Origin of the sequence: Oceaniovalibus guishaninsula JLT2003 (genome assembly GCF_000299575.1) — a bacterium.
GTDB classification, from domain to species: domain Bacteria; phylum Pseudomonadota; class Alphaproteobacteria; order Rhodobacterales; family Rhodobacteraceae; genus Palleronia; species Palleronia guishaninsula.
On sequence record NZ_AMGO01000047.1, the window covers coordinates 1 to 53,096 of the forward strand.

A 53,096-nucleotide genomic window follows, 5' to 3' on the forward strand; every position below is an offset into this window, starting at 1 on the left:
CGTCCGGTGGACGGTTTTCAGCCGCGAACGCGCGAAGCGCCGGCCCGAAGGGAGCGGCGCCCGGAAAACCGTCCGGTGGACGGTTTTCAGCCGCGAACGCGCGAAGCGCCGGCCCGAAGGGAGCGGCGCCCGAAAAACCGTCCGGCGGACGGTTTTCAGCCGCGAACGCGCGAAGCGCCGGCCCGAAGGGGCATCAGATCCCGCATTGCTCCAGAAAGGCAAGGCGTGCGGCGCCCGAACCCTTCATGTCGGTCGCGGCGAATGTCGTCCGGGTCTGCGGCGAGTCGACTTCGAACCGGATGCCGTTGCGAAAGAAATCCATCGTCACCCCGTTGGGGACGAAAGCACCCGACAGGGCCGCGCCTTCCTGCCAGACCGGGCTGATCGACACGCGGTCGGTGCGGCCGTCGGGCAGGGTGATCCACACCATCAGGCTGTCGACCTCGGCAAACTCGTCGCCGCGCGCCGCACTGTCGAGGACCGACAATTCTATTCCGCGCCCGCGCGAGCAGGTCATCACGACGGTGTAGCGTCCGGCATCCTGCATGGTCATGGCTGTACCGTTGCCCTGTCGCAAGTCCCAGGAATGGCCCGCGGCAGGGGCCAGCACGATGAGGGCGGCGCAAAGGAATATAGGGCGAGAGAACGGAATCATGGCAATGCCTTCCTGCTGATGAAACGAAACCGACCCTGCGCGAATCGGCGCGGGCGACCCAGCATAGCGCGGATTGCCCGGAATCGAGGAAGACGGCGACGGATGCGCGCCCTTCCCCCCGCCCCGCGTCGGCGCTATCACCGGGCCATGCGCTGGACCCTTCCCAACATCCTGACCGTGCTGCGTCTGCTGGCGGCGCCGGGCGTGGCGGTGATGTTTCTCTACTTCAACCGGCCCTGGGCCGACTGGTTCGCGCTGGTGCTGTTTCTGGGCGCGGCCGTCACCGACTGGTTCGACGGCTATCTCGCGCGGTCGTGGAAGCAGGAAAGCCGGTTCGGCGCCATGCTCGACCCGATTGCCGACAAGGCGATGGTCGTGATCGCGCTGCTGGTCATCGTCGGCTATTCGTCGATGTCGCCCTGGCTGGTCCTGCCCGCCACCTTCATCGTCTTCCGCGAGGTGTTCGTTTCCGGCCTGCGGGAATTTCTGGGGGCCGATGCCCGGCTGCTGGCGGTGACGAAGCTGGCCAAGTGGAAGACCACGGCGCAGATGGTGGCCATCGCCGTCCTGTTTCTTCAGGACGTTTTCCTGCACCACCTGCTGAACCGCGGCGGCGGTCTTGTCGCGGATGACGGCTGGCTGGCCTGGGGGCATGACGTGACCGGCAATCTTGGGCTTGCGCTGCTATGGGTGGCGGCGGCCCTTACGGTTGTCACCGGGTGGGACTATTTCCGCAAGGCGCTGCCCTATCTGAAGGATGCCCCCAGATGATCGACGTTCTCTATTTCGCCTGGGTCCGCGAACGGATCGGCCTGCCCCGCGAACGGGTCGAGACGGATGCGCCCACCGTCGCCGCGCTGGTGGATCAGCTTCGCGCGCGCGAGGATCGCTATGAGGCCGCGTTCGCCGACCTGTCCGCCATCCGCGTCGCCGTGGACCAGCAGCTGACCGGGTTCGACGCGCCCCTGACGGGGGTGCGCGAGGTGGCGTTCTTCCCGCCGATGACCGGGGGCTGAGGTGGAGATTCGTATTCTGCCCGATGCGTTCGATCCGGGCGCCGAGCTGGCCCGCTTTTCCACCGACCGCAGCGGCACCGGCGCCATCGTTACCTTCACCGGCCTCGTGCGCGACGATGGCGGCGCGCTTCATGCGCTCGAGATCGAGCATTATCCGGGCATGACCGAAGCGGCCGTCACCGCCATGGTGGCCGAGGCCGAAGGCCGCTGGACGCTGACCGATGCGCTGGTCGTCCACCGGCACGGCACCTTGCGACCGGGCGAGCCGATCATGATGGTGGCGACCGCCGCCCGCCACCGCGCCGCCGCCTTCGCCGCCGCCGAGTTTCTGATGGATTACCTCAAGTCGCGCGCCCCCTTCTGGAAGAAGGAGACGACGCGCGACGGAACGTCCTGGGTCGCGGCCAGGGACGAGGACGAGGCGGCGCTGGACCGCTGGACCTGACCGGGCGTCAGGCGCGCGTGTTCATCCGCTCGATATAGGTCCGCAGCTCGTCCGCTTCCTGCCGCGCGTCGCGCAGCCCTTCCATCGCGGCCCGCAATTCGGCTTCGGTCTGGTGCTGCTGGCTGGCCATCTCGGCCTCGCGGTGGGTCAGCCAGGCGATGGCCTGATCGCGCGCTTCCTCGGCCTCGTGCATGGCGCGCGCCATGTTGTCCAGCTCGCCCAGATCGGCCTGACTGACGCGGGTCAGCCGATGAACCAGCCAATTCGCGAACCATCCGAGCGCGAAGGCGACGAACAGGATGGCGGCGGTGGCGACGATGAATTCGGTGCGGTTCACGGACGATCCTCCGGCCGGTTGACGGGGTCGTCCTCGACGATGACGCGGATTTTCAGATCCTGTTCGGCCTCGGCGTCCCGTGGGGGAACTTCGGGGGCGCCGTCCGCCGCATTTTCGGCGACGGGGGTGCCGTCCTCTCCCAACAGCGTGAATTCGATCCGGCGATTGGCCTCGCGGCCCGCTTCGGTCTTGTTGTCGGCGATGGGGCGTTCCTCGCCGTATCCCTTGGCGGTCAGGTTGCTGACCAGCACCCGGCGCGCGGCCAGCGCCGTCAGCACCGCCTGCGCGCGCGCCTCGCTCAGTTCGCGGTTCATTTCCTCGCGGCCCTGGCTGTCGGTGAACCCGGCAATTTCCATCTTCACGTCCTCGCAGGTGCGCAGCAATTCGGCCACCCGGTCGATCGTCTCGCGCGCGCCGGGCTCCATCGTGTCCGATCCGGGGGCGAAGTTGATCTTGCGGTTCTTCAGTTCTGTGTTGATCTGCGCCACGCATTCTTCGGGCGTCGGCAGCGACAGGATCGGATCGAGCCTTTCGTCATAGACCACGTCCAGCTTGTAGGGCACGGCATCGCTCAGCCCGCCGGCCAGCAGCCGCGTCATCCCCGCCCTTGCATCGCGGTTACCGGTGCGCCCGGTCAGCGCGACGTCGCCCTCGCGGATATCCGCGGTGCCATGCGTGACCAGCGACAGCGCATCGAGCGTCGCCAGAACCCGCGGCGTCCACCCGGTCGGCACCGCGTCGCGCACCTCGGTCCGGTCCACGACCTGATCGTTGCCGAACAGCGACCGTGCGAAGTTCAGCACCGCGTCCTGATCCTGGGGCGACCCGACGCGCCCCGTCAGCGTCACGGTGCCGTCCTCGGCGCGCGCGGCGGTCAGGGTGGCGGGGCCGGCCTCGGCCTCGACCGTGCCCGTCTCGGGCAGCACGGCGGTCAGCGAAAATCCCGCCGGCAGGGTGTTCTGCAAGCCGTCCGTCGCCCGTTGAAAGACCGGCGCATCGACCCCTTCGACGGCGACGAGGCTGACATCGGCATCCGTCAGCGTCACGGTCCCGCCGGGCAGCGCGGCCAGCGCGTCGATGGCGGCGGCGGCGGCTTCGGGCCAGGTAGGACTGGGCGCGCCCAGACCGATCGTGCAATCCTCGTCGCCCTCCATGCCGGCGCGGGCGGCGGCGTCCAGGATCTTGCGCCGTCCGGCATCGCTGGCGGCGGCGCAGGCGTCGAACCGGGCGCCGTCCGCATCCTTGACGAAGCGCAGCGTGAAGGGCGTGATGACGGGACGCGGGGCGGTGATCGACAGGGTCAGGTTCACGTCGGCGGGCGCGTCGGATTTCAGGTCCCGGATCAGCCGTTCGCGCGCGCGGTCGCTGTCGGCCATCGTCGTCACCGCGACCTTGTCGGCCGAGATCGAGACCTTGGCCCGCGGCAGCCGCCCCAGCGCGTCGATCCCGAAGGCCAGCGCCGATTCCCAACGGGGCGGCACCGGATAGCTGGCGACTTCCAGCAGATCGGTGATTTCCGTGCCGGGCGACGCGTCCTGGATGTCGCGCAGCAGCGCCTCGCGGTCGGTCTCGACCGGGACGAGGCCGATCAGCGTGATGCCGCTTTCGGCGCGCAGCACCTCGACGGAAAAGCGCGGCGGTGCGACCGGCTCGCGGACCTCGACGCCCATCGCATCGACGATCCGTTCCGCATCGACCGCGCGGCTGGCCGAAGTGACGGCGCGAAAGCGCGTCGCCTCGTCGGGCGCGGTGCCCGTCAGCTCGATCTGCAAGCCGTCCGCCGACACCTCGGCCCAGTCCAGCCCGTCCGCCGCCAGCGCGTCCGCCACATCGCGCACGGATCGTTCCTCGACCTGGCTGACGGCAAGTCCCGCCGCCGCGACGGACAATCCGGCGGCCAGAACGAAGGTCAGCGTGGCGGGAAGGGTTCCGGGCGACGGCATGGCATCCTCGGGCTGTGGCTGCGCGACCGTGCGTGTCTAGGGCGATGCGCGCCGCAGGGCAATCACGGCAGGGACGCAAGCGCGAGAAACAGCGCAACCAGCAGGCCCGTGGTGCGAGTCTCGCGGAAAAGTGTCAGGCAGCGCGCCGGATCGCCCAGATCCAGCCGCCGCATCTGCCAACCCAGATGCACCGCGACCGCCACCGGGGCGCACATCGCCAGGGCCAGCGCCGGACCGGGCGGCACGGCCGCGAGGATGGCCAGCGCCAGCAGCGCGACGGTCGCGACGGCGAAGATCGCCAGCCAGCGGCGGCCGTTGCGGTCGAACAGCCGCGCCGTGGATTTCACCCCGATCAGCGCGTCGTCCTCGATATCCTGATAGGCATAGATCGTGTCGTAATAGAGCGTCCAGGCGATCCCCGCCGCGTAGAGAACCACTGGCGGCCAGGTCAGCCCGCCGGTCTGCGCGGCCCAGGCCAGCAGCGCCCCCCAGTTGAAGGCCAGCCCCAAAAACACCTGCGGCCACCAGGTGAACCGCTTGGCGAAGGGATAGACCGCGACCGGCACAAGTGCCGCGATGCCCAGCGCGACGGCGGCGGGCGCGAAGGTCAGAAGGATGGCGAAGGCCAGCAGCGCCTGCGCGGCCATCCAGACCAGCGCGCCCCGCACCGTCACCTGCCCCGACGGCAGCGGCCGCGAGCGGGTGCGCGCGACCGCTGCGTCGATATGCCGGTCGGTCACGTCGTTCCACGTGCAGCCCGCTCCCCGCATCAGGAACGCGCCCAGCGCGCAGCCCAATCCGATCCAGGCCGTCTGCCAGGTCGCCGGTGAACCCGCAGCGCAGGCCAGCCCCAGCCCCCACCAGCAGGGCAGCAGCAGCAGCCATGTGCCGATGGGACGGTCGGCGCGCGACAGCCGCAGCCACGGGCGCGCCCATGCCGGCGCGGCACGGTCCACCCAGTTGCCCTTGACGGCATCGGCCACCTGGCCTTTCGTCGCGCCCACCTGCATCCTGCCCCCGGAACCGCCATGCCCGCACCCAGGCTCTATCTAGACCGGCCGCTTGCGCCGGGGCAAACCGTTCGGCTGGATCCGCCCCAGGCGCATTACCTTTTCTCGGTCATGCGCCGGGCTCCCGGCGACGCGGTCGAGGTGTTCGACAGCCGCACCGGCACCTATGCCGCAGCGGTGGCCGAGGCGTCGCGCAAGGCCGTCAGCCTGACGGTCGGCGACCGCACCCGGCCCCTTCGCACGCCGCCCGACCTGTGGCTCGTCTTCGCGCCGATCAAGAAGGCCCGCACCGATTTCATCGTGGAGAAGGCCGCCGAGCTGGGCGCCTGCCGCATCCTGCCCGTTCAGACCGACCACACCAACGCCGACCGCATCCGCCGGGACCGGCTTCAGGCCCATGCGATCGAGGCGGCCGAACAATGCGGCGGCAATTTCGTCCCCGAGGTCGCCGACATCGTTCGCCTGTCCGACCTGCTGGACGGCTGGACCGACCGCCGGCTGATGTTCTGCGACGAAACGCTGTCGGGCGTGTTCGCCGCCCTGCCGGACGAACGCGGCCCCTGGGCCATCCTGATCGGCCCCGAAGGCGGGTTCTCGGATGCCGAGCGCGCCCGCCTGCGCGCGATGCCCCAGTCGCATCCCGTATCGCTCGGCCCGCGCATCCTGCGCGCCGACACCGCCGCCGTGGCCGCCCTGACGCTGTGGCAATCCACCTTGGGCGACTGGGCATGAGACTGCGCCCGGCCACGCAGGTCGATCTTCCGGCGCTGGAAACCCTGCTGGCAACGCGGCTTCAGACCTCGATCTTCCCTTTGGCGAACCTGCGCGCGCACGGGCTGGACGGAACCGCTCCCCGTGCGCTGCGCATCCACATCACGGATGCGGCGGACGGGATGGTGGCGGTCTCGACCGAAGGTATGGTCTTTCCGCAGCTTCCCGATCCCGCCTCGCTTCCCGCCGCCGCCATGCTGCTGCCGAATCGCCCGATGGGTCTGATCGGCCCGGCCGGCCAGGTCCGCGCCCTTCTGCGCGCCGCCGGGCTGGATGCGCGGCCGACCGCCCACGACGCGGACGAGCCGGGCTTCGCGCTGGATCTGACCCGCTGGACCCCGCCCGCGCCGCGCGCCGATCTGGCGCTGGTCCGCGCGGACACGCCCCAGCAAGTCGCCGCGATGGTCGCCATGCGTCGGGCTTATGAGGTCGAGACCGGGGTGACTCCGACCGATGTCGAAAGCACGGTCGCGGGATATGTCAGGGCGGACAGCCACCGCCTGCTTCTGCTGGAGGGCGCGCCGGTCGGCATGACCGGCTTCAACGCGGTGGTGGACGATGCCGTGCAGGTCGGCGGCGTCCATATCCTGCCGCCATACCGCAACCGGGGATTGGCCCGCCGCATGGTCGCCCTGCATCTGGCGCAGGCGCGGTCGGCAGGGGCGGCGCGCGCCTTTCTGTTCGCCGCGTCCGAAAGCGCCGCCCGCGCCTATACCGCAATCGGCTTCCGTCCCGCCGATCCGATAGCGCTGGTCTTTTTCGCATGAGCTTCCTGCGCCCCGAAATCCGCGCCGCCTTGCACCGCTGGCGCGAGGCGCTGATCGGCGCTGCAATGGTCGCCGCCGGTCTGCTTTTGGTCGTGACCGAAGGGGGGCTATGGCGCTGGCTGGGGCTGCTGCTGGCCCTGGCGGGCGCCGCGATCCTGCGCGAAGGCGTCCGGCGCAGCCGCCGCCTGCCCGATGGCCAGGGCCCCGGCATGGTCGAGGTGGACGAACGGCGCATCACCTATCTGTCGGCGCGCGGCGGCGGGTCCATCAGCATAGACGCGCTGGCCGAGGTGGATATCGTCACGCTGGACCACGCCGCGTTCTGGGCGCTGTCGGATCGCGAGGGGACCGCCCTGTCGATCCCCGCCAGCGCCAGCGGGGCGGCGCAGATCTACGACGCGCTGTCGCCTTTGCCCGGCTATAGCCCCGATCGCGCGCTGGCCGCCGCGCGCGCCGGCCGGCCCGGCCGCGTCACCATCTGGCGTCACCCCGCCGCCCCGGTGCCCCGCCGGCTGCATTGACTTCGCCCTTCCCTCGCGCCACGTCTGCCCGCGACCGGATCCCGTGAAAGGCCCTGCCATGTCCATCCCCCAATCCGGCGGCGGCCCGATCGAACATCACTGGCAACTGGCCGACTACATGGCGTCGGGCTGCAAGCCCAAGGCCGACTGGCGCATCGGCACCGAGCACGAGAAGTTCGGCTATTGCCGCGACACGCTGAAGCCGCTGCCCTATCACGGCCCCCGCTCGGTCGAGGCCGTGCTGACGGGCCTGCGCGACCGCTTCGGATGGGATCCCGTGACCGAGGACGGCAAGCTGATCGGGCTGACCAAGGGGGCGGCGAACGTCTCGCTGGAACCGGGCGGGCAGCTCGAACTGTCGGGCGCGCCGCTGGAGACGATCCACGCCACCTGCGACGAGGTGAACGATCATCTGGCGCAGGTGAAATCAGTGGCCGATGCCATCGGTGTGGGCTTCATCGGGCTGGGCGCCGCCCCGCACTGGACTCACGAGGATATGGATCTGATGCCCAAGGGCCGGTATCGGCTGATGGACGACTACATGCCGAAGGTCGGCACGCATGGACGGCAGATGATGCGCCGCACCTGCACCGTTCAGGTCAACCTCGACTTCGCGTCCGAGCCCGACATGGTGCAGAAGCTGCGCGTCGCCATCGCGCTGCAACCCGTGGCTACCGCGCTTTTCGCCAATTCCCCGTTCTTCGAGGGCAAGCCCAACGGCCACAAGTCCTGGCGCAGCCGTATCTGGCGCGATCTGGACGCGTCGCGCACGGGCATGGTGCCTTTCGTCTTCGACGAAGGGTTCGGGTTCGAGGCATGGGCGGAATACGCGCTCGATGTGCCGATGTATTTCGTCTATCGCGACGGGCGCTATATCGACGCGCTGGGCCAGTCCTTCCGCGACTTCCTGCGCGGCGAACTGCCCGCCCTGCCCGGCGAGAAGCCGACGCTGTCCGACTGGGGCGACCACCTGACGACGCTGTTCCCCGAAGCGCGGATCAAGAAATATCTTGAGATGCGCGGTGCCGATGGCGGCCCGTGGCGCAGGCTTTGCGCGCTTCCGGCCTTCTGGGTCGGGTTGATGTACGAACAATCCGCGCTGGATGCCGCGTGGGATCTGGCCAAGGGCTGGGACGCGGAAACGCGCGAGGCGCTGAGGGTGGCCGCCTCGGTCGATGGATTGCAGGCCCGTGTCGGCGACATCGCGATGCTGGATCTGGCGCGCGATTGCGTCGCCATTGCCGAACAGGGGCTGAAGACGCGCGCGCGCCCCGGCGCCGGCGGGCTGGTCCCGGACGAGACGCATTTCCTCAACGCGCTGAAGGAAAGTGTCGAAACAGGCTGCGCCCCGGCGGACGAGCTGCTGGCGCGCTATCACGGCGACTGGAACGGCGACGTGAAGCGGGTTTTCGCCGAGCGGTCGTATTGATCGACCGTTAACGCATCGTGACTTGTCAGTAACTTGTTTCACGTGGAACAAGGTGGCTGGCGATAGGATTTTCGACCTGCAACGGAGACGACGAATGACGAAATATCTTCTGCTTCTGCCGATCATCGGCCTTGCGACGGCCTGCACGCAGACCCCCGCCGGACAGGCCGCGACCGGCGCCGGCATCGGCGCCGCGCTGGGCGCTTCGGTGTCGGGCGACGACGACAAGGTCAAGGGCGCGCTGATCGGCGCCGTGGCAGGCGGTGCCGCGGGTAACTATCTGGGTCAGCGGGCCAGCAACCAGTGCCTTTACCGCGACGCCTATGGCCAGTCCTACACGGCGGCCTGCCAGTAATAACGTCAAGACGGCGGATCCCCGGATCCGCCGTCCGGCACCGCGCGCAGGACGAAATCGCGCACGACTGCCTCGGGCATCTCGCAGGGCCGCAGCAGACAGCGTCCATCCGTCAGGCGCTAGAGGTTCAGGCTGACATAGCCCCCGCCGCCCGCGCGCCGCGCCACCAGCTTCCATGATCGCCCGTCCACAAGCGATGTCTTTGCCGCATCCCATCTGGCGTTCTCGTAACGGGCGCTGAACGCGCCTGTGGGCAGGGCGTCGAATGCGGCGAGGAACGGGTCGGTCACTTCCGCCCGATGCGCGGCTCGGTTCCGACGCGCAGGCGGGCGATGTTGCCGCGATGGCGCAGGAAGATCAGCGCCGCCATCGCCGCCACCCCGACGGCCAGCGGCCAGCCCGCCCACCAGAGCGCATAAAGCGGTGCCAAAGCGGCCGCGATCAACGCCGACAGCGACGAGATGCGTGTGGCGAAGGCCGAGATCAGCCATGTCGCGCAGACGGCCAGACCAACGGGCCAGGACAGCGCCAGGACCGTCCCGAGGAACGTCGCCACGCCCTTGCCGCCCTTGAACCGCAGCCAGATCGGATAGCAATGGCCCAGAAACGCACCGACCCCCGCCAACTGCGCCGCCGTTTCGCCCAGATACCAGCGCGCCAGCAGAACGGCGAAGGCGCCCTTGCCGACATCGAGGATCAGCGTCAGCAGCGCGGCCGTCTTGCTGCCGGTGCGCAACACGTTCGTCGCGCCGATATTGCCCGATCCGATCTGCCGCAGATCGCCAAGACCCCAGGCGCGAACGATCAGCAGGCCGAACGGCACGGATCCCAGAAGGAACGCCAGAACGGCGACGATAGCCAGTTCAACCATGCACCCGGACCCCGCCGACCCATGTTCCGACGACCCGGCCCTGCATCCGCGCGCCGTCGAACGGGGTGTTCTTCGACTTCGACGCCAGCGTCGCGCGGTCCATGACGAAGGGCGCGTCGGGGTCGAACAGGATCAGATCCGCCGGCGCGCCCTCTGCCAGCCTTCCGCCCGGCAGGCCCAGGCGGCGCGCGGGGTTCAGAGACAGCGCGCGCCATAGGACCGGCAGGTCCATCGCCCCGGCATGGACCAGGCGCAGGGCCGCCGGCAGAAGGGTTTCGAGGCCGACAGCCCCGCTTGCCGCTTCCTCGAACGGCAGGCGCTTGCTCTCCTCGTCCTGCGGGGTGTGCATGGAGCAGACCACGTCGATCAGCCCGCCGGCCACGGCCTCGACCATCGCCTGCCGGTCGTCCTCGGACCGCAGGGGGGGCTTCAGCTTGAAGAAGGTGCGATAGTCGCCGATGTCGAACTCGTTCAGGGTCAGATGGTGGATGCCGATACCTGCCGTAACGTCAAGACCGTTGCGTCTGGCGCGTTCCAGCGCGGGCAGAGACCGGGACGAAGTGATCTGGTCGGCGTGATAGCGCGCCTCGGTCATCTCGACCAAGGCCATGTCGCGGTCCAGGGCCATGCGTTCGGCCATCGGCGACACCGAGGGCAGGCCGCGCAAGGACGCGAACCGCCCCGACGTGGCGCAGGTGCCGCGGCTGAGGCCGGGATCCTGCGGATGGGCGATGACCAGCGCATCCAGCGCGCGCGCATAGCCGAGGCACCGGGCAAAGACGCGCGAATCGGTCACGACGCGGTCGCAATCGGTGAAGGCGGCGGCCCCCGCGTCGCGCAGCAGACCGATCTCGACCATTTCGCGCCCGGCGCGGTCGCGGGTCAGGGCGGCCATCGGCACGACGCGGACCATGGCATCGGCCGAGGCGCGCCTTGCGACGAATTCCAGCACCTCGGGGGTGTCGATGGCGGGGTCGGTATCGGGCCGCGTGACCATCGTGGTGATCCCGCCGCGCGCCGCGGCCCGCCCGGCGGTGCGAAAGGATTCCTTGTGCCGCTCGCCGGGTTCGCTGACCTTGACGCCCAGATCGACGATGCCGGGGGCCAGCGTCAGGCCCGTGCAGTCGATCGCCGCCACATCTTCGCGCCGCCGCAGATCCGCGATGGCGCCGGATCCTTCGGGGATCACCGCGCGGATCGTGTCGCCGTCGGTCAGCAGCGCGCCGGGGCGGGCCGTGCCGCCCTCGGGGTCGATCAGCGTCGCGCCGTCGAACAGGATCACGCCAGCAGCCACACGATCAGCGCGATCAGCAGCGCCACCGCAAGGGCGATCATGGCGACCCGGCCGCTGTTGCGGCGGTCCGTGCGTTCGGGATCGGCCGAAGGCGGCGGGGCGGTGTCGGTCCGTTCGGCGCTGGCGCTGCGCAGGCGGCCATCGGCAGGCTTGGCTGCTTCCAGCGGATAGCTGCCCAGATGGCTGAGCGGGGGACGCGCGACCGGGGCATCGCCGGGCGAGACGGCACCGGGCAGCAGGATCAGCACCGGCCCCCGCTGCGCATCGAGCCGCGCCTCGTCGGGCAGGACCGCATCGGCCGAGGCGCCGTGCCCGTCGGTCAGATAGCCCGACAGCCCCACCCCGACCAGCGCGGAGGCGTCCACCGTTTCGGTGCGGCTTTCGTCCAGCCGGTCCAGCCCCAGCGTCGATTTGATGTCGTCGGGGGTGCTGACGAACGTGTCGGGCGCGATGGCATAGACATGGATCATTTCGGATGGGGTCATGCGGGACGCTCCTGTAGGAAAAGGACGGTCGAATGGCATTGGAAGAAAACGGGATGCCTCATGCCGAGACAACGGCGGGACGGCCGCGCAGGTTGCGCGCCAGCAGATCCATCGCCGCCATCCGCACGGCGACGCCCATCTCGACCTGTTCCTGAATGACCGAGCGGTTGATGTCGTCGGCGATGGTGCCGTCGATCTCGACCCCGCGATTCATCGGACCGGGATGCATGACGATGGCATCGGGCGCCGCATGGGCCAGCTTTTCGGCGTCGAGGCCATAGCGGTGATAGTATTCGCGCGCCGAAGGGATGAACGCGCCGTCCATGCGTTCCTTCTGCAAGCGCAGCATCATCACCACATCGGCATTCTTCAGCCCGGCGCGCATGTCGTGAAAGACCTCGACCCCCCAATCGGCGGCCCCGGCGGGGATCAGGGTGGGCGGCCCGATCAGGCGGATGCGCGATTCCATCCGCCCCAGCAGCAGGATGTTGGACCGCGCCACGCGGCTGTGGGCGATGTCGCCGCAGATCGCCACGGTCAGCCGGTGCAGCCGCCCCTTGGTCCGGCGGATCGTCAGCGCGTCCAGCAACGCCTGCGTGGGGTGTTCGTGCCGCCCGTCGCCCGCATTGATGACGGCGCAGTTCACCTTCTCGGCCAGCAGCGCGACCGCGCCCGAATGCGGATGCCGCACCACAAGCAGGTCGGGATGCATCGCGTTCAGCGTCAGCGCCGTGTCGATCAGCGTCTCGCCCTTCTTGATCGAGCTGGCCTGCATCGGCATCGACATGACATCGGCGCCCAGCCGCATGCCGGCGATCTCAAAGCTGGCCTGGGTGCGGGTCGATGCCTCGAAGAACATGTTGATCTGGGTGAGGCCGGCCAGCGCCTGCCCGTGCTTGGCGGGGCTGCGGTTCAGGCGGACGTAATCGTCGGCCAGATCGAGAAGCACGGTGATCTGGTCCGGGCGCAGCGTCTCGATCCCCAGAAGGTGCCTCATCGCGACCGCAATCCCTTCAACCGCCCGTGCCGCTATAGGACGGCGGCGGGGGCTGTTGCAATGCGCGCGGGGCCGGCCTAGCCAGATCGCATGCCCGACCCCGACGAATATCGCGCGGCCCTGGCCCAGCTTGCCTGGCAGGTCGAGCTTGGCGCGGACGAGGCCATCGGCGAGGATCCGGTCGATCGCTACGCGGCCGTGCCCGAAGCGCCGAAGGCCGCGCCGCAGATGTCGGCCGCGCCGTCCCGAAGCGAGGAGGGCGCTATGGGGGTGGCGCAGGCCGCGGCGCGGGCGGCGGGGGATCTGGCGGGGCTGGAAGCGGCCATCGCGGCGTTCGAGGGGTGCGAGCTGAAGCGCGGGGCGCGGGCCACGATCTTCGGGCAGGGGCCGGCCGACGCGCGGCTGGTCATCGTCACCGATGCGCCCGGCCGGGCCGAGGAACAGGCCCGCCACCCCGCCGCAGGCCGCGCGGGCGCGCTGCTGGACCGGATGCTGGCGGCCATCGGGTTGGCGCGCAAGGAGGTCCGGCTGGTGCCGGTGGTGCCGTGGCGGCCGCCGCTGGACCGCGATCCGTCGCCGGGCGAACTGGAATCGCTGCGGCCCTTCCTGTCGCGGCATCTTGCGCTGGTCGCGCCCGATATCGTCGTCGCGATGGGCCATGCCGCGCGCCAGGGGGTTCTGGGGACGGATGCGGACAAGGACGGCTGGTCCGGCATGGACGGGCGGGACGTTCTGTCGATGCCGTCGCCCGCCGCGCTGCTGCGCGATCCGCTGCGCAAGCGCGAGGCATGGGCCGCTTTGCTGGCGTTGCAGGACCGACTGCGGCGATAGACTTCGCCCGGCCCGGCGCTAGATTGCGCGCGACCCTGAAACGGAGTGACCCGATGACCTATACGCCGCCCGAGATCTGGACGTGGGACGAAGCCAGCGGCGGGCGTTTCGCCAAGACGAACCGCCCGGTCGCCGGTCCGACGCACGAGAAGGACCTGCCGGTCGGCCAGCATTCGCTGCAACTCTATTCGCAGGGCACGCCGAACGGCATCAAGGTCACGGTCATGCTGGAGGAGTTGCTCGCCGACGGCCATGACGCCGAATACGACGCCTGGCTGATCGACATCGGCGAGGGCGACCAGTTCGGCAGCGGGTTCGTCGGGATCAATCCCAGTTCCAAGATCCCCGCGCTGGTCGATCATGCGGACGCGCCGCCGCAACGGGTGTTCGAATCGGGCGCGATCCTGCTTTACCTCGCCGAACGGTTCGGCGCGTTCCTGCCGGGCGACGGCGCGGGGCGGACAGAATGCCTGTCGTGGCTGTTCTGGCAGATGGGCAGCGCGCCCTATCTGGGCGGCGGATTTGGGCACTTCTACGCCTATGCGCCCGAGAAGATGGCCTATCCGATCAACCGCTTCGCGATGGAGACGAAGCGCCAGCTCGACGTGTTGAACCGGCAGTTGGGCGAACGGCCCTATATCGCCGGCGACGAATATACCATCGCCGACATGGCGATCTGGCCCTGGTACGGGCAGCTTTGCCTTGGCCGGCTTTACGATGCGGGGCGGTTTCTTGGTGTCGATTCCTATCGCAACGTCGTCGAATGGGCGCAGAAGATCGACGCGCGGCCGGCGGTGCGGCGCGGTCGCCGCGTAAATCGCAAGGGCGAGGACGGGGTGCGCGAGCGTCACAGCGCGGAGGATCTGGATTGAGTCGCATCGACGACAGCCGCGATTTCGTGCCCGTCCGCATCGCCGTGCTGACGGTCAGCGACACGCGCGGCCCACAAGACGACCGATCCGGCGACACGCTGGTCGATCTGCTGCAAGGGGCCGGCCATATCCTTGCCGCCCGCGCCATCCTGCGCGACGAAAGGGATGCCATTGCGGCCCGCTTGCGCGAATGGTGCGCCGATCCGGGCATCGACGTCGTGATCTCGACCGGCGGAACGGGGCTGACGGGCCGCGACGTGACGGTCGAGGCGCACCGTGATGTCTATGAAAAGGAAATCGACGCTTTCGGCACGATCTTCACCCATATCAGTCTGGGCAAGATCGGCACCAGCGCCGTCCAGAGCCGGGCCTGCGGTGGGGTCGCGAACGGAACCTACCTGTTCGCGCTGCCCGGATCGACCGGCGCCTGCCGCGATGCCTGGGAGGGGATCCTGGCCAGGCAGCTCGATTATCGTCACATGCCCTGCAACTTCGTCGAGATCCTGCCGCGTCTGGACGAGCATCTGCGCCGCAAGTAGCTGACGCAGGCGTGACGCGGGGACGCTTGGTCGAACGGGACTGTCGGCTATATGATGCCGGGGCCGTTTGACCGTTCGGAGCCGAGATGCATTTTCTGCGCCGCGCCCTGACCGGGCTTTTCCTGCTGGCCGCGACCGTCGGATTGCTGGCCTATGGCGCGGGCCTGTTCCTGGGGGCGTTGCAGGACCGTGCCGCCCGCGAGGATCGCCCGAGCGAGGCGCGGGAACGCATATTCGCCGCCAATGTCGTCACTGTCGCGCCCGAAACGCTGGTTCCCGTGATGACCGGCTTCGGCACCGTCGAAAGCCGCCGCACGTTGGAACTGCGCGCCGCCGACCGGGGCCGGGTGGTGGCGCTGGGCGAGGGCGTCGAGGAAGGTGCGCGGGTGCAGGCGGGGCAGCTTCTGTTCCGGCTCGACCCGGCCGATGCGCGTCAGGCGGTGGCGGTGGCGCGGACCGACCTTCAGGACGCGCATGCCGAACTCGACGACGCGATCCGCGCCGTGGAACTGGCCGCCGACGATCTGGCCGGCGCGCGGTCGCAGGCCGATCTGCGCCAGCGCGCCCTGGACCGTCAGCGCGATCTGGAATCGCGGGGCGTCGGCACCTCGGCCGCGGTCGAGGACGCGGAACTGGCGGCGGCGGCGGCCCGGCAGGCGGTCGTGTCGCGCCGTCAGGCCGAGGCGGCGGCCGAAGCCCGCCGTGCGCAGGCCGAGACGCGGATCGCACGGGCCGAGATCGCGCTGGACGAAGCGCAGCGCAATCTGGACGAAACCGAGGTAACGGCCGCTTTTGACGGGATCCTGTCCGAGGTGGACGTGGTCGCCGGACGCCTTGTCTCGGCGGGCGAGCGGCTGGCCGATCTGATCGACCCCGAGGCGCTCGAAGTCGCGTTCACCCTGTCCACCGCCGAATATGCCCGCCTGCTGGACGAGAGCGGCCAACTGACGCCAGCCGCGCTGCGGGTCTTTCTGGAGGTCGAGGGATTCGTGCTGGAAAGCCCCGGCATTGTCACCCGCGAAAGCGGCGCGGTGGGGGCGGGCCAGAGCGGCCGGCGCGTCTTCGCCCGCCTGACCGAGCCGGGCGGTTTCAGGCCCGGCGATTTCGTGCGCGTGGCGATCGAGGAACCGGCGCTGGACCGGGTCGCGCGCCTGCCCGCCTCGGCGGTCGATCCGGCGGGCGGCGTTCTGGTGCTGGGCGACGACGAGCGCCTTCGACCGGCTTTCGTCGAGGTGCTGCGCCAGCAGGGCGACGACGTGCTGGTGCGGGCGGACGATCTTGCCGGGCGCGAGGTCGTGGCCGCGCGCACGCCGCTTCTGGGCGACGGCATCCGGGTGCGGCCCGTGCGCCGCGACGACGACGCGGCGCTTGCCGAACCCGACCTGCTGGATCTGACCGAAGAACGCCGCGCGCGGCTGGTGGCCTTCGTTCAGGCCAACGACCGGATGCCGCAGGAAGCCAAGGATCGCGTCCTGGCGCAGTTGCGCGAACCGCGCGTGCCCGCCGGCGTGGTCGAGCGGATCGAGGGACGGATGTGAGGACGTTGCCCGCTGCCGGGATCCTCGGCTATTTCGTGCGTCACCGCACGGCGGCGAACCTGCTTCTGGCGCTTATGGTGGTGCTGGGGCTGGCCGCCTTTCCGCTGATGCGCGCGCAGTTCTTTCCCGATGTCGTGCTCAACTCGGTCGAGGTCAGCGTCGTCTGGACTGGGGCCGGGGCCGACGATGTGGAGGGCGGCATCGTCGAGATGCTGGAGCCTGCGCTACTGAACGTCGAGGGTGTCGAAAGCGGCACGTCGAGCGCCAGCGAGGGTGTCGCCCGCATCGAGCTGGAGTTCGAGCCGGGTTGGGACATGGGCCGCGCCGTGGACGAGGTCGAGGCCGCCATCGACGCGGCGGGCGAACTGCCCGAAGGCGCAGAGGATGCGGTCGTGCGCCGGTCCGCCTGGCGCGACCGGGTGACGGATGTGGTCATCACCGGGCCGGTGGGCATCGACCAGCTTGGCCGCATTGCCGACGAATTCGTCGCGCGTCTGTTCCGCGACGGCGTGCCGCGCGCCACCATCCGCGGCATCGCCGCGCCCGAGGTGGTGGTCGAGGTGCCGACGCTGGCGCTGATCCGCGAGAACCTGACCATGGCCGACATCGCGGCGGCGATCCGCGCCGAGGCCGACACCGCACCCGCCGGCGACATCGACGGCGGCGCGCGGGTGCGCACGGGCGTCGAAAGGCGCACGGCCGAGGATGTGGGCGGGGTCGTCCTGCGCGCGCTGCCGGACGGCACCAAGCTGCGCATCGCGGACGTGGCGCGGGTGATCGACCGGGGACCGTCGCGCGACGAGGCCTATTTCGTCGGCGACAACCCGGCCGTGACGGTGCGCGTGGACCGCAGCGACAGGGGCGACGCCATCGACATCGAACGCCAGGTCCGCGCCGTGGCCGACGATCTGGCGCTGGAACTGCCGCCCGGCGTGACGCTGGACCTGATCCGCGGCCGGGCCGAGATGATCAGCGGGCGGCTGGAGCTGTTGCTGAACAACGGCATCATCGGCTTCGGCCTGGTGGTGACGCTGCTGTTCCTGTTCCTGAACGCCCGCACGGCGTTCTGGGTGGCCGCGGGCATCCCCGTGGCGATGATCGCCGCGATCGGGGTGATGTATGCGGCGGGGCTGACGCTGAACATGATCTCGCTTTTCGCGCTGATCCTGACATTGGGCATCGTGGTGGACGATGCCATCGTCGTGGGCGAACACGCCGATTACCGGGCGCGCATGCTGGGCGAGGCGCCGCCGGTCGCCGCCGCCAATGCCGCGACCCGCATGTTCGCGCCGGTCTTTTCGGCGACGTTGACGACGGTGATCGCCTTTTTCGCGCTGGTGGCCATCAAGGGACGGTTCGGACGCCTGATCGCCGACATCCCCTTCACCGTCATCGCCGTGCTGCTGGCCAGCCTGGTCGAGTGCTTCCTGATCCTGCCGCACCACATGGCTCATGCCCTGGCCCATTCGGCGCGGTCGCACTGGTACGACTGGCCGTCGCGGCAGGTGAACCGGGGCTTTGGCTGGGTGCGCGACCGCGCCGTGCGGCCGCTGATCCGGCTTGTCGTGGCGGCCCGCTATCCCGTGCTGGCCGGGGCGCTGGTGCTGCTGGCGGGACAGGCGGCACTTTATGTCCGGGGCGACGTGCAGTGGCGGTTCTTCGATTCGCCCGAACAGGGCAGCATCACCGGCAATTTCGCCATGGCGCCCGGTGCCACCCGTGCCGACACGGTCGAGATGCTGGCGATCCTGCAACGCGCCACAACCGAGCTGGGCGCGCGATACGCCGAGGAATACGGCCTCGATCCGGTCGATTATTCCATCGGCCAGATCGGCGGCACGGCGGGACGCGGGTTGTCGGGAACCGAGAATACCGACGACGACCTTCTGGGCGGCATCAGCATCGAGTTGATCGACGCCGATCTGCGCCCCTATTCCAGTTTCGAATTCGTGGCGGCGCTTCAGGATGCCGTGCCGCGCCATCCGAGGCTGGAGCAGATCAGCTTTCGCAGATGGGGCGGGGGGCCGGGCGGCGATGCCATCGACGTGCAGCTTTCGGGCGCCGACAGCGCGATCCTGAAGGACGCCGCCGAGAAGCTGAAGGCGCGGCTCGCGCAATTCCCCGAGGTTTCGGCGTTGGAGGACACGCTGGCCTATGACAAGCAGGAGCTTGTGGTCGAGCTGACGCCGCTGGGCCGGGCGCTGGGGCTCGACATCGACGGGCTGGGGCGGGTGTTGCGAAACCGGCTGGGTGGGATCGAGGCCGCGACCTTCGCTGCGGGCCAGCGCGAAGCGTCGATCCGGGTCGAACTGCCCGAGGATGAGCTGACCGCCGATTTCCTGGGAACGACGTTCCTGCCGACGGCATCGGGCCTCGTGCGGCTGGCCGATGTGGTGACGGTCGATATCCGCGACGGTTTTTCCACCATCCGGCGCGAAAACGGCGTCCGCGTCGTCAGCGTGACGGGCGATCTGGCCGATGACGACGCCGCACGCGCCGCCGAGATCACCCGCATCATCGAAGGCGAAATCCTGCCCGAACTGGAACGCGAATACGGCATTGCCACCGATCTTTCCGGCCTGCGCGAACAGGAGAACGACTTTCTGACCGATGCGGGGATCGGGTTCGGCCTGTGCCTGATCGGCATCTTCCTGACGCTGGCCTGGATCTTCGCAAGCTGGACGCGGCCCGTGGTGGTGATGGCCGTCATTCCCTTCGGTCTGGTCGGCGCTGTCTGGGGTCATTACGTCTGGGACATCCCGATAACCATGTTCTCGGTTGTCGGGCTGATCGGGATGACCGGCATCGTCATCAACGATTCCATCGTTCTGGTGACGACCATCGACGAATATGCGCGCGACCGGGGTTTGGCGGGCGCCATCGTGGACGGCGTCTGCGACAGGCTTCGGCCGGTGATGCTGACGACGCTGACGACCGTGCTGGGCCTGATGCCGCTGCTTTACGAAAGGTCGGCGCAGGCGCAGTTTCTCAAGCCCACGGTGGTCACGCTGGTCTATGGGCTGGGCTTCGGGTTCTTCATGGTGCTGCTGGTCGTGCCCGCTTTGATGGCGATGCAGCACGATGCCGCGCGCCAGTTGCGCGCCCTGCGCCGCGCGCTTGCGGGACGCCGGCGCGGGCCGCAGGCGATTCTGGCGGCGGCGGCGCTTGTCCTGGCGGTGCTTTTCGCGGCGACGTTCGGGCCGGTGCTGGCGGGCGGCGCGCCGTTGGTGACGTTGGGCGACCGGTTGGGCGACGGACCTGTCGGCGCGCTGGCAGCCTTCCTTGCCGGGGCGGCAATGCTGCTGGCCGCGATCTGGCTTGCGGCGGCGGCATTGCATGTCGTGCGCGGCCGAAGGGTCAGTCGCACCCCCTGATCTCGACCGCGCCGCCCCCGTCCAGCACCGTGATACGCAGCCCGGACCGGTCCAGCATCAAAGGATCGCCCGGCGGCGGCACGATCTCGGCCATGGCGGCCAGCGTGGCGCCGTCGCGGCGGGTTTCGGCCTGCGAGACCCAGACCGAGGGATCCGCCGTCTCGATCACCGCGAATTCGTCGCGGCCCCGGCGCGCCATCGCAAACGTCGCTGTCAGGTTCATGCCGTCCGCGGTCGGCGCCAGCGTGCAATCGACCTGTCCGACGCCCGCCTCGTCCTTCGACAGCGGACGGTCGGCGAGGGCCGCGCGGATGCGCGCATCGGGACGCACGGGGCCGGCATCCAGCGTCCCGGCAAGCGTCGCGCTGAAGGGCACGCAGATATCTTCGCAAACGCCCAGATCCAGCGCCAGCGACAGGTCGATGGGCGCGCCCGGATCGTTCGGCACGATCTCGACCGGCAACACCACGCCGTCGGCATACCCGATCGAGGTCAGCCCGTTCGACCCGAACACGTGCGGCACCGGCCAATGCACGCGGATGGATTGCAGGTTGCCCGAGCCGGACCAGTCGAAATGGGGCGGTATCCCGGCATCGCCGGGGCTGCGCCAGTAGGTCTTCCATCCCGGCGCCAGGGTGATGCGCAAGGCGGCAAAGTGGCGTCCATCGGCGCGCCATCCCGGCAGCAGATCGACGCGCGCCATGCCGTCCTGCGCATGGGCGGGGGCGTTGGCGGACACAAGGCAGGCAAGGGCGGCGGAAAGGGCACGTCTGGTCATCGGTCCTTCTTGCCGCAACCGCGTTCGGCAGGAAATCACGAATGGGCGAGACGCTGCACTTGCGCATGGCGGACAGGGTGCCATGTTGCGGGTATGGAACAGGAAATCACCTCGCTTACCGGCAAGCTGCTGATCGCGATGCCCGGTATGGGCGATCCGCGCTTCGAGAAGGCGGTGATCCTTCTGTGCCGCCACGGCGAGGCCGGGGCGATGGGGCTGATCGTCAACCGTCGCGCGCCCGACTTGACGCTGGACGCGCTGCTGGAGCAGTTGTCGATCCCGTCTACCGGCGCCAGCGGCGTGCCGCTGCACCACGGCGGCCCGGTCGAGGGCGGACGCGGCTTCGTTCTGCATACGCGGGATTACAGCGTGAACGAAAGCACGCTTTGGGCCGGCAGCGAGATCGGCATGACCGCGACGCTGGACATCCTGCGCGACATCGCGGCGGGCAAGGGCCCCGACCGGATGCTGGTCGCCTTGGGCTATGCGGGTTGGGGGCCCGGGCAGCTCGAGGCCGAGATCGCGGGGAATGTCTGGCTCGTCTCGGACGGGCGGGCCGAGATCGTGTTCGCCAAGGGGGATGCCGACAAGTGGCGCGCGGCAGTCGAATCGCTGGGAATCGACCCGTTGATGCTGTCGGGCGCGGGGGGCCGTGCCTAGAACGATCCCCTGGGTGCCGCGGCGCGCCGCAAGCGATCGTTGATCGCAAGGCCGAGACCGCGATCGGGGACCGGCGACACCGCAATGCGGGCCGCCCCGCGCCGGTCGAGTTCCTGAAGATGCCGGAAAAGGTTCGCGGCCGCTTCGGCCAGATCGCCCGTTGGCGACAGATCGAGGTCGCCGCCCGTGCCGCCGAAGGCCAGCAGCACTTCGTCCCGCTCGGGGTCTGTGACGTTCATGCGCAGGCGGCCTGCGGGGGCGTAGTGCGACGCAAGCTGTCCCGGCGCGTTGGGGCGGTGCGTCTTTTCGGGCGGCAGCAGCGACGCGCCGAGGCACGCCTCGACCGCCTCGACCGGCAGGCCGCCGGGACGCAGCAGCCGGGTGCCTTCGTCCGTGACAGCAAGAATCGTCGATTCGACGCCGACGGGGCAAGGGCCGCCATCCAGCACCGCGTCGATGCGCCCGCCAAGACCGCGCAGCACATGGTCCGCCGTCACCGCGCTGACGCGTCCCGAGGGGTTCGCGGATGGCGCCGCCACGGGAATGCCCGCGCGTGCCAGCAGGTCGCGCGCCAAAGGGGCGGCGGGGACGCGCAAGGCCACGGTGGCCAGCCCCGCGGTGACGAGCGGCGACAGACCGGCCCCCGTCCGCAACGGCAGCACCAGCGTCAAGGGGCCGGGCCAGAAGGCGCGCGCCAGCCTGTCGGCCTCGCCGTTCAGCGTGGCGAGATCGTGCGCGGCATCCATCTGGGGCAGATGGACGATCAGCGGGTTGAAGCGCGGCCGGTCCTTGGCGGCGAAGATCGCCGCGACCGCCCTGTCGGACCGCGCGTCGGCCCCCAAGCCATAGACGGTTTCGGTCGGGAAGGCGACCAGGCCGCCGCCCCTCAGAAGCGACGCGGCCCGTGCGATGCCGTCGGCATCGGCCGCAAGGCGTTCGGTCATCGCATTGTCCCCGCTGCCCCCGTGACGCTGCGTAGAGGGTTGATGGAACGGGGCCGCCGCGCCACCATCCTTCCGGCCCTGACCGCATAGGCATGCGCGGCGCTTCTGCCAAGCGTCCTGTCCGGCACAAGCAGGAGGAACCGATGTCCTACACCGCCCCGCTTCGCGACTTCGCATTCCTGCTGGATCATGTCGTCGGCTTCGACCGCGTCGCCGCGACGGAGCGGTTCGCGGATGCGACCCCCGAGACCGTGAACGCCATCCTGACCGAAGCCGCGCGCATGTGCCAGGATGTTCTGGCCCCCCTTCAGCGCGCGGGCGACACGCATCCCGCGCGGCTGGAGAACGGCGTCGTGCGGACCTCGCCCGGCTTTGCCGAGGGATACCGCGCCATCGCCGAAGGCGGCTGGGTGGGCATGTCGGCCGATCCCGAATACGGCGGGATGGGCCTGCCGATGACGCTGACCACCGCCGTGAACGAGATGATGTCGGCGGCCTGCATGGCGCTGCAACTCAACACGCTGCTGACGCAGGGTCAGATCGAGGCTTTGGAGCATCACGCCAGCGACGAGATCAAGGCGCTTTACCTGCCGAAGCTCATTTCGGGCGAATGGTGCGGCACGATGAACCTGACAGAACCGCAGGCCGGCAGCGACGTGGGCGCGCTGCGCACGCGGGCCGAACCGGACGGGCAGGGCACCTATCGGATCACCGGCCAGAAGATCTATATCACCTGGGCCGACAACGATTTCACCGCGAACACCTGCCATTTGGTCCTTGCCCGTCTTCCCGATGCCGCCGAGGGCACGAAGGGCATCAGCCTGTTCCTGGTGCCCAAGTTCCTGCCCGCCAAGGATGGCGGTGCCGGGCGGCCCAACGAGGTTCGCGTCGTCAGTCTGGAACACAAGCTGGGCCTTCACGGCTCGCCCACGGCGGTGATGTCCTATGAGGGCGCGACCGGCTGGCTGATCGGCAAGCCGCACGGGGGCATGGCGGCCATGTTCACGATGATGAACAATGCCCGCCTCGGCGTCGGAACGCAGGGCGTGGGCGCGGCCGAAGGGGCGTATCAACTGGCGCTGGGCTACGCCATCGACCGCCGGCAGGGCAAGGCGCCTGGTACGGGGTCGATCGCGGAACATGCGGATGTGCGTCGCATGCTGCTGGCGATGCGGGCCGAAACCTATGCCGCCCGCGCCATCGCGCTGTCCTGTGCGGTGGCCATCGACATGGCCGCGGCGACCGGCGATCCGGTCTGGCGCGCGCGCGCCGCCTTCCTGACGCCGATCGCCAAGGCGCATGGCACGGATGTCGGCGTGGACGTTACGCGCGAGGGCATCCAGGTGCATGGCGGCATGGGCATCATCGAGGAAACCGGAGCGGCTCAGTTTTCCCGCGATGTGCGCGTGACGACGATCTACGAGGGGACGAACGGCATTCAGGCGATGGACCTGGTGGCGCGCAAGATGATGGATGGCGGCGAGGCCGCGTTCCGGCTTCTGGACGATGTCGCCGCCGAGGCCGAGAAGGCCCGCAACGGGATGGGCGATCTGGCGCAGGCGGTCTGGGACGCGCAGGAGGCGCTGCGCGAGACGACCGAATGGCTGGTGGCGCAGCACGACATGCAGGACAGGTTCGCGGGGGCCGTGCCCTATCTGCGCGCGTTCGGCCGCGTTCTGGGGGCCGCGGCGCATCTGCGGTCGGCGCGCAAGGCGCCCGACAGCCCCCGCCGTATATTGGCCGCGTTCTATATCGAACGCCTGCTGCCCGAACATGCGGGCCTTCTTGCGCAGGCCCGTGTCGGGGCGGACGGTCTATATGACATCGGCCTCGACGACATGGCGGCGGCGTGAACGTCGAGCCCGCGCGCGGCCTTCGCTATCCCTGGGACGAGCCGCCCCCGCACGGCGAGCCCCGGCTTGTGGCGCCCGGCATCGAATGGCTGCGCCTGCCGCTGCCCATGGCGCTGGACCATGTGAATTGCTGGCTGCTGGACGACGCGGACGGGCTGTGCGTCGTCGATACCGGCTTCGACACGCGAAAGACCCGCGATTTGTGGCGCAGGGCGCTGGACGGGCGGCGCGTCGCGCGGGTGCTGGTAACGCATCATCATCCCGACCATGTCGGCCTTGCGGGCTGGTTCCAGCAGGAACACGGCGCCGAACTGCTGATGTCGCGCACCGCATGGCTGATGGCGCGGATGCTGCGCCTGGACGAGCAGGATCGCCCGACGCCCGAAACCGTCGCCTTCTGGAAAGGCGCGGGGATGGACGCCGCGGTTCTGCAACAGCGCATGGCCAAACGACCGTTCAATTTCGCCGATGTCGTCACGGCGCTGCCGGTGGGGTTCCGCCGACTGACGGAAGGCCAGACGCTGCGGATCGGCGCGCGGGACTGGACGATCCGCATGGGAAACGGCCATGCGCCGGCCCATGCGACGCTATGGACCGACGGCATCGTGCTGGGCGGGGATCAATTGCTGCCCTCGATCTCGCCCAATCTGGGGGTTTACGCGACCGAGCCCGAGGCCGATCCGGTCGCGGACTGGCTGCATTCGTGCGAACGGCTGATGGCGTTCGCGGCCGACGGCCAGCTTGTCCTGCCGGGCCACAAGCTGCCGTTCACCGGGCTGCCGCTGCGGCTGCGGCAACTGATCGACAACCATCGCGGCGCGCTTGCCCGGCTCGAATCGCATCTGTCGATCCCGCGCACGGCGGCGGATTGTTTCGTGCCGCTGTTCAGGCGGCAGATCGAAGGCGGACAATACGGCCTTGCTTTGGTCGAGGCGCTGGCCCATTGCCAGCATCTGTTCCACGCGGGCCGGGCAACGCGGACAAGGCGCGAAGACGGCGCGTGGCTCTATCGGGCGAACGGGGCCCTTTCGACCGGTGACACCTTGCGCGGGATCGTCTAGGAAGCCTTCGCAGGACATGCAGGAGCGGACGATGGACAGCGAAAGCCGGGGAAACCTCGAGCGGATCACCGATCTGGAGGAGCACGAGCGCACCTTCGCCGGTTTCATCTGGTGGGTCTCGCGCGTGACCGTCGCGATCATCGTGATCCTGATCCTCATCGCCCTGATCAACGGCTGATGCAGCGCCGCGCCGTGCTGGCGGGCCTTGCGCTGGGCGCGCTGGGGGCTTGCGGCAATACCGCCTTCTACGATCCGCTGCCCGAAGTCACCCGCCGCGCCTATTCGGATGGCGGCGACACGTCGCTGACGCTTTACACCGTCATCGCCCGGCGTAACCGGGGCGGCGCGCATACCGGCCTGCTGATCGACGGGTCGCAACGGGTGATCTGGGATCCTGCGGGGACGTTCCGGCATCCGCACGTCCCGGAACGGGGCGATCTGCTTTACGGTATCACGCCGCTGATCCAGCGCGTCTATATCGATTATCACGCACGCGAAACCTATGACATGGTCGAGCAGACGGTTGCCGTTCCGCCCGAAACGGCCGAACAGGCGATCCGCTTGGCGGCCGCGAACGGCCCAGCCTCGAATGCCACCTGCGCGCGCGAGACCAGCGCCATCCTGCGGCAATTGCCGGGCTTCGGGTCCATCCGGCGAACCTGGTATCCGAAGGCCCTGATGGAGGATTTTGGCCGCCTGCCCGGCGTGACCGAGCGCATCATCACGGACGACGACGCGGACGACAATCACAATGTCATCTTCGAATACGTTCCCGGCACCGGCGGCTGACGTTCAACCGAGCATCCACAGCATCGCATAAAGGGTGATCGCCCCGGCCCCGATCGCGGCCAGCACGTTGCGCGTGGCGATGCCGACGGCCAGCGTCGCCAGAGCGGCCAGCCCGCGCGCCGGATCGAACTGGCCATCCGTCGCCGCGGGAGACAGGATCAGCGGCGCGACGATGCCGGGAATGACCGCGACAGGCGTATAACGCAACAGCCGCAGGACCAGCGGCGGCATGGCGCGCCTGCCGATCAACCCCAGAAACGAGAACCGGATCAGGAATGTGCCGGCCCCCAGCGCCCCGATGACCAGCCAGATTTCGCCCGCGCTCAGGTCCATCGCCGTTCCGCCCAAACCTCGGTCGCCGCACCGGCGCACATCGCGCCCGCCCCTGCCAGAAGCAGCCCCGTGCCGGGGGGCATCCCGGCCAGCGCCAGGGCCAGCACGATGGACGTGCCCGCGGCGACCAGATGTGCCGGGGTCCGCAGCATCGGGCCGATCAGCGCGATGAACGTGATCGGCAGCGCGAAGTCCAGCGCCCAGCTTTCGGGAATGTTCGATCCGGCCAGCGCGCCGATCAGCGTGAACAGATACCATCCCGGTCCGATGGGCGTGGCGATGCCCAGAAACGTGGCCACCCGTTCGCGCACCGACATCGCGGGGCGGCGTTCGTATTCGGTCACGGCGGCGGCATAGCTTTGGTCGAAGTTGAGATACGAGATCAGCGCCCGCTGCCACAGCGGTGCCTCGCCCAGCCAGGGCACCAGCGCGGCCGAATACATCGCCATGCGCAGGTTGACGGCCAGTCCGGTGGCGAGGATCGCCCAGACGGACGCATCCTCGACCATCATCTGCAACGCGGCGAATTGCGACGCCCCGGCGATGACCAGCGCCGAGAAGGCCATCGTTTCCAGCAGCGGCAGGCCCGCTTCGGTCGCCACGACGCCGAATAGCATGGCGAACGGCCCCACGACCAGCAGGAATGGCAGCGCCAGCACGACCCCGCGCCAATAGGCGCTTTTGGTGGTGGAGCCTGCCATCGCGCCGTCCTATCCTGCCGCCGACCCTTTCCCATTGCCGCAGCCCCCGAGGAACTTCAAATGCAATCTGGCATCGCGGGGACGGGATGAAGGCGCCGTTCGGAGTCATTCTGGCGGGGGGGCGCGCGACCCGCATGGGCGGCGGCGACAAGGCGCTGCTGCGGCTGGGACCGGCCACGATCCTCGATCATGTGATCGACCGTCTTGCGCCGCAGGTCGGCCGCCTGGCCCTGAATGCGAACGGCGATCCGGCCCGTTTCGCCGCTTGGGGATTGCCAGTCCTTCCCGACGATCCGCCCGACTTCGCGGGGCCGCTGGCGGGTATTCTGGCGGGACTCGACTGGGCGGCCGCCCAGGGCGCGGACCATATCGTGACGGCGGCGGGCGATACCCCGTTCCTGCCGTGCGATCTGGTGCCACGCCTACAGCTTGCGGCCGGAACGCGGCCCGTGGCGCTGGCGGCTAGCGCGACGGGGCGGCACCCGACCTTCGGCCTCTGGTCGGTGGCGCTGCGCGATGATCTGCGATCCGCTTTGGCGGAAGGCATGCGCAAGGTATCGCATGGGGCGGACCTGCACGACGCGGCAACGGCGACGTTCGCCGACGATGAGGCGTTCTTCAACGTCAATACGCCCGACGACCTGGATCGCGCGCGGGCGATGCTGGGCTGAACCGTGCGCCAGGGGTCCGCCTTCGATACCGTCGCCGTCATCGACTGGTCGGGCGGCGGGGACCGGGGATCGCGCCCTTGCGCCGATGCGATCTGGGCCGGATGCGTCAGGGACGGGCGTGCCGATGCCCCCCTCTATCTGCGCAGCCGGGCCGTCGCCTGGGATTGGCTGACGACGTTCCTAGAAGGCGAGGCGCGCCTGAACCGACGCAGCCTGGTCTGCTTCGACTTTCCGTTCGCGCCGCCCGCCGGGCTGACGCGCGCGCTGACCGGCGCCGAGGATTCGCTGGCGCTTTGGGATCTGCTGGCGGCGCGCTTCGACGATCTAAGGGAAGGCGAGGACCGGTTTCATGTCGCGGCGGGCCTGAACGCGCTCTTTCCCGGCGAGGGGCCGTTCTGGTTCAATGGCCGTCGCGGCGACATCCCCGGCCTTCCGCGGCGCAAGCCCGCGACGCTGCCGCCGGGGCTGGCACGCATGCGCAAGGTCGAAACCCTGGCGCCCGGCACCTTCGCCATCTGGCAGATGGGCGGTCAGGGTGCCGTCGGATCGCAGGCCCTGACCGGAATGGCCTTCCTGTCGCGCCTGCGCCGACGGCTGGCCGGCATCCGCGTCTGGCCGTTCCAGCCGGATGAGGGACGGGTCCTGCTGGCCGAAGTCTGGCCGTCCCTGCTGCGCGATGACGTGCGCAAGCGTTCTGCCGATCCGGCGCTGCCGCCGATCAGGGATGCGGTGCAGGTGGCGGTGCTGTCCCAGGCGCTCTGGCGGATGCAGGTCGAGGAGACGCTGGCAGGCGCGCTGGCGGCGGGGGGCGAAGGGGGCGGCGAAGGCTGGATCCTGGGCGTGGGGGCCGAGGATGCGCTGCGGCGCGCGGCGCGGGTCAGTTCGTGCCGGACGTGACGCCGCGCAACCAGCCATCCAGCGTCAGACGCAGGGCGTCGATCCGGTCGGCATAGGCCGACAGCGTGGGTTCGGCGGCGGGAATTGCGCGGGACAGGTCCGCCACGAAGAGATAGACCGCGCCCAGAACCAGCGCGATCAGCAGCACCGCCACGAAGCCCAGCCAGAAACCGCGCCTGCCGGACGGGGCGTCGCCCTTTTCCGTTTCCCTCGGTGTCAGGGTCGATCCGATCGCGTCGGCATCGGGCAGCGCGCCTTCCGCGGCGCTCGGCGGGGGCGGCGCGGCGGGCGCGGGCGGGCTGGCGTCTTGCGACTTTGGCGCGCCGCGGGTTTCGCCGGCCGCCATCGCCGCCATCGCGGCACGGCGGCGGCGGCGGGCGGCGGCCTCGCGCTCGGCCTCTTCGCGCAGGATGGTTCTTGTGCGGGGGTCGAGTTCGCGCTGGGGCAGGTCCGGTTCGGGCGATGACGCGGCAACAGGGCGCTGAAACCAGGTGTGATCGCAGGCCGAACATTCCACGTCGCGGCCGGCGGGCGGGATCACCGCCTCGTCCACCTCGTATTCGGCCCGGCAGTTCGGACAGGTCAGCCGCATTCGTCGATCACTCCGGCCCAGTCGATGCCCCTGTCTAGCAACGATGCCCCCACGTTCAAGGGCGCCTTGTGCGCAATCGTTGATGTTCGCGCATGCGTCGGGCAGAAGGGCGGGGTCGGCGGGCCAATCGGGACCGACGGTAACGGGGGTTTCATGCAGCCGATCCAGTATCTGAGGTCGCTGATCTATACCGTGCAGGTCTATGCCGCGATGGCGGTGATGGGGCTGTGGTTCGCGCCGCAGGCGATGCTGACCGACGACGGGGCGCTGCGCGCCTGCCGGGCATGGTGCCGCTATGCGCTGTGGTCGGCGCGCTGGATCGTCGGGATCCGGTCCGAGATCCGGGGAACCGTGCCGCAAGGCGAGGTGATGATTGCCGCCAAGCACCAGTCGTTTCTGGACATCATCCTGCTGGTCAGCGTGCTGCCGCGTCCGCGCTTCATCATGAAGCGGGAACTGGTGCGGATGCCGGTGCTGGGCTGGTTCGCCCTGCGGATCGGCTGCATTCCGGTGGATCGCGGCAAGCGTGGCGCGGCCATCATGCAGATGCTCAAGGACGTGGATGCCGGTCGGATCGCGGCGGGGCAGCTTATCATCTATCCGCAGGGCACGCGGGTCGCGCCCGGCGCGATCACCCCCTACAAGACCGGCACGGCGATCCTTTACGAACAACTGAACCAGCCTTGCGTCCCCGTGGCGGTGAATGTGGGCCTGTTCTGGCCCCGCCACGGGATCCTCAAGCGCAAGGGTCTGGCCGTCGCCGAGTTTCTGGAAACGATCCCGCCGGGTGTCGAGCGCGGCGCCTTCGCCGCCGACCTGGAAGCGCGGATCGAGGCCCGCAGCGACGCCCTGATGATGGAAGCCGGGTGGTCGCCCAAGCTGTCGGCAGCCTGAAGGCACCGGCCGAGACGGTGCGCACGACGCGGCATGTGGTCCAGGCAAGCCCGGCGGTCATGATGCCCCGTCCCAATGGGACTCAGGCGGCCAGGCCCTTTGCGCCCATGCCGACGAACTTGGCGCGGCGGCCGGCGATCAGGGCGGCGGGATCCTTGCCCGACAGATCGGCCAGCGTTTCGGTCAGGGCCTTGCCGATGGCGGCGATGGCGGCCGATGGATCGCGCTGTGCACCGCCCCTGGGTTCGGACACGATGCGGTCGATGACGCCCAGCTTCTTCAGATCCTGCGCCGTCAGGCGCAGCGCCTCGGCGGCCTCTCGGGTCTTGTCGGCGTCTTTCCACAGGATCGACGCGCACCCTTCAGGCGAGATCACCGAATAGACGGAATGTTCCAGCATCAGCACGCGGTCGGCGGTGGCGAAGGCGACGGCGCCGCCCGATCCGCCCTCGCCGATGATGGCGCTGACAAGGGGCACGCCCAGTTGCAGGCATTTGCGGGTCGATTGGGCGATGGCTTCGGACTGGCCGCGTTCCTCGGCGCCCTTGCCGGGATAGGCCCCCGGCGTATCGACCAGCGTGACCACGGGCAGGCCGAAGCGATGCGCCAGATCCATCAGCCGGATCGCCTTGCGATAGCCTTCGGGCCGGGCCATGCCGAAATTGTGCACGATCCGCGTCCGGGTGTCGTTGCCCTTTTCGTGGCCGATGACGACGACCGGGCGGTCGTCCAGCCGCGCAAGCCCGCCGATCACCGCCATGTCGTCGGCGAAGTTGCGGTCGCCCGCCAGCGGCGTGAATTCCGTGAACAGGGCGTCGATATAGGCGCGGCAATGGGGCCTGTCGGGATGCCGGGCGACCTGGCATTTCTGCCAAGGCGTCAGGGACTTATAAAGACTGTCCAGCATGGTGCCGGCCTTGCGGTCCAGCGCGGCCGCTTCCTTCTCGACATCGGCGCCGCCTTCGCGCCGGGCCATGACGCGCAGCTCCTCGGCCTTGCCCTCGATTTCCGACAAGGGTTTCTCGAAGTCGAGGTAGTGGGTCATCGGTCCCCCGGATGCTGCCATGGCGGCCCGTTATGACGCGCGCCTTGGCGGGATGCAACGATGCCCGATCTCAATGCAGGACCACCGGCAACACCGACAGGACCAGCAGGACCGCCATCGACACGTTGAAGCTCCGCAGCCGCCCCGGCGCGCCAAGGAAGTGCCGCGCCTGCTGACCGAGCCACGTCCACGCGCTGGCCGAGATGCAGCCGACCGCGAGATAGGTGGCCGCGATGACAAGAACCGCGCCCGTATCGTTCCCCGCCGCGTAAAGCGTCACCGCCCCCAGCGCCATCGCCCAGGCCTTGGGATTGACCCACTGGAACGCCGAAGCCTGCAAGAAGCTGAGCGGACGGCCCGTCGGCGCGGCGTTGTCCGGCGCCGAAGCGCGCGCGATCTTGAGCGCGAGCCACGCCAGATAGGCGAGCGAGGCGGCCGTCAACACCTGTTGCAGCACGGGCCATGCGGCGAAGACCTGCATGACGCCCAGGCCGACGCCGACGATCATCGCGGGAAAGCCGATGGCGACCCCGGCCATATGCGGCAGGGACCGACGCAGCCCGAAATTGGCGCCCGACGCCATCAGCATCACGTTGTTCGGCCCCGGCGTGATGATCGTCGCGAAGGCGAAACCGGCAAGGGCAAGAATATCTGGCATCATGGTGCGACACTGGGCCGACCCCGGTGGATTGCCAAGGCTGTTCCGCCGGGGTCGGCTGTCTCAGCGGGCGATCATCTCGGCCTGCTTCACGATCACCTCGGCCTGCCGGATCGAGGCGAGATCGACCAGACGCCCCTTGTAGACGGCCGCCCCCTGGCCGGTGCGCTTGGCCTCGTCCATGGCGGCGAGGATCTCGCGCGCTTCGGCCACGGCAGCGTCGGAGGGCGTAAAGACCTCGTTCGCCAGCGCGACCTGCTTGGGATGGATCGCCCATTTGCCGACCATGCCCAGCGTCGCCGAGCGGCGGGCCTGGGCGCGGAACCCTTCCTCGTCGCTGAAATCGCCGAAAGGGCCGTCCACGGGCAGAACGCCGTGGGTGCGGCAGGCGGCGACGATGGCGGTCTGCACCCAGTGCCACGGATCCGACCAATAGCGCTGGCCTTCATGCAGCATGTAATAGTTTTCCTGCGTGCCGCCGATGCCGGTGGTCTGCATCCCCATGCTGGCGGCGAAATCGGCTGCGCCGAGGCTCATCGCCTGAAGGCGCGGCGACGACGCGGCGATGTCCTCGACATGGGCAAGGCCGGCGGCGGTCTCGATGATGACCTCAAGTGCCACGCGCTTCTTGCGACCCTTGGCGGCCTCGATCGCCGTGACCAGGGCATCGACGGCATAGACATCGGCCGCGCAGCCGACCTTGGGAATCATGATCTGGTCGATCCGGTCCGATCCATCCTCGATCAGTTCGACCACGTCGCGATACCAGTAGGGCGTGTCGAGGCCGTTGATGCGGACGCTGACATGCTTGGTGCCCCAGTCGATGTCGTGGCTGGCGGCGACGATGTTGCGCCGTGCTTCGGCCTTGTCGTCGGGCGACACGCTGTCTTCCAGGTCGAGGTTCAGCACGTCCGCTTCGCTGGTCGCCATCTTCTCGAACAAGGCGGGGCGCGATCCGGGGCCGAAAAGCTGGCAGCGGTTCGGACGGGCGGGGGGCTGGGGCTGGACGCGGAAGGACATGGAACCTCGCAGGATTGACGATTGCCGTTGCGGCATACGCCTAGGCGACCGGGCCGCGCGCGGCAAGGCATTGGCGCTGGCGGGACCATGCGTTAAGGCGATCCGCGACACCGCCCGAGGATGCGCCAATGACCCGAACCGTGTATGTGAACGGCGACTATCTGCCCGAGGACCGCGCCACCGTATCGGTCTTCGACCGCGGATTCCTTTTCGCCGATGCCGTCTATGAGGTGACGAGCGTGCTGGACGGCAGGCTGCTGGATTTCGCCGGCCATGCCGCGCGGCTGGAACGGTCCTTGAATGAGCTGGGTATGCCGATGCCAATGGACCGCGACGCGCTGCTGGACGTGCATCGCCGCCTGGTGGACGAGAACGGCATCGACGAAGGGCTGGTCTATCTTCAGGTGACGCGGGGCGCCGCCGACCGCGACTTCGCCTATCCCGACGCGGACACGCCGCAGACGGTGGTGCTGTTCACGCAAGCCAAGCCGGGGCTGGCCGACAACCCCAAGGCGCGTGAGGGAATCGCGGTCGTGACCATCCCCGATCAACGCTGGGGGCGGCGCGACATCAAGACGGTGCAGCTTCTCTATCCGTCGATGGGCAAGATGGCGGCCAAGGCCGAAGGGGCCGACGATGCCTGGATGGTCGAGGACGGCGCCGTGACCGAAGGCACCAGCAACAACGCCTATATCGTCAGGGGCGATACGATAATCACCCGGCAGTTGGGCCACAAGATTCTGCACGGCATTACCCGCAAGGCCGTGCTGCGGCTGGCGCGCGAGGCGCAGATGAAGGTCGAGGAACGCGCCTTTACCGTGGACGAGGCGCGCGGCGCGGACGAGGCGTTCGTCACCAGCGCGTCGAGCTTCGTCATGCCGGTGGTGCGGATCGACGGACAGCCCATCGGCGACGGGCGGCCGGGGCGCGTCGCCACCCGCCTGCGCGAGATTTATCTCGACGAGGCGCGGCATACGGCGATCTGACGTTCAGTCCGCGAAGTCCGGGTTCGTCAGGATGGCACGGGCCTTGCGCTGGATGGTCAGATAGCCGCGTTCGCTGACCATCAGCAGATGCAGCGCCGACGCCTGGGCGGTGGTCAGCGTTTCGGGCGCGACGTCGATGCGATAGAAGGACAGCCGATCGGCAACGCTCGCCGCAAGCTGCGGATTGGGGCCGGGCGCATTGTCGCGGGGCGTGGCGGCGCAGCCGGCGAGCGCCAGCGACGCGACCAGCAAGGCCGGTATCGGACCGCGCCCGATCATCCGTGCGTCCGGGCAAAGGCCGCCTTCTGATCGTCGCTTGCATCGGTCTGATACCGGGCGCGCCAGTCCTCATAGGGCATGCCATAGACTATCTCGCGCGCCTGGTCCTTGTCCAGATCCAGACCGCGTTCCGCCGCCGCCTCTTGATACCAGCGGCTCAGGCAATTGCGGCAGAAGCCGCCAAGGTTCATCAGGTCGATGTTCTGCACGTCCGTGCGGTCGCGCAGATGGTCGCGCAGGCGGCGGAACGCCGCGGCTTCGAGTTCGGTGCGGGTCGCGTCGTCCATCCTGTCCACTCCTTCAGGCGCCATCCGAAGCTGGGCACGGGGCGGCGGCACGTCAAGCCGTTGCCGTGCCGGCCGCTTTCCGCCATACGTCGCCAAGCCGCCTGTCCGCCGCTAACGGAGCCCTGCATGAGACGCCTGCGCAAGATCAAGATCGTCGCCACCCTCGGCCCCGCTTCAAGCGATTACGACACCATCCGCGCCCTGTTCGAGGCCGGCGCCGATGTCTTTCGCCTGAACATGAGCCACGGCGAACATGCGGATATCGAGGCGCGCCACCGGATCATCCGCCAGATCGAGACGGATACAGGCCGGCCCATCGGCATCCTGGCCGATCTGCAAGGCCCCAAGCTGCGCGTCGGGGTCTTCGCGGATGACGAGGTCGAGCTTGAGACCGGCGCCGGGTTCCGGCTGGACCTTGATCCGGCCGAAGGCGATGCGCGGCGCGTCCAGTTGCCGCACAAGGAAATATTCGAGGCGTTGAAGCCCGGCGCGACGCTGCTGATCAACGATGGCAAGATCCGGCTGAAGGTGGTGAATTGCGGCGCCGATTTCGCCGCATGCGAGGTGATGGTCGGCGGGACGATCAGCAACCGCAAGGGCGTGAACGTGCCCGACGTCATCCTTCCGCTGGCAGCGCTCAGCGACAAGGATCGTCGCGATCTGGAATTCGCGTGTCAGTTGGGCGTGGACTGGCTGGCGCTGTCCTTCGTCCAGCGTCCCGCCGATGTCGAGGAGGCGCGCGAACTGGCCGGTGGTCGCGCCGCGATCATGGCCAAGATCGAGAAGCCCAGCGGTGTGCAGCAATTCGAGGCGATCCTGGCGGCCAGCGACGGCATCATGGTCGCGCGCGGCGATCTGGGGGTGGAATTGCCGGTGCAGAACGTGCCGCCCATCCAGAAGCGGCTGGTGCGCAAGTGCCGCGCCGCCGCCAAGCCGGTGATCGTGGCCACGCAGATGCTGGAATCCATGATCGATTCGCCGGTGCCCACGCGGGCCGAGGTCAGCGACGTGGCCGCCGCCATCTACGAGGGTGCCGATGCAGTGATGCTATCGGCGGAATCGGCCGCCGGGTCGTTCCCGGTCGAGGCCGTGCGCACGATGGACAACGTCGCCATCGAGGTGGAGCACGATCCGACCTACCGCGAGGTCATCAATGCCAGCCGGGGCGGCGACAAGCAGACGGTGGCCGATGCCATCGTGTCCGCCGCGCGCGAGATCGCCGAGACGACCGACATCAAGGCCATCGTCTGTTTCACCCAATCGGGGGCCACCGCGCTGCTGGTCGCGCGCGAACGCCCGCTGGTGCCCATCGTCGCGATGACATCGCGCACCGGGACCGCGCGCCGCCTGTGCCTGAGCTGGGGCTGCCATTGCGTCAAGACGGGCGAGGTCGGCCGGTTCAAGGAGGCGGTCATCAACGCCGCCCGTGCGGCGCGTGCCGACGGGTTCGCCAGCGCCGCCGAACAGATCGTGGTGACGGCGGGTGTGCCCTTCGGACAGGCGGGCACGACGAACATTCTGCGGGTCGCGCCCTGCGAGGAACGGCTGATCACCGCGACGGATCCCGGCTGAGCGGGGTTGCCCGGACGCAAAGCGCGGTCTATACGCCGCCTTTCAACCGACGCGCCCGGCCCGTGGCATGCCGAGACGCGTCCGCGACCGACCCGAAGAGGAGACGGAAATGCCCAAGATGAAGACCAAGAGCAGCGCCAAGAAGCGCTTCAAGGTCACGGCGACCGGCAAGGTCGTCGGCGGCTATGCCGGCAAGCGGCACGGGATGATCAAGCGCACCAACAGCTTTCTGCGCGACGCGCGCGGAACCCGTGTGCTGAGCGAGCCCGACCAGAAGCTCGCCCTGTCCTATATGCCCTACGCGCGCTGAGGAGTCTGAACCATGAGAGTCAAGGGTGGAACGGTCACTCATGCCCGGCATCGCAAGGTCGTCAAGGCCGCGAAAGGGTATTACGGCGCGCGCGGGACGAACTTCCGCACGGCCACGCAGGCCGTCGACAAGGCCAACCAGTATGCGACCCGCGACCGCAAGAACCGCAAGCGGAATTTCCGCGCTTTGTGGATCCAGCGGATCAACGCTGCCGTCCGGGGCCATGACGCTGCGCTGACCTATTCGCGCTTCATTAACGGCCTGGCGCTGGCGGGGATCGAGGTGGATCGCAAGGTTCTGGCCGATCTGGCCGTGCACGAACCCGATGCGTTCGGGGCCATCGTGGATCGCGCCAAGGCCGCGCTGCCCGCCTGACCGGGATCCGAATGAGTGAAGGGGCCGTCGGGCAACCGGCGGCCTTTTCCATGTCTTACGACTCTCCGGCCTTTTCGCGCGTGTTGCGCATGCGGGTCGGGAAGGGAAAGACCGGGCGGTGTTCGGGCGCCGTGTCCTTCGCCTTCATGTGACGCCCGTACCGTCCCGCCCAGGGCGCCGCCGTCGCGCCGTGCAGGACGATGGACAGAAGCACCGTCAGCAGGACGATCCGCTGGATTTGGTCCATGCCCGGCACCCCGCCGCTTTCCAGGATCAGCAGAAGGTAGATGATCGACGCCAGCCCGCGTGGTCCGAACCAGCCGACGAAAAGGACGGTTGCCGGCGCCAGCCGCGTCCCGATCAGGGACAGCGCCACGGGAACCATCCGCAGCACGGTCAGCGACAGCAGGGCATAGACCCAGTGACGCCAGTCGATATTCGCTAATTCGGGCAACAGCACCGCGCCGAAAAGCAGAAACACCAGCAGCGTCAGAAGCTGTCCTTCGGTTTCGCCGAAATCCTCGACCCCCTCCAGCACGGCGCGGGTGCGGGTGCCGACCGCCAGCCCGCCCGCGAACGCGGCGATGAACCCGTTGCCGCCGATAAGCTCCGCTCCGGTATAGGCGAGGATCGCCAGTGCCAGCGTGGCGATCCGCACGAAGATGTCGTTCATCCAGTCGGCAGCACGGGCGCGTTCGATCAGCAGCGCGCCCCCGAGGCCCACGCCGACCCCCACAGCGGGACCAAGAAGCAACTGGCCGGCAATGAACGCGGCCCATCCGCCGACCCCGGTATCGCCGCTGCCGACGCCAAGATCGGATGCCGCCCCGGCAAGGGACGCCACCAGCAACAGCGCCGGAAAGGCCAGCCCGTCATTCAGGCCGCTTTCCACGTTCAGGGCCTGCCGCACACGCTGCGGCACACGGGAATCGGATACGACCGCCTGTCCCAGCGCCGCATCGGTCGGGGCAAGCATCACGCCGACCAAGGCCGCCGGCCATAGCCCGAGTTCGGGAAATAGCAGCATCGCCATGCCGGTGCCGGCGACAACGGTCAACGGAAGGCCGAGCCCCAGCAGCCGGATCGGCATGTCGTGTTCCCGCCCCAACCGCCCGAGGTCGATTCGCGCCGCATCGGTAAACAGGGCGACGACGAGGGTCAGTTCGGCAAGGATCTGGATGCCGGGCGTCTGGATCGAAGGCTCGACGATGCCCAGCACCGCGGTTCCGGCGACGAAGCCGAACGCCGTGAAGACCATCGGGGCGGTGACGATCCCCGCCTCGGCCCGCCGGGACACGAGCGCGAAGGCGACCACGCCGAATGCGATCAGAAACAGGGCCGTTTCGTCCATGATCGTTCCTTGCCTGCGCCTGGGCGCAGCTGTCGGTCAGAGATAGGAATGAACCGTCGTGCCGATCTCGGTCGCGTTGTAGAGATCGACGATATCGTCGTTCGTCAGACGGATGCAGCCCGACGAGACCGCCCTGCCGATCGTCCAAGGCTGCGGCGTGCCGTGAATGCGATACATCGTGTCCCTGTTGCCGCGATAGAGGTAAAGCGCACGCGCGCCCAAGGGGTTGTCCGGCCCACCCGCCATTCCGCCCGCGAAGGGCCCATATTTGTCGGGTTCGCGGTGGATCATGTTGGTGGTGGGTGTCCAGCTTGGCCATTCCTCCTTGCGGCGGATCGTCGTCATCCCGCGCAGGTTGCGGCCCTGATCGCCGACCGCAACGTGGTATTCCCGCGCCTGTCCCGGTGCGGTAATATGGTAGATGCAGAAATATTCCGGAAAGATGTGAATCGAGTTTGGCGCCACATCGTCACGCACCGCCACATCCCGCCGCGACATTGTGGCCAAGCTGGTGTGGGGTGGGCCGTTGTGAGCAAGCAGCGTCGAAGGGGTCAGGGCCAGCGCACCGCCGGCGGCTATGAAGTGGCGTCGTGTCAACATGGGCAGATGTTCCATGACAGGCGTGAACGGCATAGGACGGCCGGGCGGCAGTCAACCTTGCAAGGGTAACGCCCATCGGCGGGGCCAAGGTTCCCTCGGCCCGGATGCACATGGCCGGCAGACAGACGCAAGACCGTAATCTTATGCTGACTGGAACTTTACCTTTCGGACCGGCGATGTACCTTCGACCCAATGAAAGGGAGAATACCATGCAGAAGTTTCTAGTCGCAATCGCCGCTGCGGGCCTGCTGGGCACGGTTGCCCACGCCCAGGACGAGTTTACCGGCGACATCGCCGCGGGCGAGAAGGCCTTCAGTCAGTGTCAAACCTGCCATGTCGTCGTCAACGACGCGGGCGAGACGCTGGCGGGCCGCAACGCGAAGACCGGGCCGAACCTTTACGGCGTTTTCGGGCGCGAGGCGGGATCGGTGGAAGGGTTCCGTTATTCGGACGATATGATCGCGGCAGGCGAGAAGGGGCTCGTCTGGGACGTCGAGCACTTCGTTCCCTATGTCGAGGATCCGACCGGCTTCCTGCGCGAATACCTCGACGATCCGAAAGCCCGCGGCAAGATGGCCTTCAAGGTGCGCGGCGACGAGACGGCGCGCGATCTGGCGGCCTATCTGCATTCTCTGGCCCCGGATGCAAACAGCGGAAGCTGAGCGGCGTCTACGCAACGTCACGAACGGGCCGGTCCGCGACGGCCGGCCCTTCTGGCGTCAGAAGTAGCTGCGCACCAGCGCCCCTGAAATCAGCGTCCATCCATCCGCGACGGCGAAGAACGCCAGTTTGAAGGGTAGCGACACGATCGCGGGCGGAACCATCATCATGCCCATGGACATCAGCACCGCCGCGACGACGAGGTCGATGATGAGGAACGGCATGAAGATCAGGAAACCGATCTGAAACGCGCGCTCGATCTCCGAAAGAAGGAACGACGGCACCAGAACCGAAAGCGGCGCATCGGGCGAGAGCGATGTGGCTTCCATGCCTTCGCGCAGCGATTGCAGCGCTTCGAACGTATCGGGCGCGATGCGGCCGGCCATGAAGACGCGGAAAGGCGCCAGGGCCAGGGGCAGCGCCTGTTCGACGTCGATGCGGCCTTCGGTCAACGGCGTCACCCCGTCCGCCCAGGCTTGCAGGAAAACCGGCTCCATCACGAAATAGGTCAGGAACAGCGCCAGCGTCACGATCAGCATGTTCGGCGGCGATTGTTGCAGGCCGATGCCTTGCCGCAGGATGGACAGCACCGTGACGATGAACGGAAAGCACGTGATCATCACGGCCAGTCCGGGCACCAGGCTGAGCAGCGTGATCAGCACCAGAAGCTGCACGCTGCGCCCGGCCAGCGATCCGTCGGCGCCAAAATCTATCGACATCTGCTGTGCCAGGGCAGGCTGTGCCGCCAGAACGAGCAGCGCGCCGGCGACCAAGGGGCGTGTCCAGCCGGCGCGGCGCATCACAACCCGTCCCGCAGATCGGCGACTTCGGTCAGCCGCACGGCCAGCCGCCCGGCATCGTCGCCTGTCAGCTCTTCCAGCTCGCCCCGCGCGATCAGGCGGTCGCCCACATAGAGTTCGACCGGATCGTCGACGCGACTGTCCAGCGGCAGCACCGCGTCGCGCCCCATGCGCAGAAGGTCCGACAGGCGCGGTCTGGCACGGCCGACCGATATCGTGATCTCGACCGGGACGTGGCTGAACGGATGGGTGCCGCGGCCTGAACCTGGCGTTTCGGGTCTGGTGGCGTCATCCATGCAGGGCATCCTTGTTGAGGGTATCGAGTGCGGCGATTGCGGTCGTCAGGCGTTCGGCCACGCCGGAAAGGTCGATCTGGCGCTCGGTTTCGCCAAGCCGCAGATAGATGTGACCGCCCGGCAGGCTGTCTTCGGCGCGCACGTTCAGCGGCAGCGCGGTAAGTCCTTCGACGGCGGCGCGCATCGCCTCGACCTCGCCCTCGGGGACCAGCAGATCGACGGGCGTGTCGCCGGCATGTTCGGCCAGCTTGCCGAATTCCTCCAGGATGCGCGCACCGATCGTATCGCGGATCAGGGCGGGCAGAACCTGCGCGACGATCGCCTCCAGCAGGGGGGTCATCGCCAGCATCACGTGCGCCCGCGCCTCGTGATAGGTGAAGCCCAGATCCTGAAGCCGGGCGCGGGCCACATCCTCGGCGCTGCGGGCCTCTTGCTCGGCGGCCTTGGTGGCGTCGTCCCAACCCGCCGCATAGCCGGTGTCGAAGGCCTGAAGCCTCTCGGCTTCCAGCTTCTGGCCCGAGACCAGTTCGGGGTTGAAGCCATCCGCCTCGGACCCGAAATCTTCCAGCGTCAGGGTATGCGCCATCACGCTTTCTCTCCTTCGTCTTCCATCCAGTTGCGCAGGATTTGCAGCGATTCCTCCTGCCGCTCGTCGATCAGCGCCCGCAGGCGATCCACGGCGCTGGGCTCGCCGGGACGGGCGCGGGTCGCCGCATCGCCGATCAGTTGCAGGCCAGTCTGCGGCGTGTCCTCGGGGTCGATCTCGCCCATCAAAGCGGGGGACCGGGGCGCGGCCTCGTCCGGGGCGGGCAGGGCGGCGGGTTTCGCCGACAGGATCGGGCGGACGACGAACAGGCCCAACGCGACGGCGACCAGCCCCAGCAAGCCAAGCTGGGCCAGCCGCATGGCGTCGATGTTGAACGCGCCCGCCAGTGCGCTGCCCGGCGCGCTGCCCTCGGTCGGTAACGGTTCGAACTGCATCGTCTTCAACGTCAGCGAATCGCCCCGTTCGGGGTTGAAGCCGACAGCCGAAGCGACGAGTTCGCGCAGGGCCTCCATCTCCTCCTCGGGGCGGGGCTGCCATATCGGGGCGCCGTCGGCCCCCGTATCGAAGATGCCGTCGATCAGGACGGCGGTCGTCACGCGGTCGATGGCGCCCGGATTGCGCAGAACCTCGCGCTGAACCTCGCTGACCTCGTAATTCGTGCGCTCGCGGGTTTCACTGTTCTCGCTCTGGGACTTGTCCCCGCCGCCGGCACCCTGTTCGTCGGGCAGGTTGCTGGCCACGGTCACATCGGCGCTGCCCTGATCCGACGATGTCGTGGCGATCTCGGACCGGTCCTGACTGATCGCCACGCGGCTGTCGGGGTCGATCCGCCGTTCGGTGATCTGTTCGCGCTCGGTCACGGTCTCGACGTTCACCTCGACCACGGCACGGCCATAGCCCACGCGCGCTTCCAGCAGACGCTCGACCTTGCTTTTCAGGGCGGCCGCCCGATCCGCCGCATCGCCTTGGCTGCTGCCCGCATCGTCGCCGCCCAGGATCACCCCGCCATTCGCGTCGATGATCGACACGTTCTCGGGCGACAGGCCGGTGACGGCGGACGCGACGAGATAGCGCAGCGCCCGCGCATGGGCGGCCGGAAGCCCCCCGGCGGCGGGCGTGACCGTCACCGATGCGGTCGACGGCATGTTGCGTTGAAAGGGGCGCCCGGCGGGGTTGGCGATGTGAACGCGCGCATGCTGGACGCCGGGGCTGGACACGATGGTGCGGGCCAGCTCGCCCTCCTTGGCGCGCCAATAGGCGGCGTCGAACATCTGGCTGGTCGTGCCGAACCCGGTCATCTGGTCCAGCAATTCGTAGCCTTGGGTCGGGTTGCTGGGCAGCCCTTCGCTGGCCATCGTCATCCGCAGCTGGTCGCGCTGGGCGCTGTCCACGAAGATCGATGTGCCGCGGATGTCATAGGCCACGCCGCGCGCCTCCAGCGCCTGCACAACCTCGCCCGCGGCGCCGTCCTCCAGCCCGGCATAAAGCAGCGCCATGCCCGGCTGACTGGCCATCCGCGCCACGCCGAGGACGGCGGCGAACATCGCCAGTGCGGCCAGCCCCGCGATGATTCGACGGCGCATGGACAGTTCCGCCCAGACGTTTCCAATCTGCTCCAAGACCGACCTCCTGTCATTTGCGGGACTTCTGCCCCGGTCCGCTGCTTGCCGGTCCAACATGGCGGGCCGGCCTTAACATTCGGTTAGTCGGTTTGGGTTTATCTGACCGGCGACGAACGAAGGCAGGAGTTGATGCAATGGCCGATGCAACCGCAGATGCAGGCGCCGCGCCGACCGGGCGCAAGAAGGGCAAGCTGGGGCTTGTCATCGGCCTTGCGGGGGCATTGGCGCTGGGTGGCGGCGGATTCTATGCCGCGCAATCGGGAATGATCTTCGGCTCCGCGAATCACGACGCGCATGGCGACAAGGAGGTCCGCGAGGCCGCTCCCTTGGGCGACATCGCCTTTGTGCCGCTGCCTGCGATGGTGGTGTCGCTGGCACCCGGCGCAAGTGCCAGCCATCTGAGTTTCGAGGCACAGCTGGAAGTGCCCGACAGCTATGGCCACGACGTGGAAAAGCTGGTGCCGCGCGTTGTCGACGTTCTCAACAGCTATCTGCGGGCGATCGACCCTGCGATGCTGGAGCGTCCCGCCGCCCTGACCCAACTGCGCGCGCAAATGCTGCGCCGAGTCCAGATCGTCGTCGGGGAAGGGCGGGTCAACGATCTGCTGATCATGGAATTCGTATTGAGCTGAGGAGAGACAGATGGCCATGATGGCGGATATTTTGCTGATTGCAGGCGCGCTGGGCGTCGCATTCTATTGCTTCGTGCTGTCGCGGCGGCTGACACGGTTTACCGACCTCGAACGCGGGGTCGGCGGTGCGGTGGCAGTCCTGTCGGCGCAGGTCGATGACCTGACGCGGACCCTGGAAAAGGCACGCCAGGCCGGCGAGTCGTCGTCAGCGGCCTTGCAGGAAGTTACGGAACGCGCTGCCGAGGTCACGCAGAGGGCCGAGGATGCGTCGCGCAGGCTGGAACTGCACCTAGCGGCTTTGCACGATCTGCCGCCGCGAACGGAACCGCCGGCAAGGCCCGACGCGGCGGCGCCATCGACCGACCCGTCCGAGCAGGAGGAGGTAGAAGCGCCACTGGTCTTTTCGCATCCGGTGCGTGCGGCCACGCCCCCGGTGCAATCGTTCTTCGCGGCCATGTCCGGCCTTGCGGGGGCGCCGGCATGACCCGCCGCAAGGTCGCGGCGCGGGCGCGCCGAATGGGGATCGGGGCCTTGCCGCTTCTTGCGGGGCTGCTGATGGCGTCTGGTCTGCTGAGGATCGGTGACGGCACGGGCCAGGCCATCGCACGAGAGTTGAGCGCCCTGACCCAGGCCGAGCAAGCGGATGCAAACGGGGATGAGATCGCCGAAATTCTCGCCGGATTGAAGGATCGCGCGGCGCAGCTCGACCTGCGCGCCGAAAGGCTGACCGAGCGCGAGACGGCGCTGGCTGCTGCCGAGACCCGTATCGCGGAACAGCTTGATCGCCTGGAGGAGGCGGAACAGGCGCTGGATGCCAAGATGCGCCTGGCCGATTCGGCTGCCGACGACGATCTGGCGCGTCTGACCAGCGTCTATGAGGCGATGAAGCCCAGGGACGCCGCAGCCCTGTTCGAGGAGATGGAGCCGCAATTCGCGGCCGGGTTTCTGGGACGGATGCGCGCCGACGCAGCGGCGGCGATCATGGCGGGTCTGGCCCCGGAAACTGCCTATTCGGTCAGCGTCATGCTGGCGGGGCGGCACGTCACGCGCGACGAGGGATAAAGACGGGCATCTGCGAGGGCTTTTTTAACCCGCCGCAGGCATCGTCCAGCAACGGTTCGAATCTCGGGGGCGGAAATGATCGGAATTGTCGGCGTCCTGATGGTCGTCATCATGGTCTTCGGTGGCTATCTGGCTGCCGGAGGCAAGATGGGCATCATCCTGAAATCCCTGCCATTCGAGATGACGATGATCCTCGGCGCGGCCATCGGCGCGTTTCTTCTGTCCAATGACGGGGCTTCGGTCAAAAAGACGCTGAAGGATATGGGCCGTGTGTTCAAAGGGCCCAGGTGGAAGCCAGCCGATTATCGCGAATTGCTTTGCCTGCTGTTCGAACTGATCCGGCTGTCGAAATCCAATCCGCTGGAACTGGAATCCCATATCGAAGGGCCAAAGGATTCGGCCATTTTCAACAAGTATCCCCGTATCCAGGCGGATCACGAGGCCGTGGAGCTGATCTGCGACACGCTGCGGTCGGCTTCGATGAATTACGACGATCCCCACCAGGTCGAGGATGTCCTCGAAAAGCGGATTGAGGCGCATAACCACCACGCGATGCATTCCAGCCATGCGCTTCAGACGATCGCCGACGGCCTTCCGGCATTGGGTATTGTCGCGGCGGTTCTGGGCGTTATCAAGACGATGGCCTCGATCGACCAGCCGCCCGAGGTTCTGGGAAAACTCATCGGCGGCGCGCTGGTCGGCACGTTCCTGGGCGTTTTTCTGGCCTATGGATTCGTGGGCCCCTTCGCAACGAAATTGAAGGCGGTGGTCGAGGAGGACGCGCATTTCTATCAGCTGATCCGCGAAGTGCTGGTTGCAAACCTGCACAACCATTCCCCGAATATCTGCATAGAGGTCGGCCGGCAGAACGCCCCGCACCATCTTCGCCCCAACTTCGCGGATCTCGAGGACGCATTGCGGAACGTGAAGGCAGCTTGATGGCAAGGTATCTTGTGGCAACCCTTGCGACCGGCCTGCTTGCAACAAACGCGGCACTGGCCGAATCCGTAAGGGTCAGAACGGCAGAACACGACGGGTTTACCCGGATCGTCGTCGACTTCACGACGCGACGCGAATGGACGTTGGCGGCGGTGGAGGGCGATCAGGTATTGCGTATCCAGGACGGGATGCCAAGCTATGATCTGAGCGACGCATTCCGGCGGATAACCGATCGCCGGGTCCGCGGGCTGTCTGACGACGGGAATGGCGGCCTTCGCGTGGGCTTGAACTGCGACTGCGTAGTGCAGACCACGACAAGGGCAAATGGCGGGCTTATCCTCGATGTCATGGACCGCGACGTCACGGCCGGCCCGCCCGTCTGGGCCTGGATGGATGTGCCGCCGCCCGTGTTGCTACCCGGCAATCTGACATCGGCACTTAATAATGCATCAGCGCCGAAGGACGCCAACGACAGACAGAATGAGTTGAGGCGCGAAGTCTCGGCGCAGCTTGCGCGCGGTGTCGCGCAGGGCCTGGTCGAACTCGATCCGGAACGCCCCATGGACGATCGCGGTTCGGCGCCCGACCCTGCGCCGGGACATGTCAGCATCACGACAGCCGCCGACCGCGACCGCACGATGGCGCCCGAGAACGCGGAAGTGGCCTGCATCGGCCCGGAAGCGCTGGATGTCGCGTCATGGAAGCCCGAAGGGTGGCCGGATCGCTGGATCGGCGGTTCCTTCGCCGCGCTGACCGATGCGGCGGACAGGCCCGACCCGAATGCCCTGAAGACCCGTGTCAGACATCTGCTGTTCCTCGGCTTTGGCGCCGAGGCTGCGCAGATGCTCCACGCGGCCGAGGCGTCGGCGGTTATCGTCCCCGATGCGGGGGTGATGGCGGAAATGGCCGCCCTGACGGATGGGCCGGCCGACGCGCCGCTGCTGTCGGGCCAGGCCGCCTGTGCCGGACCCGGCATTGTCTGGGCGCTGCTGGCCGATGGCCGGTCCTTCCCCCGCACGGCCGGGGTCGAAGGATTGCTGACCGAATTCTCCCGCCTTCCGTCGCATCTTCGGACCAACCTCGGTCCGCGGCTGGTAGCGGAACTGATCGCACTGCAAATGCCCAATATCGCGGCCGAAGTCGACGCCGCGGTCAAGCGGGGCAATCCGCCGGCTGACGCGAAAACCGCCATGATGACGGCCCGCATCGCCACAGAGGACGGACGCCCCGAGGACGCGCGAGAATCGGCGCAAGCTGTCATAAAGGCCCGCTCGCCGGATGCCGTCGAGGCGATGCGCCTCATGCTTGAACAGGCCGAACGATACCCGGACCTTGTCTCGCCCGATCTGCCCGATCAGGCGCTTGCGCTGGCCTTCGAAGCGGAAAGCCCTGAGCGGGAGGAACTGACGCTGGCGACCATCCGCCTTATGGCCGGGAAAGGCGACATCGCGGGCGGCTTCGGGGAACTGCTGCGCCTGCGTGACGCAACCGACGAAACCGACATTCAGGATGCCGATGTCGTCACACGTCTTCACGGCGCGCTGAACGATACGCCTTCGGACGACGGGTTTGTTCGGCTGGCGGCGCAGTCCGTCCGCGACTGGCCGCCCGTCGACGACGAGGAACTGCGTGTCGCGCGCGCCAAGCGTCTGACCGACCTCGGACTGCACAGGATTGCCCGATCCGTGCTGTCGGGGTTCGACGCTCCTCCCGGCCGGGCAGAGCGCCTGATTCTCGCCAGGATCCAGCTGAACGACGACGACCCGGACCTTGCCGAGAGTTATCTTGCCGGGCTGGAAGGCCCGGATGTGGTATCGTTGAAGGCGTTGATCGAGGAAGCGAGGGCGGCGCAACAGGCAATCGCCGCCGAACCGCTTCCCGTGGACGTTCAGAACCCCGCGACGGCGCGCCGGGAACTGCTGGACGGCAGTCGCGCGATCCGGGCCGAGGTGGAAGCGTTGCTTGGCCAGCGATGACCCGGCGCATGGTTACGGTTTATCAACCAACCCGTCCTAATGGTGAAGCGCAACACCATCGCGCAGGACTTTCATGCCGCCAGATGCAGACAGATTATCGGCGGGCGTTATCCGCCTTGTTGTCCGACGGATCGCGGCATCGGCTTTCTTCGGCTTCGCAAGCGCTAGCGCCGCCGCAGCATCATTTGCGGATGGCGACGTCTGCGCCAAGGCCGCCCAGGTGGCCGCCGACGAAACCGGCGTTCCGTTCGATGTGCTGATGGCCATTTCCCTGACCGAAACGGGACGCAAGCAGAATGGCAGAACCACCGCCTGGCCGTGGACCGTCAACACGGAAGGCAAGGGAACCTGGTTCGACGATTACGGGGCCGCGTTGAGCTATGCGCGGCAAAGCCAGGCCGCCGGCGCGCGCAGCTTCGATGTCGGGTGCTTCCAGATCAACTATCGCTGGCACGGCCAGCATTTCGCATCGCTCGACGCCATGTTCGACCCGCTGGTAAATGCGCGCTATGCCGCGCGGTTTCTCAGCAACCTGCACGCGGAATACGGCGATTGGCAGCAGGCCGCCGGCGCGTTTCACTCCCGCACCGAAGTGCATGCCGCGCGCTACCGGAAGATCTTTGCGGGCTTCCGTTCCGAAATCGGGCAGGACGCCGGCGGATACATACCCGATCAGCCACCGGCCCGGCAGGTGACAGCAATTGTCGCAAACGCTTTTCCCCTTCTAAGGACCGGCGCATCGCGCGGGGGCGGGTCGCTGGTGCCTCTCGACGCGGCGCCGCGTCCCTTGTTCGACCTCGGCGGATGACGACGCCTTATTTCCTTTTCTCAACAAGGCTTGAGACATGACGTTCGATATCAGGCAGGTGTTCCAGCCCACCGTCCTTCTGGCGCTGGCCTTGATGGCGATCATCGTCATGATGATCCTTCCGGTGCCGGCCTGGGTGCTCGATATCGGGCTGGCGGCTTCGTTCGCGCTAGCCATCCTGATGTTCACCGTCACGCTGTTCATCGAGCGGCCGCTCGACTTCTCGGCGTTTCCGACGATCCTGCTGGCGTCGCTGATGCTGCGGCTTTCGCTGAACGTGTCGTCCACCAAGCTGATCATCGGGCAGGGGCACACCGGACCCAACGCGGCGGGCGACGTGATCGAGGGATTCGCGATGTTCGTAATGGGCGGCAGCGTCTTTCTGGGCCTCGTCGTCTTCGGGGTGCTGCTGATCGTCAACTTCATCGTCATCACCAAGGGCGCCGCCCGCATGGCCGAGGTCGGCGCGCGTTTCGCCTTGGACGGAATGCCCGGAAAGCAGCTGGCCATCGACAGCGACATGAGCGCGGGCGCCATCGACCATGCCGAAGCCAAGGCCCGCCGTGAACGCGATCAGCACGAAACGACGTTCTTCGGGTCGCTGGACGGGGCGTCCAAGTTCGTCAAGGGCGATGCCGTCGCCGGGCTGCTGATCACGCTGCTGAACCTGGTGATGGGGCTGATCATCGGCCTTGTCCTGCACGACATGCCCATCGGGGACGCGTTCAAGACCTATGCCATTCTGACTGTCGGCGATGGGTTGGTGACGCAGATTCCGGCCGTCATCATCTCGATCGCTTCCGCATTGCTGCTGGCACGGGGCGGGGCGACCGGATCGACGGATTTGGCGATCTTCGCGCAACTTGGGCGGTATCCTTCGGCGCTGATCACGGTCGCGGTCCTGCTGGCGCTGTTCGCGCTGGTGCCGGGGTTGCCGTTCGTTCCGTTCATGGCCGGGGCCGGCGTTCTGGGCTATGCGGGCTGGCGCGCCGCCCGCGCCGCGCGCGACCGGGCGGCCATGCCGGCGGCATCCGAAGCGGACACGCCGGCAGCGGCGCCCGGCCTTGGCGACATTCTGGAGCTTGACGACATCCATCTGGAATTCGCGCCGGACCTGGTGCCGATGATCCTCGATCCCGCGACGGGGCTGGATGCCCGGATCGGCAACATGCGCAACCATGTGGCGACGCAGTTCGGCCTTATCCTGCCCGAGATCCGGTTGACCGACGACGCATCGCTTCGGTCCGGCACCTATGTCATCCGCATCCAGGGCGTCGAACAGGTGCGCGATCATCTATACCCGGATCGGGTTCTGGCGCTTCTCTCCGACCGCCGGTCCGACCTGCCCGGCGGCGAGGACGTGGCCGAGCCGGTCTATCGCGCCCCCGCGCGCTGGATCGACACCCGCTTTCGCGACGAGGTCGCGCTGACCGGCATCACCACCGTCACCCCGGCCGAGGTTCTGGCGACGCATCTGCTGGAAGTGATGAAGCAGAACTTCGCGCGGCTGCTGACGCTCAAGTCGCTGCGGCGTCTGCTGGACGAATTCACCCGCCTCAGCGACCCGGACCGCGCCCAGGCCAACAGGCGTCTCATCGACGAACTGGTGCCGGATCGCGTGCCGATCGACCTGCTGCTGGCGGTCCTGCGCCTGCTGCTGGACGAACGGGTCTCGATCCGCAATCTGCCGCTGATCCTTGAAACCATCGCGGCCTCGCGCAGCGCCGCCAGCACCGCCGAAACCATCTGCGAGGAGGTCCGCCAGAGGCTGGGGTTCCAGCTTGTCGCGGAGTTGAAGCGCGCGGACGGCACCGTGCCGCTTATGCAACTGGCCCCCGAGTGGGAAGAGATGTTCGCTGCCCATGACATGAGCGGGCCGAACGGCGATTCGCAGGTCGCCCTGCCGCCCGATGCGTTCAACCGTCTGGCCAGTTCGGCGGCGGACAAGCTGGCCAAGGCGGCCGAGGACGGCATCTATCCCGCCCTTCTGACCAGCACCCGGCGGCGTCGCTTCGTTCGGTTGGTTCTGGCGGCAAAGGGCATCGCCAATCCGGTCCTCAGCTTCGAGGAGCTGGGCACGAATGCCCGGCCCGCCCTGATCGGGATGGTGCCCGCGTGATCCCCGCGCTGGCCGGTCTGACGGATGCGGCTGGCCCCTGGCTGCTTGCGGCCTGCGCGGTTTTCCTGCGGGTCGGCGCGGCGATGGCGCTGCTTCCTGCATTCGGCGAGCGGACCGTCCCCGTGCGTATCCGTCTGATGCTGGCCTTGGGTTTCACGTTGATCGTCATGCCGGGAATCGTTCCGATGCTGCCGCCCATCGACAGCGGAATGCTGATCGGGCGATGGCTGTTGTCGGAAACGGTGATCGGGCTGGCCATCGGTGCGGTGCTGCGCCTTTTCGTCCTGGGGTTGCAGATCGCGGGGTCCATCGCGGCGCAATCCGTCTCGCTCGCGCAGATCTTCGGCGGTCAGGCGCTGGAGCCGCAACCGGCCATCGGGCACGTGCTGGTCATTGCGGGGCTGGCCCTGGCGGTCATGGCCGGGCTGCATGTCAAGATCGCCATGTTCCTGACGCTGTCCTACGACCTTATGCCGCCCGGCCGCCTGCCCGACGCGGCCGACCTGATGGAATGGGGGTTGCAGCGGACATCGCATGCCTTCGCGCTGGGTTTCACCCTGGCGGCCCCTTTCGTCGTCACGTCGCTGCTTTACAATCTGGCACTGGGCGTCATCAACCGGGCCATGCCGCAATTGATGGTCGCCTTCGTCGGCGCGCCGGCAATCACGGCAGGCGGCCTTGTGTTGCTGGCCCTTGCGGCGCCCCTGATGCTGCGGGTCTGGCTGTCCGCGATGGACGTGTTTCTGGCAGCACCGCGCGAGATCGTTCCATGAGCGGCGGGGGCGAGGGCGCAGGCGAGGACGACAGCGAAAAGCCGTTCGATCCCAGCCAGAAAAAGCTGGACGATGCGCGCGAGAAGGGCGAGGTGCCGCGATCCGCGGATCTCGTCACGACGGGCGCCTATGCGGGTCTGCTGCTGGCGGGCCTTGCGGCGGGCGGCCCGTCGCTGATCGCGGCGGGCACGGCGCTGTCGGGGCTGCTGGATCGCGCGGATACCATGCAGGCGCTGCTGGCCCGCGGCAGCATCCTGCCCTTGCTGGCGCCGCTTCTCGGGGCGGTCGCATTGGCGCTGTTGCCCTGGGCGGTGCTGCCGCCGGTGCTGGCGCTGCTGTCGGCCGTCGCCCAGCGCGCCTTTCTCGTTACCGGATCCAAGCTGGAACCGAAGCTCAGTCGGATCAACCCGATCGCCAACGCCAAGCAGAAGTTCGGTCGGGGGGGGCTGTTCGAGTTCGCGAAGAGCGCGACCAAGCTGACGATCTATTCGCTCGTCCTTTTCGCCTTCGTCTGGCGGACGCTGCCGCAGGCGATGGCCGCCATCGCCCTGTCGCCCGAGCTGGTGACGATGCTGTTCCTGAGGATGTCGATCCAGTTCCTGATGGTGGTCTTCGCCATCTCGCTGGTCATCGGGGGCGCCGATTTCTTTTGGCAGCGGGCCGAACACCTGCGCAAGCACCGGATGTCGCACAAGGACATGATGGACGAACACAAGCAGAGCGAGGGCGATCCGCATATCAAGCAGCAGCGCCGCCAGCGCGGTTACGACATCGCGATGAACACGATGCTGGCCGATGTGCCGCAGGCCAATGTGGTGATCGTGAACCCTACGCATTATGCGATTGCGCTGAAATGGGACCGCGCGGCGCCGGGTGCGCCGACCTGCGTGGCCAAGGGCGTCGATCTGGTCGCCGCGCGCATCCGCGAGGCCGCGCAAGAAGCCGGCGTTCCCCTGCATTCCGATCCGCCGACCGCGCGCGCCCTGCATGCCGCCGTCGAGATCGGGCAGGAAATCCGCCCCGAACATTATGCCGCCGTGGCGGTGGCGATCCGCTTCGCCGAGGATATGCGCAAGAAGGCAGGCCGTCGATGACCCCCGAGCGGCTGCAAGCCCTGCGCGATCTGGCCATCATGGCCCGCGATGCCGAACTGGCCAAGGTCGCCGATGTCACCCGCCGGATCTCGGCCCTGCGTCTGGACATCTCGCGGCTGAAGGATGCGCGCGCCGCGCGCGAGGCCGATCCTGCGCTGGACACGGCGCGTCTGGCAGGCGCCGATCTGCCCTGGGCCGCCTGGTGCGAAGGACAGTTGCGGGCGCGGCAGAATGCCCTCGCCGCCCTGCATGTCGCGCATGAAACGGCCCTTCAGGCGGCGCGGCAGGCTTTCGGGCGGGCCGAGGCATTGGCCGGCCTGTCCGAAAGGGCCGTAGCGGAACGCCGAAAGGCCCGGACGCGCCGGGCCTTCTGACTGCCGGGCGGCTCGGCTAGATATCCTGTCGGGCGATCTCGGTGATCAGTACGTCGTTCAGCACGTCCCCCAAGATCGGCCGCGCGGCCTCGATCAGGGCACGGCGCAGGTCGTCCATGCGGCGCGTCCCGGTGAAGGCGCCGCTGAAACCGCCGGCATTGGCGTGATCCAGCATCACCCGCAGCATCCGGTCGCGCAGGATCGGTTCGCGGGAAAAGACGGTATCGGAACTGCCCGGCGCGACCTGCAACGACAGCGCCAGCACCACCATCGACGCGATCGCCCCGTCCGAGATGACCGGCACCACGAACTGATTAGCCAGCTTCACGAAATCGTCCGTCTCGGCATTTCCGTGTGTGTCGACCTTCGCGGCCAGGGGTTTTGCTGCGGGGGCTGTATCGCCGCAGGTCACAGCGTCCGGCAGACCGGCGGAGGGGTGGGCTTCCGGGGCGGCGCGCAGGGCGATGCCCGCGCCCACGCCCGCGCCCAGACCCGTCAGAGCCAGCGCAAGGGGCAATATCTTGGCAATCATCGGAACACCTCAGAACGGCAGGACAATATCGGCGATCTGCTGCCCATAGCGGGGCTGCTGAACATCGGTGATCTGTCCGCGTCCGCCATAGGAAATCCGTGCCGCGGCGATCTTATCGTACGTGATCTCGTTCTGGCGCGAGATGTCTTCGGGCCG

63 protein-coding genes (1 of these 63 running past the window's edge) are annotated in these 53,096 nt (G+C 68.1%); 36 read left to right on the forward strand and 27 right to left on the reverse strand.

All coding sequences use genetic code 11. The features are described from left to right. Positions 1-193: 193 nt before the first annotated feature. On the reverse strand, positions 194-553 hold the full coding sequence (locus tag OCGS_RS10370; protein WP_007427195.1) for a hypothetical protein: 360 nt from the start codon (positions 551-553) through the stop codon (positions 194-196). A 249-nt stretch (positions 554-802) separates the two neighbouring features. Here OCGS_RS10370 and pgsA point away from each other — a divergent pair, with 249 nt between their 5' ends. The 3 genes from pgsA to OCGS_RS10385 are packed head-to-tail and all read left to right on the forward strand — an operon-like array spanning position 803 to position 2,116. Continuing rightward, positions 803-1,426: a CDP-diacylglycerol--glycerol-3-phosphate 3-phosphatidyltransferase gene (gene pgsA / locus OCGS_RS10375; RefSeq protein ID WP_040610912.1), complete on the forward strand. Its 624-nt coding sequence runs from the start codon at positions 803-805 to the stop codon at positions 1,424-1,426. Beyond that, a complete protein-coding gene (moaD, locus tag OCGS_RS10380; RefSeq protein WP_007427197.1) occupies positions 1,423-1,671 on the forward strand; it encodes a molybdopterin converting factor subunit 1 in 249 nt (82 codons plus the stop codon). Before pgsA ends, moaD begins: the two co-directional genes overlap by 4 nt. A 1-nt stretch (position 1,672) precedes the next feature. Further along, on the forward strand, positions 1,673-2,116 hold the full coding sequence (locus tag OCGS_RS10385; protein ID WP_007427198.1) for a molybdenum cofactor biosynthesis protein MoaE: 444 nt from the start codon (positions 1,673-1,675) through the stop codon (positions 2,114-2,116). Between the two features lie 7 nt (positions 2,117-2,123). On the opposite strand, the gene OCGS_RS10390 is transcribed toward OCGS_RS10385, so the two are convergent. From OCGS_RS10390 to ubiA, 3 genes are all read right to left on the reverse strand, one after another. After that, a complete protein-coding gene (locus OCGS_RS10390; protein ID WP_007427199.1) occupies positions 2,124-2,453 on the reverse strand; it encodes a hypothetical protein in 330 nt (109 codons plus the stop codon). After that, positions 2,450-4,396, reverse strand: a complete 1,947-nt coding sequence (locus OCGS_RS10395; RefSeq protein WP_007427200.1) for an OmpA family protein — start codon at positions 4,394-4,396, stop codon at positions 2,450-2,452. The genes OCGS_RS10390 and OCGS_RS10395 overlap by 4 nt, the downstream gene beginning before the upstream one ends. Positions 4,397-4,458: 62 nt before the next feature. Beyond that, complete coding sequence (gene ubiA / locus OCGS_RS10400) at positions 4,459-5,406, reverse strand: 4-hydroxybenzoate octaprenyltransferase (protein ID WP_040610913.1); 948 nt, start codon at positions 5,404-5,406, stop codon at positions 4,459-4,461. An 18-nt stretch (positions 5,407-5,424) separates the two neighbouring features. On the opposite strand from ubiA, the gene OCGS_RS10405 reads away from it, so the two are divergent. From OCGS_RS10405 to OCGS_RS10425, 5 genes are all read left to right on the forward strand, one after another. Continuing rightward, positions 5,425-6,138: a 16S rRNA (uracil(1498)-N(3))-methyltransferase gene (locus OCGS_RS10405; protein ID WP_007427202.1), complete on the forward strand. Its 714-nt coding sequence runs from the start codon at positions 5,425-5,427 to the stop codon at positions 6,136-6,138. After that, positions 6,135-6,944, forward strand: a complete 810-nt coding sequence (locus tag OCGS_RS10410; RefSeq protein WP_007427203.1) for a GNAT family N-acetyltransferase — start codon at positions 6,135-6,137, stop codon at positions 6,942-6,944. The genes OCGS_RS10405 and OCGS_RS10410 overlap by 4 nt, the downstream gene beginning before the upstream one ends. Next, a complete protein-coding gene (locus tag OCGS_RS10415) occupies positions 6,941-7,465 on the forward strand; it encodes a hypothetical protein (RefSeq protein WP_007427204.1) in 525 nt (174 codons plus the stop codon). The genes OCGS_RS10410 and OCGS_RS10415 overlap by 4 nt, the downstream gene beginning before the upstream one ends. A gap of 58 nt (positions 7,466-7,523) precedes the next feature. After that, a complete protein-coding gene (locus OCGS_RS10420; protein ID WP_007427205.1) occupies positions 7,524-8,894 on the forward strand; it encodes a glutamate--cysteine ligase in 1,371 nt (456 codons plus the stop codon). A 94-nt stretch (positions 8,895-8,988) separates the two neighbouring features. Then, positions 8,989-9,249, forward strand: coding sequence for a YMGG-like glycine zipper-containing protein (locus tag OCGS_RS10425; RefSeq protein WP_007427206.1), 261 nt, complete (start codon positions 8,989-8,991; stop codon positions 9,247-9,249). A gap of 119 nt (positions 9,250-9,368) precedes the next feature. On the opposite strand, the gene OCGS_RS15100 is transcribed toward OCGS_RS10425, so the two are convergent. From OCGS_RS15100 to OCGS_RS10450, 5 genes are read right to left on the reverse strand one after another with little or no spacing between them, the layout of a single operon-like run. Further along, positions 9,369-9,539 (reverse strand): hypothetical protein, encoded by a 171-nt coding sequence (locus OCGS_RS15100; protein WP_007427207.1) that lies wholly within the window; start codon positions 9,537-9,539, stop codon positions 9,369-9,371. Beyond that, complete coding sequence (plsY, locus tag OCGS_RS10435; protein ID WP_007427208.1) at positions 9,536-10,120, reverse strand: glycerol-3-phosphate 1-O-acyltransferase PlsY; 585 nt, start codon at positions 10,118-10,120, stop codon at positions 9,536-9,538. Before plsY ends, OCGS_RS15100 begins: the two co-directional genes overlap by 4 nt. Then, entirely contained in the window at positions 10,113-11,402 is a 1,290-nt protein-coding gene (gene pyrC / locus OCGS_RS10440) for a dihydroorotase (RefSeq protein WP_007427209.1), read from the reverse strand. Before pyrC ends, plsY begins: the two co-directional genes overlap by 8 nt. Next, entirely contained in the window at positions 11,399-11,899 is a 501-nt protein-coding gene (locus OCGS_RS10445) for a hypothetical protein (RefSeq protein WP_007427210.1), read from the reverse strand. Before OCGS_RS10445 ends, pyrC begins: the two co-directional genes overlap by 4 nt. 58 nt (positions 11,900-11,957) lie before the next feature. Continuing rightward, on the reverse strand, positions 11,958-12,896 hold the full coding sequence (locus tag OCGS_RS10450; protein ID WP_007427211.1) for an aspartate carbamoyltransferase catalytic subunit: 939 nt from the start codon (positions 12,894-12,896) through the stop codon (positions 11,958-11,960). Between the two features lie 90 nt (positions 12,897-12,986). Between OCGS_RS10450 and OCGS_RS10455 the strand changes: the two genes are divergently transcribed. From OCGS_RS10455 to OCGS_RS10475, 5 genes are all read left to right on the forward strand, one after another. After that, on the forward strand, positions 12,987-13,727 hold the full coding sequence (locus OCGS_RS10455) for a uracil-DNA glycosylase (RefSeq protein ID WP_007427212.1): 741 nt from the start codon (positions 12,987-12,989) through the stop codon (positions 13,725-13,727). Positions 13,728-13,780: 53 nt separating this feature from the next. Beyond that, complete coding sequence (gene yghU, locus OCGS_RS10460) at positions 13,781-14,599, forward strand: glutathione-dependent disulfide-bond oxidoreductase (protein WP_007427213.1); 819 nt, start codon at positions 13,781-13,783, stop codon at positions 14,597-14,599. Continuing rightward, positions 14,596-15,138, forward strand: coding sequence for a molybdenum cofactor biosynthesis protein B (moaB, locus tag OCGS_RS10465; protein ID WP_007427214.1), 543 nt, complete (start codon positions 14,596-14,598; stop codon positions 15,136-15,138). Before yghU ends, moaB begins: the two co-directional genes overlap by 4 nt. A gap of 86 nt (positions 15,139-15,224) precedes the next feature. Continuing rightward, on the forward strand, positions 15,225-16,676 hold the full coding sequence (locus OCGS_RS10470; RefSeq protein ID WP_007427215.1) for an efflux RND transporter periplasmic adaptor subunit: 1,452 nt from the start codon (positions 15,225-15,227) through the stop codon (positions 16,674-16,676). Further along, positions 16,673-20,050 carry an efflux RND transporter permease subunit gene (locus OCGS_RS10475; RefSeq protein WP_007427216.1) on the forward strand — a complete coding sequence of 1,126 codons (3,378 nt, stop codon included), beginning with the start codon at positions 16,673-16,675 and terminating at the stop codon, positions 20,048-20,050. Before OCGS_RS10470 ends, OCGS_RS10475 begins: the two co-directional genes overlap by 4 nt. Here the strand turns inward: OCGS_RS10475 and OCGS_RS10480 are convergent. Then, a complete protein-coding gene (locus OCGS_RS10480; RefSeq protein WP_007427217.1) occupies positions 20,034-20,828 on the reverse strand; it encodes a protein-disulfide reductase DsbD domain-containing protein in 795 nt (264 codons plus the stop codon). The genes OCGS_RS10475 and OCGS_RS10480 overlap by 17 nt on opposite strands. A 93-nt stretch (positions 20,829-20,921) precedes the next feature. On the opposite strand from OCGS_RS10480, the gene OCGS_RS10485 reads away from it, so the two are divergent. Next, positions 20,922-21,488, forward strand: coding sequence for a YqgE/AlgH family protein (locus tag OCGS_RS10485; protein WP_007427218.1), 567 nt, complete (start codon positions 20,922-20,924; stop codon positions 21,486-21,488). Here OCGS_RS10485 and OCGS_RS10490 read toward each other — a convergent pair. Next, on the reverse strand, positions 21,485-22,432 hold the full coding sequence (locus OCGS_RS10490) for an L-threonylcarbamoyladenylate synthase (protein WP_007427219.1): 948 nt from the start codon (positions 22,430-22,432) through the stop codon (positions 21,485-21,487). The genes OCGS_RS10485 and OCGS_RS10490 overlap by 4 nt on opposite strands. A 143-nt stretch (positions 22,433-22,575) precedes the next feature. Here OCGS_RS10490 and OCGS_RS10495 point away from each other — a divergent pair, with 143 nt between their 5' ends. The 4 genes from OCGS_RS10495 to OCGS_RS10505 are packed head-to-tail and all read left to right on the forward strand — an operon-like array spanning position 22,576 to position 26,135. Next, positions 22,576-24,285: an acyl-CoA dehydrogenase gene (locus tag OCGS_RS10495; protein ID WP_007427221.1), complete on the forward strand. Its 1,710-nt coding sequence runs from the start codon at positions 22,576-22,578 to the stop codon at positions 24,283-24,285. Continuing rightward, positions 24,282-25,346, forward strand: a complete 1,065-nt coding sequence (locus OCGS_RS10500) for an MBL fold metallo-hydrolase (RefSeq protein WP_052026173.1) — start codon at positions 24,282-24,284, stop codon at positions 25,344-25,346. Before OCGS_RS10495 ends, OCGS_RS10500 begins: the two co-directional genes overlap by 4 nt. 31 nt (positions 25,347-25,377) lie before the next feature. Then, the gene (locus tag OCGS_RS14875) at positions 25,378-25,524 is read left to right on the forward strand and encodes an aa3-type cytochrome c oxidase subunit IV (RefSeq protein WP_007427223.1); all 147 of its coding nucleotides are present in this window, start codon (positions 25,378-25,380) and stop codon (positions 25,522-25,524) included. Beyond that, positions 25,524-26,135, forward strand: a complete 612-nt coding sequence (locus OCGS_RS10505; protein WP_007427224.1) for a hypothetical protein — start codon at positions 25,524-25,526, stop codon at positions 26,133-26,135. The genes OCGS_RS14875 and OCGS_RS10505 overlap by 1 nt, the downstream gene beginning before the upstream one ends. A 3-nt stretch (positions 26,136-26,138) precedes the next feature. Here the strand turns inward: OCGS_RS10505 and OCGS_RS10510 are convergent, their stop codons facing one another. Next, complete coding sequence (locus OCGS_RS10510; RefSeq protein ID WP_007427225.1) at positions 26,139-26,468, reverse strand: AzlD domain-containing protein; 330 nt, start codon at positions 26,466-26,468, stop codon at positions 26,139-26,141. Beyond that, positions 26,459-27,169 (reverse strand): AzlC family ABC transporter permease, encoded by a 711-nt coding sequence (locus tag OCGS_RS10515; protein ID WP_007427226.1) that lies wholly within the window; start codon positions 27,167-27,169, stop codon positions 26,459-26,461. The genes OCGS_RS10510 and OCGS_RS10515 overlap by 10 nt, the downstream gene beginning before the upstream one ends. A gap of 86 nt (positions 27,170-27,255) precedes the next feature. On the opposite strand from OCGS_RS10515, the gene mobA reads away from it, so the two are divergent. Beyond that, positions 27,256-27,840, forward strand: coding sequence for a molybdenum cofactor guanylyltransferase MobA (gene mobA / locus OCGS_RS10520; protein ID WP_007427227.1), 585 nt, complete (start codon positions 27,256-27,258; stop codon positions 27,838-27,840). A gap of 3 nt (positions 27,841-27,843) precedes the next feature. Further along, on the forward strand, positions 27,844-28,737 hold the full coding sequence (locus OCGS_RS10525) for a hypothetical protein (RefSeq protein WP_007427228.1): 894 nt from the start codon (positions 27,844-27,846) through the stop codon (positions 28,735-28,737). Here OCGS_RS10525 and OCGS_RS15360 read toward each other — a convergent pair. After that, positions 28,718-29,329 carry a zinc-ribbon domain-containing protein gene (locus OCGS_RS15360; RefSeq protein ID WP_007427229.1) on the reverse strand — a complete coding sequence of 204 codons (612 nt, stop codon included), beginning with the start codon at positions 29,327-29,329 and terminating at the stop codon, positions 28,718-28,720. The genes OCGS_RS10525 and OCGS_RS15360 overlap by 20 nt on opposite strands. Before the next feature lie 153 nt (positions 29,330-29,482). On the opposite strand from OCGS_RS15360, the gene OCGS_RS10535 reads away from it, so the two are divergent. Then, positions 29,483-30,223, forward strand: a complete 741-nt coding sequence (locus OCGS_RS10535) for a lysophospholipid acyltransferase family protein (protein WP_007427230.1) — start codon at positions 29,483-29,485, stop codon at positions 30,221-30,223. 82 nt (positions 30,224-30,305) lie between these two features. Here OCGS_RS10535 and OCGS_RS10540 read toward each other — a convergent pair whose 3' ends face one another. The 3 genes from OCGS_RS10540 to OCGS_RS10550 all read right to left on the reverse strand — a co-directional run bounded on the left by OCGS_RS10540 (position 30,306) and on the right by OCGS_RS10550 (position 32,946). After that, on the reverse strand, positions 30,306-31,268 hold the full coding sequence (locus tag OCGS_RS10540) for an acetyl-CoA carboxylase carboxyltransferase subunit alpha (RefSeq protein WP_007427231.1): 963 nt from the start codon (positions 31,266-31,268) through the stop codon (positions 30,306-30,308). A gap of 70 nt (positions 31,269-31,338) precedes the next feature. Then, positions 31,339-31,929: a LysE family translocator gene (locus tag OCGS_RS10545; RefSeq protein ID WP_007427232.1), complete on the reverse strand. Its 591-nt coding sequence runs from the start codon at positions 31,927-31,929 to the stop codon at positions 31,339-31,341. 60 nt (positions 31,930-31,989) lie between these two features. Beyond that, a complete protein-coding gene (locus OCGS_RS10550) occupies positions 31,990-32,946 on the reverse strand; it encodes an L-malyl-CoA/beta-methylmalyl-CoA lyase (protein ID WP_007427233.1) in 957 nt (318 codons plus the stop codon). A 128-nt stretch (positions 32,947-33,074) separates the two neighbouring features. Here OCGS_RS10550 and OCGS_RS10555 point away from each other — a divergent pair, with 128 nt between their 5' ends. Continuing rightward, positions 33,075-33,932, forward strand: a complete 858-nt coding sequence (locus tag OCGS_RS10555) for a D-amino-acid transaminase (RefSeq protein WP_040610915.1) — start codon at positions 33,075-33,077, stop codon at positions 33,930-33,932. 3 nt (positions 33,933-33,935) lie between these two features. Here OCGS_RS10555 and OCGS_RS10560 read toward each other — a convergent pair whose 3' ends face one another. Both OCGS_RS10560 and OCGS_RS10565 read right to left on the reverse strand, forming a co-directional pair. Further along, the gene (locus OCGS_RS10560) at positions 33,936-34,211 is read right to left on the reverse strand and encodes a hypothetical protein (protein ID WP_007427235.1); all 276 of its coding nucleotides are present in this window, start codon (positions 34,209-34,211) and stop codon (positions 33,936-33,938) included. Then, positions 34,208-34,498, reverse strand: a complete 291-nt coding sequence (locus OCGS_RS10565) for a DUF1244 domain-containing protein (protein ID WP_007427236.1) — start codon at positions 34,496-34,498, stop codon at positions 34,208-34,210. The genes OCGS_RS10560 and OCGS_RS10565 overlap by 4 nt, the downstream gene beginning before the upstream one ends. Positions 34,499-34,624: 126 nt before the next feature. Here OCGS_RS10565 and pyk point away from each other — a divergent pair, with 126 nt between their 5' ends. From pyk to rplT, 3 genes are all read left to right on the forward strand, one after another. After that, positions 34,625-36,070 carry a pyruvate kinase gene (gene pyk / locus OCGS_RS10570; protein WP_007427237.1) on the forward strand — a complete coding sequence of 482 codons (1,446 nt, stop codon included), beginning with the start codon at positions 34,625-34,627 and terminating at the stop codon, positions 36,068-36,070. A gap of 109 nt (positions 36,071-36,179) precedes the next feature. Continuing rightward, on the forward strand, positions 36,180-36,380 hold the full coding sequence (rpmI, locus tag OCGS_RS10575; protein ID WP_007427238.1) for a 50S ribosomal protein L35: 201 nt from the start codon (positions 36,180-36,182) through the stop codon (positions 36,378-36,380). 12 nt (positions 36,381-36,392) lie between these two features. Then, positions 36,393-36,755 carry a 50S ribosomal protein L20 gene (gene rplT / locus OCGS_RS10580; RefSeq protein ID WP_007427239.1) on the forward strand — a complete coding sequence of 121 codons (363 nt, stop codon included), beginning with the start codon at positions 36,393-36,395 and terminating at the stop codon, positions 36,753-36,755. A gap of 55 nt (positions 36,756-36,810) precedes the next feature. On the opposite strand, the gene OCGS_RS10585 is transcribed toward rplT, so the two are convergent. Continuing rightward, positions 36,811-38,106, reverse strand: a complete 1,296-nt coding sequence (locus tag OCGS_RS10585) for a cation:proton antiporter (RefSeq protein ID WP_007427240.1) — start codon at positions 38,104-38,106, stop codon at positions 36,811-36,813. 36 nt (positions 38,107-38,142) lie between these two features. Continuing rightward, positions 38,143-38,583 (reverse strand): L,D-transpeptidase, encoded by a 441-nt coding sequence (locus tag OCGS_RS10590; RefSeq protein ID WP_238538246.1) that lies wholly within the window; start codon positions 38,581-38,583, stop codon positions 38,143-38,145. 332 nt (positions 38,584-38,915) lie between these two features. Between OCGS_RS10590 and OCGS_RS10595 the strand changes: the two genes are divergently transcribed. Further along, positions 38,916-39,368 carry a c-type cytochrome gene (locus OCGS_RS10595; protein ID WP_007427242.1) on the forward strand — a complete coding sequence of 151 codons (453 nt, stop codon included), beginning with the start codon at positions 38,916-38,918 and terminating at the stop codon, positions 39,366-39,368. A gap of 57 nt (positions 39,369-39,425) precedes the next feature. On the opposite strand, the gene fliP is transcribed toward OCGS_RS10595, so the two are convergent. The 4 genes from fliP to fliF are packed head-to-tail and all read right to left on the reverse strand — an operon-like array spanning position 39,426 to position 42,628. Beyond that, the gene (gene fliP / locus OCGS_RS10600) at positions 39,426-40,166 is read right to left on the reverse strand and encodes a flagellar type III secretion system pore protein FliP (protein ID WP_040610917.1); all 741 of its coding nucleotides are present in this window, start codon (positions 40,164-40,166) and stop codon (positions 39,426-39,428) included. After that, entirely contained in the window at positions 40,166-40,462 is a 297-nt protein-coding gene (locus OCGS_RS10605) for a FliM/FliN family flagellar motor switch protein (protein WP_007427244.1), read from the reverse strand. Before OCGS_RS10605 ends, fliP begins: the two co-directional genes overlap by 1 nt. Continuing rightward, positions 40,455-41,048, reverse strand: a complete 594-nt coding sequence (locus OCGS_RS10610; RefSeq protein WP_052026174.1) for a FliH/SctL family protein — start codon at positions 41,046-41,048, stop codon at positions 40,455-40,457. The genes OCGS_RS10605 and OCGS_RS10610 overlap by 8 nt, the downstream gene beginning before the upstream one ends. Next, entirely contained in the window at positions 41,048-42,628 is a 1,581-nt protein-coding gene (fliF, locus tag OCGS_RS10615) for a flagellar basal-body MS-ring/collar protein FliF (protein WP_007427246.1), read from the reverse strand. Before fliF ends, OCGS_RS10610 begins: the two co-directional genes overlap by 1 nt. A gap of 137 nt (positions 42,629-42,765) precedes the next feature. Here fliF and OCGS_RS10620 point away from each other — a divergent pair, with 137 nt between their 5' ends. From OCGS_RS10620 to OCGS_RS10665, 10 genes are all read left to right on the forward strand, one after another. Continuing rightward, positions 42,766-43,263 (forward strand): flagellar basal body-associated FliL family protein, encoded by a 498-nt coding sequence (locus OCGS_RS10620; protein WP_007427247.1) that lies wholly within the window; start codon positions 42,766-42,768, stop codon positions 43,261-43,263. Positions 43,264-43,273: 10 nt separating this feature from the next. Beyond that, positions 43,274-43,747: a hypothetical protein gene (locus OCGS_RS10625; protein ID WP_007427248.1), complete on the forward strand. Its 474-nt coding sequence runs from the start codon at positions 43,274-43,276 to the stop codon at positions 43,745-43,747. Next, positions 43,744-44,325 (forward strand): MotE family protein, encoded by a 582-nt coding sequence (locus OCGS_RS10630; RefSeq protein WP_007427249.1) that lies wholly within the window; start codon positions 43,744-43,746, stop codon positions 44,323-44,325. The genes OCGS_RS10625 and OCGS_RS10630 overlap by 4 nt, the downstream gene beginning before the upstream one ends. Positions 44,326-44,400: 75 nt before the next feature. Further along, positions 44,401-45,264, forward strand: a complete 864-nt coding sequence (gene motA, locus OCGS_RS10635; protein WP_007427250.1) for a flagellar motor stator protein MotA — start codon at positions 44,401-44,403, stop codon at positions 45,262-45,264. After that, positions 45,264-47,240 (forward strand): hypothetical protein, encoded by a 1,977-nt coding sequence (locus tag OCGS_RS10640; protein ID WP_040610918.1) that lies wholly within the window; start codon positions 45,264-45,266, stop codon positions 47,238-47,240. Before motA ends, OCGS_RS10640 begins: the two co-directional genes overlap by 1 nt. A gap of 220 nt (positions 47,241-47,460) precedes the next feature. After that, positions 47,461-48,048, forward strand: coding sequence for a transglycosylase SLT domain-containing protein (locus OCGS_RS10645; protein WP_007427253.1), 588 nt, complete (start codon positions 47,461-47,463; stop codon positions 48,046-48,048). Between the two features lie 37 nt (positions 48,049-48,085). Further along, positions 48,086-50,167, forward strand: coding sequence for a flagellar biosynthesis protein FlhA (flhA, locus tag OCGS_RS10650; RefSeq protein WP_007427254.1), 2,082 nt, complete (start codon positions 48,086-48,088; stop codon positions 50,165-50,167). Next, positions 50,167-50,940, forward strand: coding sequence for a flagellar biosynthetic protein FliR (locus OCGS_RS10655; RefSeq protein WP_238538248.1), 774 nt, complete (start codon positions 50,167-50,169; stop codon positions 50,938-50,940). Before flhA ends, OCGS_RS10655 begins: the two co-directional genes overlap by 1 nt. Further along, positions 50,937-52,034: an EscU/YscU/HrcU family type III secretion system export apparatus switch protein gene (locus OCGS_RS10660; RefSeq protein ID WP_007427256.1), complete on the forward strand. Its 1,098-nt coding sequence runs from the start codon at positions 50,937-50,939 to the stop codon at positions 52,032-52,034. The genes OCGS_RS10655 and OCGS_RS10660 overlap by 4 nt, the downstream gene beginning before the upstream one ends. After that, positions 52,031-52,408: a hypothetical protein gene (locus tag OCGS_RS10665; RefSeq protein ID WP_007427257.1), complete on the forward strand. Its 378-nt coding sequence runs from the start codon at positions 52,031-52,033 to the stop codon at positions 52,406-52,408. The genes OCGS_RS10660 and OCGS_RS10665 overlap by 4 nt, the downstream gene beginning before the upstream one ends. A gap of 16 nt (positions 52,409-52,424) precedes the next feature. Here OCGS_RS10665 and OCGS_RS10670 read toward each other — a convergent pair whose 3' ends face one another. Both OCGS_RS10670 and flgH read right to left on the reverse strand, forming a co-directional pair. Then, positions 52,425-52,940: a flagellar basal body-associated FliL family protein gene (locus tag OCGS_RS10670; RefSeq protein ID WP_040610919.1), complete on the reverse strand. Its 516-nt coding sequence runs from the start codon at positions 52,938-52,940 to the stop codon at positions 52,425-52,427. Between the two features lie 9 nt (positions 52,941-52,949). Further along, a protein-coding gene (gene flgH / locus OCGS_RS10675) for a flagellar basal body L-ring protein FlgH (RefSeq protein ID WP_007427259.1) crosses the window boundary here: on the reverse strand, positions 52,950-53,096 show its end. 582 nt of this gene lie beyond the right edge of the window; the window shows 147 of its 729 coding nt (coding positions 583-729); its start codon lies off the right edge, out of view — the gene reads right to left on this strand; its stop codon occupies positions 52,950-52,952.

Coding starts and splice junctions, on each gene's coding strand:
- OCGS_RS10370 (WP_007427195.1), bottom strand. CDS start 553: ATGACCATGCAGGATGCCGGACGCTACACCGTCGTGATGACCTGCTCG.
- pgsA (WP_040610912.1), top strand. CDS start 803: ATGCGCTGGACCCTTCCCAACATCCTGACCGTGCTGCGTCTGCTGGCG.
- moaD (WP_007427197.1), top strand. CDS start 1,423: ATGATCGACGTTCTCTATTTCGCCTGGGTCCGCGAACGGATCGGCCTG.
- OCGS_RS10395 (WP_007427200.1), bottom strand. CDS start 4,396: ATGCCGTCGCCCGGAACCCTTCCCGCCACGCTGACCTTCGTTCTGGCC.
- ubiA (WP_040610913.1), bottom strand. CDS start 5,406: ATGCAGGTGGGCGCGACGAAAGGCCAGGTGGCCGATGCCGTCAAGGGC.
- OCGS_RS10405 (WP_007427202.1), top strand. CDS start 5,425: ATGCCCGCACCCAGGCTCTATCTAGACCGGCCGCTTGCGCCGGGGCAA.
- OCGS_RS10410 (WP_007427203.1), top strand. CDS start 6,135: ATGAGACTGCGCCCGGCCACGCAGGTCGATCTTCCGGCGCTGGAAACC.
- OCGS_RS10415 (WP_007427204.1), top strand. CDS start 6,941: ATGAGCTTCCTGCGCCCCGAAATCCGCGCCGCCTTGCACCGCTGGCGC.
- OCGS_RS10420 (WP_007427205.1), top strand. CDS start 7,524: ATGTCCATCCCCCAATCCGGCGGCGGCCCGATCGAACATCACTGGCAA.
- OCGS_RS10425 (WP_007427206.1), top strand. CDS start 8,989: ATGACGAAATATCTTCTGCTTCTGCCGATCATCGGCCTTGCGACGGCC.
- plsY (WP_007427208.1), bottom strand. CDS start 10,120: ATGGTTGAACTGGCTATCGTCGCCGTTCTGGCGTTCCTTCTGGGATCC.
- OCGS_RS10445 (WP_007427210.1), bottom strand. CDS start 11,899: ATGACCCCATCCGAAATGATCCATGTCTATGCCATCGCGCCCGACACG.
- OCGS_RS10450 (WP_007427211.1), bottom strand. CDS start 12,896: ATGAGGCACCTTCTGGGGATCGAGACGCTGCGCCCGGACCAGATCACC.
- OCGS_RS10455 (WP_007427212.1), top strand. CDS start 12,987: ATGCCCGACCCCGACGAATATCGCGCGGCCCTGGCCCAGCTTGCCTGG.
- yghU (WP_007427213.1), top strand. CDS start 13,781: ATGACCTATACGCCGCCCGAGATCTGGACGTGGGACGAAGCCAGCGGC.
- OCGS_RS10470 (WP_007427215.1), top strand. CDS start 15,225: ATGCATTTTCTGCGCCGCGCCCTGACCGGGCTTTTCCTGCTGGCCGCG.
- OCGS_RS10480 (WP_007427217.1), bottom strand. CDS start 20,828: ATGACCAGACGTGCCCTTTCCGCCGCCCTTGCCTGCCTTGTGTCCGCC.
- OCGS_RS10485 (WP_007427218.1), top strand. CDS start 20,922: ATGGAACAGGAAATCACCTCGCTTACCGGCAAGCTGCTGATCGCGATG.
- OCGS_RS10490 (WP_007427219.1), bottom strand. CDS start 22,432: ATGACCGAACGCCTTGCGGCCGATGCCGACGGCATCGCACGGGCCGCG.
- OCGS_RS10495 (WP_007427221.1), top strand. CDS start 22,576: ATGTCCTACACCGCCCCGCTTCGCGACTTCGCATTCCTGCTGGATCAT.
- OCGS_RS14875 (WP_007427223.1), top strand. CDS start 25,378: ATGGACAGCGAAAGCCGGGGAAACCTCGAGCGGATCACCGATCTGGAG.
- OCGS_RS10505 (WP_007427224.1), top strand. CDS start 25,524: ATGCAGCGCCGCGCCGTGCTGGCGGGCCTTGCGCTGGGCGCGCTGGGG.
- OCGS_RS10510 (WP_007427225.1), bottom strand. CDS start 26,468: ATGGACCTGAGCGCGGGCGAAATCTGGCTGGTCATCGGGGCGCTGGGG.
- OCGS_RS10515 (WP_007427226.1), bottom strand. CDS start 27,169: ATGGCAGGCTCCACCACCAAAAGCGCCTATTGGCGCGGGGTCGTGCTG.
- mobA (WP_007427227.1), top strand. CDS start 27,256: ATGAAGGCGCCGTTCGGAGTCATTCTGGCGGGGGGGCGCGCGACCCGC.
- OCGS_RS15360 (WP_007427229.1), bottom strand. CDS start 29,329: ATGCGGCTGACCTGTCCGAACTGCCGGGCCGAATACGAGGTGGACGAG.
- OCGS_RS10535 (WP_007427230.1), top strand. CDS start 29,483: ATGCAGCCGATCCAGTATCTGAGGTCGCTGATCTATACCGTGCAGGTC.
- OCGS_RS10540 (WP_007427231.1), bottom strand. CDS start 31,268: ATGACCCACTACCTCGACTTCGAGAAACCCTTGTCGGAAATCGAGGGC.
- OCGS_RS10545 (WP_007427232.1), bottom strand. CDS start 31,929: ATGATGCCAGATATTCTTGCCCTTGCCGGTTTCGCCTTCGCGACGATC.
- OCGS_RS10550 (WP_007427233.1), bottom strand. CDS start 32,946: ATGTCCTTCCGCGTCCAGCCCCAGCCCCCCGCCCGTCCGAACCGCTGC.
- OCGS_RS10555 (WP_040610915.1), top strand. CDS start 33,075: ATGACCCGAACCGTGTATGTGAACGGCGACTATCTGCCCGAGGACCGC.
- OCGS_RS10560 (WP_007427235.1), bottom strand. CDS start 34,211: ATGATCGGGCGCGGTCCGATACCGGCCTTGCTGGTCGCGTCGCTGGCG.
- OCGS_RS10565 (WP_007427236.1), bottom strand. CDS start 34,498: ATGGACGACGCGACCCGCACCGAACTCGAAGCCGCGGCGTTCCGCCGC.
- pyk (WP_007427237.1), top strand. CDS start 34,625: ATGAGACGCCTGCGCAAGATCAAGATCGTCGCCACCCTCGGCCCCGCT.
- rpmI (WP_007427238.1), top strand. CDS start 36,180: ATGCCCAAGATGAAGACCAAGAGCAGCGCCAAGAAGCGCTTCAAGGTC.
- rplT (WP_007427239.1), top strand. CDS start 36,393: ATGAGAGTCAAGGGTGGAACGGTCACTCATGCCCGGCATCGCAAGGTC.
- OCGS_RS10585 (WP_007427240.1), bottom strand. CDS start 38,106: ATGGACGAAACGGCCCTGTTTCTGATCGCATTCGGCGTGGTCGCCTTC.
- OCGS_RS10595 (WP_007427242.1), top strand. CDS start 38,916: ATGCAGAAGTTTCTAGTCGCAATCGCCGCTGCGGGCCTGCTGGGCACG.
- fliP (WP_040610917.1), bottom strand. CDS start 40,166: ATGCGCCGCGCCGGCTGGACACGCCCCTTGGTCGCCGGCGCGCTGCTC.
- OCGS_RS10605 (WP_007427244.1), bottom strand. CDS start 40,462: ATGGATGACGCCACCAGACCCGAAACGCCAGGTTCAGGCCGCGGCACC.
- OCGS_RS10610 (WP_052026174.1), bottom strand. CDS start 41,048: ATGGCGCATACCCTGACGCTGGAAGATTTCGGGTCCGAGGCGGATGGC.
- OCGS_RS10620 (WP_007427247.1), top strand. CDS start 42,766: ATGGCCGATGCAACCGCAGATGCAGGCGCCGCGCCGACCGGGCGCAAG.
- OCGS_RS10625 (WP_007427248.1), top strand. CDS start 43,274: ATGGCCATGATGGCGGATATTTTGCTGATTGCAGGCGCGCTGGGCGTC.
- OCGS_RS10630 (WP_007427249.1), top strand. CDS start 43,744: ATGACCCGCCGCAAGGTCGCGGCGCGGGCGCGCCGAATGGGGATCGGG.
- motA (WP_007427250.1), top strand. CDS start 44,401: ATGATCGGAATTGTCGGCGTCCTGATGGTCGTCATCATGGTCTTCGGT.
- OCGS_RS10640 (WP_040610918.1), top strand. CDS start 45,264: ATGGCAAGGTATCTTGTGGCAACCCTTGCGACCGGCCTGCTTGCAACA.
- flhA (WP_007427254.1), top strand. CDS start 48,086: ATGACGTTCGATATCAGGCAGGTGTTCCAGCCCACCGTCCTTCTGGCG.
- OCGS_RS10660 (WP_007427256.1), top strand. CDS start 50,937: ATGAGCGGCGGGGGCGAGGGCGCAGGCGAGGACGACAGCGAAAAGCCG.
- OCGS_RS10665 (WP_007427257.1), top strand. CDS start 52,031: ATGACCCCCGAGCGGCTGCAAGCCCTGCGCGATCTGGCCATCATGGCC.
- OCGS_RS10670 (WP_040610919.1), bottom strand. CDS start 52,940: ATGATTGCCAAGATATTGCCCCTTGCGCTGGCTCTGACGGGTCTGGGC.